This is a genomic window from Uliginosibacterium sangjuense, assembly GCF_059132465.1.
The window spans coordinates 57,672-113,717 of the sequence record NZ_CP101132.1 but is presented as its reverse complement, the minus strand read 5'-3'; the positions used below and the strand labels follow the sequence as shown (position 1 = coordinate 113,717).

At 67.9% G+C, this 56,046-nt stretch carries 51 protein-coding genes (2 of these 51 running past the window's edge); 19 read left to right on the top strand and 32 right to left on the bottom strand.

Going from position 1 to position 56,046, the window contains the following annotated elements:
* The 13 genes from NMB43_RS00535 to gshA form a co-directional block, all read right to left on the bottom strand.
* Nucleotides 1-157, bottom strand: the start of a protein-coding gene (locus NMB43_RS00535) for an antibiotic biosynthesis monooxygenase family protein (protein WP_494350200.1). 200 nt of this gene lie to the left of the window's left edge; the window shows 157 of its 357 coding nt (coding positions 1-157); the start codon lies at nt 155-157; its stop codon lies beyond the left edge, outside the window.
* A 1-nt stretch (nt 158) separates the two neighbouring features.
* Entirely contained in the window at nt 159-746 is a 588-nt protein-coding gene (gene ruvA / locus NMB43_RS00530; RefSeq protein WP_494350199.1) for a Holliday junction branch migration protein RuvA, read from the bottom strand.
* Entirely contained in the window at nt 743-1,363 is a 621-nt protein-coding gene (locus NMB43_RS00525) for a glutathione S-transferase family protein (protein WP_494350198.1), read from the bottom strand. The genes ruvA and NMB43_RS00525 overlap by 4 nt, the downstream gene beginning before the upstream one ends.
* Before the next feature lie 50 nt (nt 1,364-1,413).
* Nucleotides 1,414-2,052, bottom strand: coding sequence for an alanyl-tRNA editing protein (locus NMB43_RS00520; RefSeq protein ID WP_494350197.1), 639 nt, complete (start codon nt 2,050-2,052; stop codon nt 1,414-1,416).
* 10 nt (nt 2,053-2,062) lie between these two features.
* Nucleotides 2,063-2,725, bottom strand: a complete 663-nt coding sequence (locus NMB43_RS00515) for an HAD family hydrolase (RefSeq protein WP_494350196.1) — start codon at nt 2,723-2,725, stop codon at nt 2,063-2,065.
* Nucleotides 2,725-4,179 (bottom strand): ribonuclease G, encoded by a 1,455-nt coding sequence (gene rng / locus NMB43_RS00510; RefSeq protein ID WP_494350195.1) that lies wholly within the window; start codon nt 4,177-4,179, stop codon nt 2,725-2,727. Before rng ends, NMB43_RS00515 begins: the two co-directional genes overlap by 1 nt.
* A gap of 138 nt (nt 4,180-4,317) precedes the next feature.
* Entirely contained in the window at nt 4,318-6,042 is a 1,725-nt protein-coding gene (gene ptsP / locus NMB43_RS00505) for a phosphoenolpyruvate--protein phosphotransferase (RefSeq protein ID WP_494350194.1), read from the bottom strand.
* An 82-nt stretch (nt 6,043-6,124) separates the two neighbouring features.
* Entirely contained in the window at nt 6,125-6,394 is a 270-nt protein-coding gene (locus NMB43_RS00500; RefSeq protein ID WP_494350193.1) for an HPr family phosphocarrier protein, read from the bottom strand.
* Between the two features lies 1 nt (nt 6,395).
* Nucleotides 6,396-6,791: a PTS sugar transporter subunit IIA gene (locus NMB43_RS00495; protein WP_494350192.1), complete on the bottom strand. Its 396-nt coding sequence runs from the start codon at nt 6,789-6,791 to the stop codon at nt 6,396-6,398.
* Between the two features lie 64 nt (nt 6,792-6,855).
* Nucleotides 6,856-7,929 (bottom strand): FAD:protein FMN transferase, encoded by a 1,074-nt coding sequence (locus NMB43_RS00490; protein WP_494350191.1) that lies wholly within the window; start codon nt 7,927-7,929, stop codon nt 6,856-6,858.
* A 23-nt stretch (nt 7,930-7,952) separates the two neighbouring features.
* Nucleotides 7,953-8,891: a M48 family metalloprotease gene (locus NMB43_RS00485; RefSeq protein WP_494350190.1), complete on the bottom strand. Its 939-nt coding sequence runs from the start codon at nt 8,889-8,891 to the stop codon at nt 7,953-7,955.
* Nucleotides 8,892-9,110: 219 nt separating this feature from the next.
* Nucleotides 9,111-10,043, bottom strand: coding sequence for a glutathione synthase (gene gshB / locus NMB43_RS00480; protein ID WP_494350189.1), 933 nt, complete (start codon nt 10,041-10,043; stop codon nt 9,111-9,113).
* Nucleotides 10,040-11,332, bottom strand: coding sequence for a glutamate--cysteine ligase (gshA, locus tag NMB43_RS00475; RefSeq protein WP_494350188.1), 1,293 nt, complete (start codon nt 11,330-11,332; stop codon nt 10,040-10,042). The genes gshB and gshA overlap by 4 nt, the downstream gene beginning before the upstream one ends.
* 185 nt (nt 11,333-11,517) lie before the next feature.
* On the opposite strand from gshA, the gene NMB43_RS00470 reads away from it, so the two are divergent.
* The 7 genes from NMB43_RS00470 to NMB43_RS00440 all read left to right on the top strand — a co-directional run bounded on the left by NMB43_RS00470 (nt 11,518) and on the right by NMB43_RS00440 (nt 16,314).
* On the top strand, nt 11,518-12,123 hold the full coding sequence (locus tag NMB43_RS00470; protein ID WP_494350187.1) for a riboflavin synthase: 606 nt from the start codon (nt 11,518-11,520) through the stop codon (nt 12,121-12,123).
* Nucleotides 12,124-12,202: 79 nt separating this feature from the next.
* Complete coding sequence (gene ribBA, locus NMB43_RS00465; RefSeq protein ID WP_494350186.1) at nt 12,203-13,306, top strand: bifunctional 3,4-dihydroxy-2-butanone-4-phosphate synthase/GTP cyclohydrolase II; 1,104 nt, start codon at nt 12,203-12,205, stop codon at nt 13,304-13,306.
* A 9-nt stretch (nt 13,307-13,315) separates the two neighbouring features.
* Complete coding sequence (ribH, locus tag NMB43_RS00460) at nt 13,316-13,789, top strand: 6,7-dimethyl-8-ribityllumazine synthase (RefSeq protein ID WP_494350185.1); 474 nt, start codon at nt 13,316-13,318, stop codon at nt 13,787-13,789.
* Entirely contained in the window at nt 13,786-14,250 is a 465-nt protein-coding gene (nusB, locus tag NMB43_RS00455) for a transcription antitermination factor NusB (RefSeq protein ID WP_494350184.1), read from the top strand. The genes ribH and nusB overlap by 4 nt, the downstream gene beginning before the upstream one ends.
* A gap of 69 nt (nt 14,251-14,319) precedes the next feature.
* Nucleotides 14,320-15,279, top strand: coding sequence for a thiamine-phosphate kinase (thiL, locus tag NMB43_RS00450; protein ID WP_494350183.1), 960 nt, complete (start codon nt 14,320-14,322; stop codon nt 15,277-15,279).
* A gap of 19 nt (nt 15,280-15,298) precedes the next feature.
* Nucleotides 15,299-15,811 carry a phosphatidylglycerophosphatase A family protein gene (locus NMB43_RS00445; RefSeq protein WP_494350182.1) on the top strand — a complete coding sequence of 171 codons (513 nt, stop codon included), beginning with the start codon at nt 15,299-15,301 and terminating at the stop codon, nt 15,809-15,811.
* Nucleotides 15,808-16,314 (top strand): CinA family protein, encoded by a 507-nt coding sequence (locus tag NMB43_RS00440; RefSeq protein ID WP_494350181.1) that lies wholly within the window; start codon nt 15,808-15,810, stop codon nt 16,312-16,314. The genes NMB43_RS00445 and NMB43_RS00440 overlap by 4 nt, the downstream gene beginning before the upstream one ends.
* Before the next feature lie 7 nt (nt 16,315-16,321).
* On the opposite strand, the gene NMB43_RS00435 is transcribed toward NMB43_RS00440, so the two are convergent.
* The 9 genes from NMB43_RS00435 to NMB43_RS00395 form a co-directional block, all read right to left on the bottom strand.
* Complete coding sequence (locus NMB43_RS00435; RefSeq protein ID WP_494350180.1) at nt 16,322-16,885, bottom strand: hypothetical protein; 564 nt, start codon at nt 16,883-16,885, stop codon at nt 16,322-16,324.
* A 417-nt stretch (nt 16,886-17,302) separates the two neighbouring features.
* Nucleotides 17,303-18,286, bottom strand: a complete 984-nt coding sequence (locus tag NMB43_RS00430) for a phospholipase A (RefSeq protein WP_494350179.1) — start codon at nt 18,284-18,286, stop codon at nt 17,303-17,305.
* Nucleotides 18,283-18,951 (bottom strand): TIGR01621 family pseudouridine synthase, encoded by a 669-nt coding sequence (locus NMB43_RS00425; protein WP_494350178.1) that lies wholly within the window; start codon nt 18,949-18,951, stop codon nt 18,283-18,285. The genes NMB43_RS00430 and NMB43_RS00425 overlap by 4 nt, the downstream gene beginning before the upstream one ends.
* Nucleotides 18,948-22,286 (bottom strand): DEAD/DEAH box helicase, encoded by a 3,339-nt coding sequence (locus NMB43_RS00420; protein WP_494350177.1) that lies wholly within the window; start codon nt 22,284-22,286, stop codon nt 18,948-18,950. Before NMB43_RS00420 ends, NMB43_RS00425 begins: the two co-directional genes overlap by 4 nt.
* A 238-nt stretch (nt 22,287-22,524) precedes the next feature.
* Nucleotides 22,525-23,127 carry a hypothetical protein gene (locus tag NMB43_RS00415; protein ID WP_494350176.1) on the bottom strand — a complete coding sequence of 201 codons (603 nt, stop codon included), beginning with the start codon at nt 23,125-23,127 and terminating at the stop codon, nt 22,525-22,527.
* 22 nt (nt 23,128-23,149) lie between these two features.
* On the bottom strand, nt 23,150-23,995 hold the full coding sequence (gene thiD, locus NMB43_RS00410) for a bifunctional hydroxymethylpyrimidine kinase/phosphomethylpyrimidine kinase (RefSeq protein WP_494350175.1): 846 nt from the start codon (nt 23,993-23,995) through the stop codon (nt 23,150-23,152).
* A gap of 5 nt (nt 23,996-24,000) precedes the next feature.
* Complete coding sequence (locus NMB43_RS00405; protein ID WP_494350174.1) at nt 24,001-24,312, bottom strand: helix-turn-helix domain-containing protein; 312 nt, start codon at nt 24,310-24,312, stop codon at nt 24,001-24,003.
* Nucleotides 24,305-24,619, bottom strand: coding sequence for a hypothetical protein (locus NMB43_RS00400; protein ID WP_494350173.1), 315 nt, complete (start codon nt 24,617-24,619; stop codon nt 24,305-24,307). Before NMB43_RS00400 ends, NMB43_RS00405 begins: the two co-directional genes overlap by 8 nt.
* A 53-nt stretch (nt 24,620-24,672) precedes the next feature.
* Complete coding sequence (locus NMB43_RS00395; protein WP_494350172.1) at nt 24,673-25,851, bottom strand: pyridoxal phosphate-dependent aminotransferase; 1,179 nt, start codon at nt 25,849-25,851, stop codon at nt 24,673-24,675.
* A 152-nt stretch (nt 25,852-26,003) separates the two neighbouring features.
* Here NMB43_RS00395 and NMB43_RS00390 point away from each other — a divergent pair, with 152 nt between their 5' ends.
* Complete coding sequence (locus tag NMB43_RS00390; protein ID WP_494350171.1) at nt 26,004-27,137, top strand: WD40/YVTN/BNR-like repeat-containing protein; 1,134 nt, start codon at nt 26,004-26,006, stop codon at nt 27,135-27,137.
* A 146-nt stretch (nt 27,138-27,283) separates the two neighbouring features.
* Complete coding sequence (locus tag NMB43_RS00385; protein WP_494350170.1) at nt 27,284-27,556, top strand: MoaD/ThiS family protein; 273 nt, start codon at nt 27,284-27,286, stop codon at nt 27,554-27,556.
* Between the two features lie 69 nt (nt 27,557-27,625).
* On the opposite strand, the gene NMB43_RS00380 is transcribed toward NMB43_RS00385, so the two are convergent.
* The 3 genes from NMB43_RS00380 to NMB43_RS00370 form a co-directional block, all read right to left on the bottom strand.
* On the bottom strand, nt 27,626-27,958 hold the full coding sequence (locus NMB43_RS00380) for a cupin domain-containing protein (RefSeq protein WP_494350169.1): 333 nt from the start codon (nt 27,956-27,958) through the stop codon (nt 27,626-27,628).
* Nucleotides 27,959-28,038: 80 nt separating this feature from the next.
* Nucleotides 28,039-29,460, bottom strand: a complete 1,422-nt coding sequence (locus tag NMB43_RS00375; protein WP_494350168.1) for an MFS transporter — start codon at nt 29,458-29,460, stop codon at nt 28,039-28,041.
* A 15-nt stretch (nt 29,461-29,475) separates the two neighbouring features.
* Nucleotides 29,476-31,434: a peptidase U32 family protein gene (locus NMB43_RS00370; RefSeq protein ID WP_494350167.1), complete on the bottom strand. Its 1,959-nt coding sequence runs from the start codon at nt 31,432-31,434 to the stop codon at nt 29,476-29,478.
* A gap of 159 nt (nt 31,435-31,593) precedes the next feature.
* On the opposite strand from NMB43_RS00370, the gene NMB43_RS00365 reads away from it, so the two are divergent.
* From NMB43_RS00365 to NMB43_RS00350, 4 genes are all read left to right on the top strand, one after another.
* On the top strand, nt 31,594-32,037 hold the full coding sequence (locus tag NMB43_RS00365; RefSeq protein ID WP_494350166.1) for a cache domain-containing protein: 444 nt from the start codon (nt 31,594-31,596) through the stop codon (nt 32,035-32,037).
* Nucleotides 32,038-32,100: 63 nt separating this feature from the next.
* Complete coding sequence (locus NMB43_RS00360) at nt 32,101-33,690, top strand: methyl-accepting chemotaxis protein (protein ID WP_494350165.1); 1,590 nt, start codon at nt 32,101-32,103, stop codon at nt 33,688-33,690.
* Nucleotides 33,691-33,790: 100 nt separating this feature from the next.
* Nucleotides 33,791-34,888 (top strand): acyltransferase family protein, encoded by a 1,098-nt coding sequence (locus NMB43_RS00355; protein WP_494350164.1) that lies wholly within the window; start codon nt 33,791-33,793, stop codon nt 34,886-34,888.
* 154 nt (nt 34,889-35,042) lie between these two features.
* Nucleotides 35,043-37,256 (top strand): rhamnogalacturonan lyase, encoded by a 2,214-nt coding sequence (locus tag NMB43_RS00350; protein ID WP_494350163.1) that lies wholly within the window; start codon nt 35,043-35,045, stop codon nt 37,254-37,256.
* A 102-nt stretch (nt 37,257-37,358) separates the two neighbouring features.
* Here NMB43_RS00350 and NMB43_RS00345 read toward each other — a convergent pair whose 3' ends face one another.
* Complete coding sequence (locus tag NMB43_RS00345) at nt 37,359-38,612, bottom strand: Hsp70 family protein (protein ID WP_494350162.1); 1,254 nt, start codon at nt 38,610-38,612, stop codon at nt 37,359-37,361.
* A gap of 142 nt (nt 38,613-38,754) precedes the next feature.
* On the opposite strand from NMB43_RS00345, the gene NMB43_RS00340 reads away from it, so the two are divergent.
* A complete protein-coding gene (locus NMB43_RS00340; RefSeq protein WP_494350161.1) occupies nt 38,755-40,224 on the top strand; it encodes a sensor histidine kinase in 1,470 nt (489 codons plus the stop codon).
* A 210-nt stretch (nt 40,225-40,434) separates the two neighbouring features.
* On the top strand, nt 40,435-42,237 hold the full coding sequence (locus NMB43_RS00335) for a DEAD/DEAH box helicase (RefSeq protein WP_494350160.1): 1,803 nt from the start codon (nt 40,435-40,437) through the stop codon (nt 42,235-42,237).
* A gap of 153 nt (nt 42,238-42,390) precedes the next feature.
* Here the strand turns inward: NMB43_RS00335 and NMB43_RS00330 are convergent, their stop codons facing one another.
* Complete coding sequence (locus tag NMB43_RS00330; RefSeq protein ID WP_494350159.1) at nt 42,391-44,988, bottom strand: beta-glucosidase family protein; 2,598 nt, start codon at nt 44,986-44,988, stop codon at nt 42,391-42,393.
* A gap of 246 nt (nt 44,989-45,234) precedes the next feature.
* On the opposite strand from NMB43_RS00330, the gene NMB43_RS00325 reads away from it, so the two are divergent.
* From NMB43_RS00325 to NMB43_RS00315, 3 genes are all read left to right on the top strand, one after another.
* On the top strand, nt 45,235-46,149 hold the full coding sequence (locus NMB43_RS00325) for a LysR substrate-binding domain-containing protein (protein ID WP_494350158.1): 915 nt from the start codon (nt 45,235-45,237) through the stop codon (nt 46,147-46,149).
* Between the two features lie 165 nt (nt 46,150-46,314).
* The gene (locus NMB43_RS00320; protein WP_494350157.1) at nt 46,315-47,934 is read left to right on the top strand and encodes a methyl-accepting chemotaxis protein; all 1,620 of its coding nucleotides are present in this window, start codon (nt 46,315-46,317) and stop codon (nt 47,932-47,934) included.
* 93 nt (nt 47,935-48,027) lie between these two features.
* Nucleotides 48,028-48,411: a cupin domain-containing protein gene (locus NMB43_RS00315; protein ID WP_494350156.1), complete on the top strand. Its 384-nt coding sequence runs from the start codon at nt 48,028-48,030 to the stop codon at nt 48,409-48,411.
* A 64-nt stretch (nt 48,412-48,475) separates the two neighbouring features.
* On the opposite strand, the gene NMB43_RS00310 is transcribed toward NMB43_RS00315, so the two are convergent.
* The 5 genes from NMB43_RS00310 to NMB43_RS00290 form a co-directional block, all read right to left on the bottom strand.
* A complete protein-coding gene (locus tag NMB43_RS00310; RefSeq protein WP_494350155.1) occupies nt 48,476-49,063 on the bottom strand; it encodes a PEP-CTERM sorting domain-containing protein in 588 nt (195 codons plus the stop codon).
* 11 nt (nt 49,064-49,074) lie between these two features.
* Nucleotides 49,075-50,631 (bottom strand): alkaline phosphatase PhoX, encoded by a 1,557-nt coding sequence (locus NMB43_RS00305; RefSeq protein WP_494350154.1) that lies wholly within the window; start codon nt 50,629-50,631, stop codon nt 49,075-49,077.
* 85 nt (nt 50,632-50,716) lie between these two features.
* Nucleotides 50,717-52,567 (bottom strand): esterase/lipase family protein, encoded by a 1,851-nt coding sequence (locus NMB43_RS00300; RefSeq protein WP_494350153.1) that lies wholly within the window; start codon nt 52,565-52,567, stop codon nt 50,717-50,719.
* Between the two features lie 187 nt (nt 52,568-52,754).
* Nucleotides 52,755-53,918, bottom strand: coding sequence for a pectate lyase (locus tag NMB43_RS00295; protein ID WP_494350152.1), 1,164 nt, complete (start codon nt 53,916-53,918; stop codon nt 52,755-52,757).
* A 340-nt stretch (nt 53,919-54,258) separates the two neighbouring features.
* On the bottom strand, nt 54,259-55,761 hold the full coding sequence (locus NMB43_RS00290; RefSeq protein ID WP_494350151.1) for a histidine kinase N-terminal 7TM domain-containing diguanylate cyclase: 1,503 nt from the start codon (nt 55,759-55,761) through the stop codon (nt 54,259-54,261).
* Nucleotides 55,762-55,923: 162 nt separating this feature from the next.
* Here NMB43_RS00290 and NMB43_RS00285 point away from each other — a divergent pair, with 162 nt between their 5' ends.
* A protein-coding gene (locus tag NMB43_RS00285; protein WP_494350150.1) for a metallophosphoesterase crosses the window boundary here: on the top strand, nt 55,924-56,046 show its 5' end (the start). Its footprint extends 1,026 nt past the window's final position; the window shows 123 of its 1,149 coding nt (coding positions 1-123); it begins with the start codon at nt 55,924-55,926; the stop codon falls past the right edge of the window.

Genomic DNA, 56,046 nt, shown 5'->3' with positions numbered 1-56,046 from the left:
CCAGGAAGCCAGGCTGCGTAGCAGCCAGCTCAACCATACGCTGCGCCATCTCGGCATAGCCATCGTCCGGCCGCGCCGGCTGGCGCTGATTGGCGAAGATCACCGCGTAGTAGGGCGGCTCCGGCAAGGGGGCAAAGGCTTCGGCTGGCGTGCTCATGTCAGGCTTTGGAGAGCAATTTCAATGCCGCCCGGATGCCCTCGGCCACGCCGATTTCCGCCGGCAACTGCTTCATCGCGGCGAAGGCCTCCTTCTCGTTGTAGCCCAGGGCCAGCAGCGCATGGGCAATGTCGGCCTGATGCCCGCCCGCGCCCTGCACGGCAATGCCACCGACATTCGGCAGCGCCTTGGCGAGCTTGTCCTTGAGTTCCAGCAGCAGACGCTCGGCGGTCTTCTTGCCGATGCCGGGGATGCGCGTCAGCAGCCCCACCTCCTGCAACGCGACGGCCTGCGCGAGGTCCGCCACCGACAGGCCGGACAGCACGGCCAGCGCGGTGCGCGCGCCGATGCCGGAAATCTTCAGCAACTGGCGGAAGGCGCTGCGCTCGTCTTCGCTGCCAAAACCGAACAGGATGTGCGCATCCTCGCGCACGATCAGGTGGGTATGCAGGCTCACCACTTCGCCGGTGGCCGGCAGGTGGTAGAAGGTGCTCATGGGCACCTCCAGTTCGTAGCCGACGCCCTGCACGTCGAGCAGAATCTGCGGTGGGTTCTTGGCAAGCAGCTTGCCGGTGAGTCTTCCGATCATTCGCGGTCCACGGGGTAAGCAAGGAATTCGGGCAAGGTCTCGGCGCAGGCCGACAGCGCGGCGATGGCCGGGTAGCGCCCGGGCTCGGTGAGGCCGGGCTGGGCGAACTGGTTGAAGCGCCAGGCCACGGCCAGCGTGATGTCTGCCTGGGTCAGCGCCTCGCCCTGCAACCAGGGCTGTGCGCGCTCGGCAATCGGCTCCAGCAACTGCCAGGCGTCGTCGAGCTGCGCCTTGATGCGGGCCAGCCAGGGCTCGTGCTGCTTGTCGGCCGGCCGCAACTGCCGCTCGTAGAGATGCTGCACCGTCTTCTCGCAGGCAACCAGGGCCACGCCGATGATGTGCAGGGCATGTTTGCGGGCAGCGAGCGTCGCCGGCAGCAGGCGCTTCTCGGGCGGCGCGAGCTGCTCCAGGTAATCGAGAATCAGGCTGCTGTCGACAAGGATCTCGCCGTCCTCGCACACGAGGGTGGGCGCCTTGACCAGCGGATTGATGGCACGGAAGGTATCCATGTGGCGAAACACCGACACCGAGCGGTGTTCGAAGGCGAGCCCCATGCGTGCGGCCGATACGGCCACGCGTCTGACATAGGGCGAATCGAGCATGCCGATGAGCTGCATGATGGTGACTCCTCGTGGCTGCGGGCAGCCCCCATTGTGACCCAGCCAGCTCAGGCCAGCGTGATCTCGATGCGTTCCTTGCCGCGCCCCGGGTTGCGTCGCTTCAACACGATGCGCCCCACCTCGCCGGTGCGCCGCACATGGGTGCCGCCGCAGGGCACGCGGGCGAAACCCGCGACCTCCCAGTAGCGCCGCTGGGTGGCCTCGTCCTCAAACGCCGTGACGATCGGCAGGTCGGCATCCAGCAGGGCCTGCGCCTCCGCCTGCAGTTGTGGAATCAAGGTCCCGATGCCCTCGGGCCACTCGAAGTCGATGCGCGCCTTGTCCTGCGCGATGTGGGCGCCGATGCGCGCCACGCCGGGCAGCGCGCGCATGCTCAGCTCCAGCACCACCTCGGCCGCAAAGTGCAGGCGCATGAGGCAACGGCGGCGTTCGCCGTCGATCTCGACCCGCACGATCTGGCCCGCCTGCAGGCCATGCCCGGCGGGCAAGCGATAACGGATGTCCAGGCCGTCGAGCTGCGCCTCTTGCACCACCTGCCCGCCGATGCTGCCGGCATCGCTCTCCTGTCCGCCCGAGAAAGCGAAGAAGATGGTCTCGGCCAGCCACACCCAGTCGCCGTCGACCCGCGCGACCCGGGTATCGAGCGCGGTACGGCCAGGGTCTTGCCAGAACAGCTTGTGCGTCATGGTGGCGGGCTCAGGACAAGGCGGCAATCACGTCCTTCAAGGACTCGGCGACCTGCACCCCCATCATGCGGATACCGGGGTCAGGTCGCAGCAGGTCGGGCACCATCACCACCTGCATGTTGGCCGACACCGCCGCGCGCACGCCGGCGTTGCTGTCTTCCAGCGCGAGGCACTTGCCCGGCTCCACGCCGGCACGCAGCGCGGCCAGCTCGAAGATATCCGGCGCCGGCTTGCCGCGCATCACTTCGTCGCCACAGGCGAGCGCCTTGAATTCGTCCAGCAGATGCACCCGCGCGAGCTTGGCCATGGCGCGCGTGCGCCGCGTCGAGGTCGCCACCGCGCAGGGGATGCGCTCGCGCTTGAGGCGCTCGATCAGCTCACGCACGAAGGGCTTGAGGGGGATGTCGCCACGCTCGATGCTGGCTTCATACAGCTCGCCGAAACGCGCACGCAGTTCGACGATGGGGTAATCGGCGCCGAAGGCGTCCAGCACGATGCCATCGGAGTCGCGCGAGTTCAGCCCCACCATGCGCAGGCCCACCTCGTGCTGCCACGGCGCTCCAAGTGCGGCAGCGGCCTGCGCGAACAGATCCAGCGCGACGCGCTCGCTGTCGAGCAGCAGGCCGTCCATGTCGAAGATGACCGCCTCCGGGCGGCGCAGCGAGAGCTTCATCACAGCAGCACGATGTCGAACTGCTCCTGGCCATAGCCCGATTCGGCATGCAGCGAGATCGGGCGGCCGATGAAGTCCTGCAGCATCGCGATGGACTGCGACTCTTCCTCCAGGAACAGGTCGACCACGCTGGGCGCGGCCAGCACACGCATTTCGCGCGCCGAGAACTGGCGCGCCTCGCGCACCAACTCGCGCAGGATCTCGTAGGCCACGGTGCGTGCGGTCTTGATCTCGCCGCGCCCGCCACAGGTGGGGCAGGCCTCGCAAAGCACATGGGCCAGCGATTCGCGGGTGCGCTTGCGTGTCATCTCGACCAGGCCCAGCGAGGTGAAGCCACCGATGGAGACCTTAGTGTGGTCGCGCGCCAGCGCCTTGGTCAGTTCCTCCAGCACCTGCTGGCGATGCTCGATGCTCTCCATGTCGATGAAGTCGAGCAGGATGATGCCCCCCAGGTTGCGCAGGCGCAGTTGGCGCGCGATGGCCTGGGCCGCTTCCAGGTTGGTCTTGAAGATGGTGTCGTCGAAGGTGCGCGCGCCGACGAAGCCACCGGTGTTCACGTCGATGGTGGTCAGCGCCTCGGTCTGGTCGACGATCAGGTAGCCCCCGCTCTTGAGGTCCACGCGGCGTGCCAGCGCCTTCTGGATTTCATCTTCCACGCCGTGTAGGTCGAACAGCGGGCGCTCGCCCTGATAGTGATCTAGCAGATGAGCCACGCGCGGCATGTACTCGGTGGCGAAGGTATGCAGCTTGTGGAAGTTCTCGCGCGAGTCGATGACCACGCGCTCGGTGTCGCGCGTGACCAGATCGCGCAGCACGCGCTGGGCGAGGGTGAGGTCGTGGTACAGCGCCACCGGCGGCTGCACGGCCAGGCGCCGCTGCTGGATCTCCGCCCACAGCTTGCGCAGATAAGCCACATCGGCCGCCAGCTCCTCGTCGCTGGCCTGCTCGGCCTGGGTGCGCACGATGAAGCCACCCTTCTCCTCCGGCGGCAGGATGTCCAGCAGGCGGGCGCGCAGGTGCTCGCGATCGGCCTCATTCTCGATGCGCTGCGAAATGCCAATGTGATGGTCCTGCGGCAGGTAGACGAGCAGGCGACCGGCCAGCGAAAGCTGGGTGGACAGGCGCGCGCCCTTGGTGCCGATCGGATCCTTGAGCACCTGCACCATGATGTTCTGGCCCTCGGCCAGGATGCGCTCGATGGGGCGCGGCGTCTCGCCGTGCTGGCGATCGATCCAGATGTCGGCCACATGCAGGAAGGCGGTGCGCTCCAGGCCGATCTCGATGAACGCAGACTGCATGCCGGGCAGCACGCGCACCACGCGGCCAAGGTAAATGTTGCCGACCAGGCCGCGCGCATGCTCGCGCTCAATGTGCAGTTCCTGCACCTGGCCGTGGAACATCTGCGCCACACGGGTTTCCTGCGGCGTGAAATTGACGAGGAATTCTTCGCTCATGGATAGAAAGGCTCGGGGCTGGGTGGCCCGATTCTACCCGTAGGGCGGAACTCCACAGGAGGTTCCGCCACTTCCGCAAGGCACGGGTTAGCTTGCCGCCCTTCGGGCGGCCGGCGGAACCTCCTGTGGAGTTCCGCCCTACAGCCGCCGGATCGCTTCGACCAGCTTCTCCGGCTCTTCCTGCTTGAGAATCTTGCCGACCTTGGCGCCCAGGTCGAGGCTGTCGGCACGCAGGATCTCCTGCTTCACCTCCAGGATCTGCGTCGGATGCATGGAAAAGCTGCGCAGGCCCATGCCCAGCAACAGGCGGGTAAAGTTCGGCGCGCCGGCCATCTCGCCGCACACCGACACCGGCACGCCGTTGCGCGCGCCGGTCTGGATGGTGTTGGCGATCAGCTTCAGCACCGCCGGATGCAGCGGGTCGTAGAGCTGGGCCACGGATTCGTCGGCGCGGTCGATGGCCAGGGTGTACTGGATCAGATCGTTGGTGCCGATGGAGAGGAACTGCAGGCGCTTGATGAACACGCCCAGCGACAGGGCGGCCGCCGGCACCTCGATCATGCCGCCCACCAACACGGCTTCGTCGAACTTCACCTTCTCGGCGCGCAACTGGGCCTTGGCGTGGTTCAGCGCAGCGAGCGCGGCGTCGATCTCATGCGCATGCGCCAGCATCGGGAACAGGATCTGCAGCTTGCCGTACTGCGAGGCGCGCAGCAGCGCCCGCAACTGGGTCAGGAACATCTGCGGCTCGGACAGGCTGTAGCGGATGGCGCGCAGGCCCAGTGCCGGGTTCAGCTCGCTGCTGCGTTTGGTCACCCCCTTGAGCGTCTTGTCGGCACCGATGTCCAGGGTGCGGATGGTGACCGGCTTGCCGCCCATGGCCTTGGCGACCGCGCGGTAGGCCTCGAACTGCTCGTCCTCGTCGGGCAGCACGTCGCGGTTCATGAACAGGAACTCGGTGCGGAACAGGCCGACGCCATCGGCCTCCACCTCCTTGGCCTGGTTCACATCCTTGGGCAGCTCGATGTTGGCCTGCAATGAGACCAGTTCGCCGTCCAGCGTGGCCGCACGCGTGGTCTTGATGCGCTTGAGCTTGGAGCGCTCCAGCTCCAGCGCAGTGCGGCGCAGGCGGTACTCTTCCAGCACGCGCTCGTCGGGGTCGACGATGACCACGCCGCGTGTGCCGTCGATGATGATGACGTCGTTCTCACGCACCACATGGCGGATGTGGCGCAGGCCCACCACCGCCGGGATGCCCAGGCTGCGCGCCACGATGGCGGTGTGCGAGGTGGCCCCGCCGACATCGGTGACGAAACCGCCGATGGCGCTCTGCTTGAAGTGGATGGTGTCGGCCGGCGACAGGTCGTGCGCCACCACGATGGAGGGCAGGTCGTCCTTGTGGCCGCGCGCCGGCACCGCACCGGGGTGGCCCAGCAGCGCCTTGACGAGGCGTTCCACCACCTGCACCACATCGGCCTTGCGCTCGCGCAGGTAGGCGTCGTCGATGGCGTCGAATTGCTCCAGCAGCAGCTCCATCTGCTGCACCACGGCCCATTCGGCGTTGCAGCGCCGCTCACGGACGAGGCGGCAGGCGGTATCGACCAGCATCGGGTCGTCGAGCAGCATGGTGTGCAGATCGACGAAGGCGGACACTTCGGACTGGGCGGTGGTGGAGGTCTCCTTCAGCACGCGCAGCTCGAACCGCACCTTCGCCACCGCATCCTCGAGTCGCGCCACCTCGGCTTCGACATGGCGCGGCGCGACCTGGAAGTGACTGACCTCCAGCAAGGCGTGCGAGACGAGGTGGGCCTGCCCGATGGAAATTCCCTGGGACACTGGCAGACCATGGACGACGAAAGGCATTCAACACTCCTGCGGCACGGCGCCACTTGCACCTGGATGGCCCCGATGGGGCGGGCGCCCGCGCACGGCGGGCGCGCAGTTCTTATTCGCGCTCGCCGAAGCGGCTGGCAATCAACTCAACGATGGCCTGCAGGGCGGCCTCGGCATCCTCGCCCTCGGTCTCGATGGTCAGGCGCGTACCCTGGGCGGCGGCCAGCATCATCACGCCCATGATGCTCTTGGCATTGACGCGGCGGCCCTGACGTTCCAGCCATACCTCGCTGCGGAACTGGGTGGCCAGTTGGGTAAGCTTGGCAGACGGGCGGGCGTGCAGGCCCAGGCGGTTGCAGATTTCAGTTTCAGCACGAGGCATGTCACGCCCCTCCCTTGATGTGAAGGACTCCGTCGCATCCACCGGCGATGGCCTTGTGGATAACGGTGTCAATATCGCTCTTGTCGCGGTAGGTCAATATGCGTAGCAACATCGGCAGGTTGACGCCGGCAATCCCTTCCACCCGCCCCGGCTGTAGCAGCTTGAGCGCCATGTTGGATGGCGTGGCGCCATAAATGTCGGTCAACACGATCACGCCTTCGCCCGTATCGACCGAAGTGACCAACTGGCGCGCCAGCGGCAGCAGGTCCAACGGATCGTCCTGCGCCGATACGCCCAACTGGGCGATGTGGAGCGGGCGACGATTGAGCACGTGACAGGCGCACTGGATCAGGGATTCCCCGAGCGTGCCGTGCGTCACCAGCAGAATGCCAACCATTGTTTGCTCCACCCCAGGGCTTGGGCCCGTGCTCCGTTCACGGCCCGCAAAGCCGCACCGGCATTCACTCTACCATCACGTTGCGGGGTGCGTCGCCGACCCAGCTCAAGCGCGCCCGCATGGGCGCGGTCAGACTCAAGTGGCCATCGGCATCAATGCGCAGCACATGCTCCACCTGCATGCGGCGGGCCATGTCGCGCCAGCGCCCCGGCCCGCCGACGAAGATCGGTTTGCTGGCGACGTCCGACAGCAGGCCGGCATGCACGCGCGGCGTGATCAGCACGGTCACGGCCTGGGTGTGCTGCACCGGCAGCCCATCGCGCGGGTCGATCAGGTGACTGTAGCGGCGGCCATTCAGTTCGAAGAAACGCTGGTAGTCGCCGGAGGTACCGATCGCCTCGCCCTCGTACAAGGCCAGGGTGGCCAGCGCGCCAGAGCCACGGGGGTTCTGGATGCCCACCTGCCAGGGCCGCTCGCCCTTGCGCCCCAGCGCGATGACATTGCCCCCGATATTGACCAGGGCATTGCGGATGCCGTGCTCACGGAGGATGGTCACCGCCCGGTCCAGCGCATAGCCCTTGGCGATGCCGCCGAAATCGAAGTTCAGGGCGCGGTTGGGCGAGCTGACCCGGGCGCCCTCCAGCACCAGGTCGGTACTGCGCGGACGAGCGGCGAGGACCGCGCGGATCGCCGCCGGGTCAGGCCTGAGCGGCGTGAAGTTGTCTCGGTGGAAGCCCCAGAGCTCGATCAGGCGGCCGATGGCTGGCTCGAACAAGCCTTCGCTGGCGGCGCTGGATTCGCGCGCCCAGGCCAGCAGTTGGGCCAGTTCCGGGCTGACCACGCGCACCTCGCCACGCGCCAGGGCCTCGTTCAACTGCGTCAGCTCGGAGGGCTGCCAGGCATGGTAGGCCCGGTGCAGGCGGTCGAACTCGCGCAGCACGGCGGCCAGGGCAGTCTGTGCCTGGGCTTCCGGTGCGCCATAACTGAGCACCTCGACGCGGGTGCCGAAGACATAGGACTCCTGGCGGACCTGCGGGGGTTCGCCGCAGGCTGCCAGGAACAGGGAAAGGATCAGACTGACCAGCAGGCGGGCGCCAGACCCGGGCGCGAGATCATGCAGAAAGGACAACGCGGGCATGCCGCAATGATACGGCAGGCCGCTCAGGAACCGCGCAGCAGGGGCGGCAGGGCGGGCGGCCGGGCGTGGCCGTCGAGGCGCCCCTGCAGGGCCAGCGCCTGGGAGGAGATCCGGTTCATGCTCAGCACTTCGCTGGCGAAGTGCTCGGCCGCCGCCGGGTCCTGCGCCTGCGGGGCGGTGTCGATCAGGCCCGCCGCCAGCTTGGGCACCAGCGCATCGCTGCCGCCCCAGGCGCGCAGGACCAGACCAGGATGACGGGCGGCCAGGCTGTTGAGTGCATCGCTGCGCTGCAGGCGGCCGAACTCATGGGCCAGCACGGCCACCACTTCGTCCGGGCCACGTGAAGCGCGGACCAATTGGTCGGTCAGCACGATCACGCCGTCGGGCAGGGAGAAGGCCAGCGGTCCGCCGCGCTCGCTGGAACGAAACACGACGCGCCAGGCGACGGTCGGCGCGGCCGGCATCTGCAGCGTGGCAAAACGCGCGCGCAAGCCGTTCTGGGTCGCCTCATCCAGCTCGCTGGGCGTGAGCCAGCCGGCATCGAGGCGGGCCAGGGCCTGCTCGGAGGCGGCCCGCACCATGCGCGGCGACAGGCCCTCGGCCAGCACGCGGGTGGCGACCGGCACGGTCCAGCGGTGGGCCAGGGTGGCCACGGCAGCCAGCATCAGCAGCAACATGACCAGGCATTGCCAGCCCAGGCGGGCGGTGAGGGCGAAGCCGCGCGTGTGACGGCGCAGGCGGGCCTCGGCCAGCACGGTGTCGAGCGCCAGGGTGTCGTCCACGGCGTAGCGGCGGCCGTCGGGGAAGTACAGCAGGGGCGCCTTGGCGCTCCCCGGCCGCGTATCGCGGTCCGGAGCCGGCGTCGGGCCGCTGACCGTGACGCCATCCTCCGCCGCCTCGATGCGCACGACATGGCGCAAGTCCTGGGTGGGCGCGACAGGGCGGGCGAACACGGTATTCATCGTGCACACCCCCGGACGCCCCGGACGCTCGCGCGGAGCGATGCGGGACAGCAACCAGAACGGGAGGAGGACTGCGGGGCAGACATGGCGACTCACAGCAAATAGCTTCGGATGCTGTGAGCCTATTCAAGCCGCCGGCCCCTGCACGCCGGACCCGCCCTTTGGTCTGTAGCGGGTATGTAAGCGAATGCAAACTGGATAGGCGGGCGGCCCGCCGGCTCAACCGCCGAGGGCGGTGATCACCTTGCTGGCGATGTCGAAGTCGGTCTGCTGCGCGATCTCGACCATGCAGGTCGGGCTGGTCACGTTAATCTCGGTGAGCTGGCCGCCAATCAGGTCCAGGCCCACGATCAACAGGCCACGCTGCCACAGGATGGGGCCCAGGTAGCTCGCCACTTCCCGCTCGCGCGCAGTCAGCGGCATCGCCACGCCGCGCCCGCCGGCGGCCAGGTTGCCACGCGTCTCACCGGCCTTGGGGATGCGCGCCAGGGCATAGGGCATGGGTTCGCCGGCGACCAGCAGCACACGCTTGTCGCCTTCGGCGATCTGCGGCAGGTAGCGCTGGGCCATGATGGTCCGTGTGCCGTCGGCGGTCAGCGTCTCCAGGATGGAGTTGCGGTTCGGGTCGTCGGCGCGCACCCGGAAGATGCCGCTGCCGCCCATGCCGTCGAGCGGCTTGAGGATCACTTCGCCCAGCTCGTCGATGAAGGCCTGCAAGGCCTGAGCTTCCCGCGCCACCAGGGTGGTCGGCGCCAGCTCGGGGAATTCGGTGATGGAGACCTTCTCGGAATGGTCGCGGATCGCGCGCGGGTCGTTGAAGACGCGCGCGCCCTGCGCCACCGCCCGCTCCAGCAGCCAGGTGGCGGTCACGTACTCGGCATCGAAAGGGGGATCCTGGCGCATCAGTACGCCGTCGAAGGACAGCAGCGTGCGCTTCTCCGGCTCGCCAGCCCGGTACCAGTCGTTATCGTCCGTCGTCAGTTGCATGGCCACGGTGGTGCAGCCGACCACGCCATCGCGCACGGTCAGGCTGTCGCGCTGCAGGGCGAAGACCTGGTGACCGCGCGCCTGGGCAGCGCGCATCATGGCTACGCTGGAATCCTTGTAGGCCTTGAGCTTGGGTAGCGGATCGACGATGAAGGCGATGTTCACGCGGCCGCCTCCTCGACCGGCGCCGTCTGTTCGATCTCCAGCGAGGCGGCCAGCAGGGCCAGCCGTGCCACTACGCCATAGGCATAGAAACGGTTGGGCGCGGCATCCGGCTCCTGACGACAGTCCGGCGTGCTGCAGCAGGTCTGGAAGGCCAGCGGCTCAAAGTGCATGCCGGGCGCGTTGAGGTTCTCGTCGCGGCCGCGCTCGCCGTGCACGCGGTAGAACCCACCCACGACGTAGCGATCCATCATGTAAACAACCGGCTCGGCAACGCCACCATTGACCGTCTCCAGGGTGCGCACGCCCTCCTGGATGATGACCTTGTCGACCTGCAGGCCTTCCTTGACCACGCTCATCTTGTTGCGCTGGCGGCGATTGAGGCCGACGACCTCTGACGCGTCGCGCACGGTCATCACCCCCATGCCGTAGGTGCCGGCGTCCGCCTTGACCACCACGAAGGGCGCGTCGCTGACGCCGTACTCGGCGTACTTCTGGCGGATGCGCGCGAGCAGGAAGTCGACCTGGCTGGCCAGGCATTCCTCGCCGGTGCGCTCATGGAAGTTGATCTGGTCGCAGACGCCGAAATAGGGATTGATCAGCCAGGGGTCGATGCCCATGGCGCGGGCGAAGTCGCTGGCGACCTCATCGAAGGCGGCAAAGTGGGTGGATTTGCGCCGCACATGCCAGCCAGCATGCAGGGGCGGGATGACCCACTGCCCCTCGAGCCCCTGCAGGACCTCCGGCACGCCGGCCGAGAGGTCGTTGTTGAGCAGCACGGCACAGGGGTCGGCCCCTTCCACGCCGATGCGCTTGCCGCGCCGGACCAGGGGCTCCAGCGTGAGGCTCTCGCCATTGGGCAGCTCGATCGTGGTCGGCGCGGTGATCTCGGGCAGCAGGGAGCCGATGCGCACGCGCAGGCCGGTGTGACCGAGGATGGTCGCCAGGCGCGCCACGTTCTGCAGGTAGAACATGTTGCGCGTGTGGTTCTCGGGGATCAGCACAATGCTGCGCGCCTCCGGGCAGATGCGCTCGATGGCGGCCTGGGCGGCCTGCACGCACAGCGACAGGAAATCCGGGTTGAGATTGTTGAAGCCGCCAGGGAAGAGATTGGTGTCGACCGGCGCCAGTTTGTAGCCGCTGTTGCGCAGGTCGACCGAGCCATAGAAGGGCGGCGTGTGATCCAGCCATTGGCGACGGAACCATTGTTCGATGGTCGTAGACTGGTCGAGGAAGCTGCGCTCCAGTTCCAGCAGCGGCCCGGTGAGGGCGGTGGTCAGATGCGGCACCATGCGCGAAAACCCCTTTCTTCCTTCTGTGCTTCTAGGCGCTCCTGCGAGGGCCGGACTGGCCTGCCACAGGGACGGACGATGTTACACCAAGCATGTTGCGGCGCAGGGCGGCCATGGCGGGGGGGCTGTCCTTCGCGTAAAATCAGGCACTTCCCTCGATTTTCTTGCTTTCCGCACCCACTCCCATGTTCTCCGGCATCGTTGCCACCATCGGCCATATCGCCGCCGTCGACCCCTTGCAGGACGGCCTCAGGCTCACCGTGGACACCCACGGTTGGGACCTGTCCGACGTCGCCCTGGGAGACTCCATCGCCAACAGCGGCGTGTGCCTGACCGTGATCGCCATCGAAGGTAGCGCGCTGCGCTTCGATGTCTCACGCGAAACCCTCAACTGCACCGTCGGTCTCGACCGGATCGGTAACGAGCTGAACCTGGAGAAGGCCCTGCGCCTGGCTGACCGCATTGGTGGCCACCTCGTCAGCGGGCATGTCGACGGCGTCGGCGATGTGCTCAAGTTCGAGCCCGTCGGCGAGAGCCACGAGTTGGTCATCCGCGCCCCGGCCACGGTAGCGCCCTACCTGGCGCGCAAGGGCTCGGTCACCGTCAATGGTGTGAGCCTGACCGTCAATTGGGTGCGAGGTTCCGAATTTTCAATCAACCTGATCCCGCATACCGTCCAGGTCACCAATCTGAAACACCTCAAGAGCGGCGCCCAGGTCAATCTGGAAGCCGATCTGATCGCCCGTCACGTCGAGCGCATGCTCGAGTGGCAAAAGGAAAACGCAGCATGAGCGCATTCGTACGGCCGCCCGAAGAAGGCGCGCTCCCTCCCCTGGGGAGGATGTCGCACAGCGACAGGAAGGCAGTGAAATGAGCGAACTCTCCCCCATCCGCGACATCATCGAGGACATCCGCAACGGCCGGATGGTGATCCTGATCGACGACGAGGATCGCGAGAATGAAGGCGACATCGTGGTCGCCGCGCAGTACGCGACGCCCGAGGTCATCAACTTCATGGCCAAGCATGCACGCGGCCTGATCTGCCTGACCCTGACCGAAGAACGCTGCCGCCAGTTGGGTATCAACCAGATGGCGCGCGACAACCGCAGCCAGTTCTCGACCGCCTTCACCGTCTCGATCGAGGCCGCTGAAGGCGTGACCACCGGTATCTCGGCCGCCGACCGCGCACGCACCGTGGCCGCCGCCGTCGCCAAGCACGCCAAGCCCAGCGACATCGTGCAACCGGGGCATGTCTTCCCGATCATGGCCAAGCCGGGCGGCGTGCTGGTGCGCGCCGGCCACACCGAGGCCGGCTGCGATCTCGCACAACTGGCCGGGCTGGAACCCGCCAGCGTGATCTGCGAGATCATGAACGACGACGGCAGCATGGCCCGCCTGCCCGACCTGCTGGTGTTCGCCAAAGAGCATGGCCTGAAGATCGGCGCCATCCGTGACCTGATCCACTATCGCTCGGCAGTCGAGAAGCTGGTCGAGCGCGTGGCCGACAAGCCCATCATGACTCCGCATGGCGAGTTCCGCCTGGCCGCCTTCAGCGACCGCGCCTCGGGCGAACTGCACCTGGCCATGTACCTGGGCAAGCTGACGCCCGACACCGAGACCCTGGTGCGCGTGCACGAGCCGGTGTCGGTGCTGGACTTCATCGACCCGGCCAACTGCCGCCACAGCTACTCGGTGGATGCCGCCCTGGCGCGCATCGCCGCCCACGGCCACGGCGCCATCATCATGCTGCGCCGCCCGGAAACCAGCGATGAAGTGCTGGCCGCCCTGGGCGTCAAGCCCGACACCCCGCAACCCGCCGCCAAGTGGGACCCGCGCATCTTCGGCATTGGCGCGCAGATCCTGCGCGACCTCGGTGTCGGCAAGATGCGCGTGCTGGCCAACCCGCGCCGCATGCCCAGCATGGCCGGCTTCGGCCTCGAAATCACCGGCTACCTGCCGCCCGAATCTGCCTGAGAAAGAACCATGTCCCGCTTCGAAGACGTACCCGAAATCACCCCCAACCATGACGGTAACGGCCTGCGCGTCGCCGTCGTCCTGGCCCGCTTCAACCAGCAGATCGGCGACGGCCTGCTGTCCGGCTGCATCACCGAACTGCTGAGCTGCGGCGTCAACCCCGAGCACATGCAGATCGCCACCGTGCCGGGCGCGCTGGAACTGCCGCTCACGCTGCAGACCCTGGCCCGCAGCGGCCGCTACGACGCGCTGGTCGCGCTGGGCGCGGTGATCCGCGGCGACACCTACCATTTCGAGGTGGTCTCCAACGAAATGGCCGCCGGCATCACCCGCGTCACCCTGGACACCGGCGTACCCATCGCCAACGGCGTGCTGACCACCGAGGACGACGACCAGGCCATCGCCCGCATGCATATCAAGGGCCAGGAATGCGCCCTGTGCGCCATCGAAATGGCCAACCTGCTGAAAAAGATCAAGTCATGACCAAGGACAACACCAAGAAATCGCCGCGCCACCTCGCCCGCGAGGTCGCCATGCAAGGCATCTACGAATGGCGCATGAGCGGCAACAGCCTGCCCATGGTCGAGGAAAACCTCGAGTCCCACGAGGAATGGGCGCGCGCCGACAAACCGCTGGCCCTGACCCTGCTGCGCGGCGTGGTGGCGCAGGCCGAGGCACTAGAAGCCGAATTCGCGCCCCACCTGGACCGCCCGCTGGGCGAGCTGTCGCCGATCGAGCGCGCGATCCTGCTGCTCGGCTGCTACGAGCTGAGCCATCGCCTGGAGACCCCGTACCGCGTGGTCATCAACGAAGCCATCGAGCTGACCAAGGACTTCGGCGGCGCCGACGGCCACCGCTTCGTCAATGGCGTACTCGACAAGCTCGCCCCGCGCCTGCGCGCAGCCGAGGTCGAGTACGCCGCCAAGCAGAAAAAGAAGGACTGAGTCGCGAAGACTGGGGACAGCGTAGTCTCGGCTAACCGCTCCGTCCCCGCTCTTCCATCCTGAATTCCCATGCCTGGCGAATTCGATCTGATCCGGCAGCACTTCCAGCGCCCCACGCGCCACACCGACCTGGGCGTGGGGGATGATGGCGCGCTGCTCACGCCGCGCCCCGGGCGCCAGATCGTGGTGTCCACCGACATGCTGGTCGCCGGCACCCACTTCTTTCCCGACACCGCCCCGGCCGACATCGGCTGGAAGACGGCGGCGGTCAACATCTCGGACATGGCGGCCATGGGCGCAGAGCCGCGCTGGATGCTGCTCGCCCTGGCCCTGCCCGCAGCCGACGAGGCCTGGGTCGGCGCGTTTGCGGAGGGCTTTGCCGCCTGCTGCGCGCACTTCGACGTCGACTGGATCGGCGGCGACACCACGCGCGGCCCGCTGAACCTGTGCGCCACGGTCATGGGCGAAGTTCCGCTGGGGGCCGCCATCAAACGCGGCGGCGCCCGCGCCGGGGAGGATATCTGGGTCTCTGGCGCGCCCGGCCTGGCCCACCTGGGCCTGCGTCATCTGCGTGACGCACTCGCCCTCCAGGGCGACTGGCGCACGCAATGCCTCAGCGCGCTGCACCGCCCGCAGCCACGTGTCGAGCTGGGCCTGGCCCTGCGCGGCATCGCCAGCGCGATGCTCGACGTATCCGACGGCTTGCTCGGCGATCTGGGGCACATCCTCGATGCCTCGGCCTGTGGCGCCCTGCTGATCGACACCCGCCTGCCGCTGTCACCAGTCGTCATGGCCTGCGGAGACGAGCGCCTCGCACGCGAGGCGCTGCTCAGCGGCGGCGACGACTACGAACTGCTGTTTACTGCGCCCACCCGGCTGCATGCCGAGATCGTGCAACTGGGCACCCGCCTCGGGCTGCCCCTGTCCTGCATCGGACGCACCACCGACGAAGCCGGGCAGCTTGCGCTGCAGTACCGCGATGGCGCGCAGCAGCAGCTCGCCGCGCGCGCCTGGGACCACTTCGGCTGACCGACCCGGAATCCACGCCATGGCTGACCTCAAGGCCCCCCGCCCGCCACTCTCCTTCATGTTCTCCAAACCGGCGCACCTGCTGTCGCTGGGCCTGGGCTCGGGCCTCTCGCCCTGGGCGCCCGGCACCGTCGGCTCGCTGCTGGCCTGGGCCCTGTTCTACCCGCTGCATCAGACGATGAGCCAGCTCGGGCTGGGTCAATGGGGTTTCGGTCTGTTCCTGCTGCTGGCGCTGGGCTGTGGCCTGCGCGCGGTGGATCGCACGGGCCGCGCGCTTGGCGTGGTGGATCACGGCAGCATCGTATGGGATGAGTTCGTCGCGGTCTGGCTGGTGCTGTGGCTATGCCCGGCCAGCCTCGTCTGGCAGGCCGCTGGTGTCGCACTGTTCCGCCTGTTCGACATCACCAAGCCGCCACCGATCCGTCAGCTTGAACAGCGCTACAAGAATGCCTTCGGCGTGATGCTGGACGACCTGGTCGCCGCCGGCCTCAGCCTGCTACTGCTGGCACTCGCCTGGAAGGTCTTCGCATGAGCGCCGCGCCGGGCGCCGCCGGGCTTGAGGCCACGGCACGGGACCTGGCTGCCGCCATGCTGGCGCGCGGCTGGATGCTCGCCACGGCGGAATCCTGCACTGGCGGCCTGGTAGCCGCGACGCTGACCGATCTGGCTGGCTCCAGCGCCTGGTTCGAGCGCGGCTTCGTGACCTATTCCAATGCCGCCAAGATGGAGTTGCTGGGCGTGACCGCCGACACGCTGGCCCGCCATGGCGCAGTCAGCGAAGCGACGGTGGCGGAGATGGTCGGCGGTACCCTGGCGCGCTGTCCGGTGGAACTGGCGGTGGCCATTTCGGGCATTGCCGGGCCCACCGGCGGCAGCCCGGACAAGCCGGTCGGCACCGTGTGCTTCGGCTGGGGGCGCCGTAACCACGCCCCACGGGTGGAGACCCTGCACTTCGCCGGCGATCGACTGGCCGTGCGTCAGCAAGCCACCCTGCACGCACTGCGCGGCCTGCTCGCCCTGTGCGGGGCAGCTTGAGGCCTGGTCAGCGCGCGAAGCTCACGCTGCGCAGCGGACGCCACTGGCTCAGCAGGGCGACGACAATCCCGCCGCCAAGAACCAGCAGGTAGGCCCCGAAGACCTCGGCGAAGGGCGCCTTGTGGTTGAGGTAGCGCGCGATCCCAAGGTAGGCGGCGAAGATCCAGGAACAGCCCGACACCGCGCCCAGCGCGGCAGCCAGCAGGCGCGCGCGCAGCGGCAGGGCGACGAAGGCGACGCCGCACTTGAGCAGGGGGAAGACCTTCAGGTGCAGGGCCAGGCCATTGAGCGTCAGGGCGATCACCACGGCGAACTTGACCCACAACTTCTCGTTGGCGAGGTAGGCCGCCCCGTCGGTGGCATAGCCCAGGCCCACCAGGGCCAGGCCGCTGGCCCACAGCAGGCCGAGGGCGAAGACCGCGTCACGCTCGGTGTCGCCCATGGTGCGCAGTTGCTGACGACTCAAGGGATGGTGGCGGTTGCGCCACATCATCAGGTCGGCGCGCGCAATCGGCGCGAAGGCCCAGGCAAAAGCCAGCAGATGCACAAAGACCAGCAAGGATTTGAACATGTGGGTCGGCCTCTCTCTTTATCCTCAAGCCGCGCCATGGCCGGCGACAGCGATTTTTTGTCGGACGTGCTGCACGACCAGCAGGGCTGGTCGCCCTCTGCCTCCGCCGTTTGTCGGCGACGTTAGGACAGACAAGTACATCTTAAGTAGCACCCTGGAAGCCGCAAACGCAGGCCACGGGGGGCGCGGCCGGCCCTGGCCCTGCATGGCGCCGGCCGCGTCCTGTATGGAAGTTGATTGCGCTGGACAATCAAAAGCTTGAGCACCGACGCGCCTGCAAGGAGATCGTCAGGGCGCGCCGACGAGCGGCACATCTATAGCGACAAGCGTTTTTGATGGTTTTGTGCTATTGCGGAGAAAGCCGCCGCCAAATGCCGAATTTGCTAGGGTGCGGCGCAGCATGCGCCGCAGCGTGGCTTACCAGTCGACCAGTTGCAGGCCAATGCCCAACGATGTCTGCTTGAGCTTGTAGTCGATCAGGCTCTTGCCATAGCCGTGGAAGGCCTGGAGGTAGATGCGCAGGTCATCGGTGCCGGGCAGCGGGAAGCCGTAGGACAGCTCGTAGGCCCCACGGTTGTTCTCCCCTTCGAGGTTGTTGCGCAACATGAAGGTGAGCTGGTGGCGCGAGGTGAAGCGATAGGTGCCGTGCAGCTCGAAGTTGCCCATGTAGTGCAGGATGTCCGGGTTGTCGTCGTTGCCAGCATCCTCGGGAATGCGCCACCAGGGCTTGAAGCCCAGCGCAAAGCGCCCGTTGTCGGCAACGATGGTGCCGACGATGCGGTTCCAGCTACGCGACCAGTCGCCGGTCTGGCCGTTGGACTGGTGGTTGAAGCCCACCATGCCGGCGCGCACCTGCATGTCGGTGCCGGGGACGCGTGCATCGAGCGGGAACTGGATCCAGGTCTCCGGCTCGTGGTTGGTCTCGCGGAAGGGGCGCGACCAGTCGCCGTTGTAGACCTGCCAGAAGGAACGGTTGGTGTAGGCCGCCATCCAGTGCCAGCCGGGGTTGTCCCAGATATCCCGCACGAAGGGGAACTTGAGACTGATCTGGAACTCGGCCTCAACCTTGCTGGCGCTGCCTTTGCCATCGTTGGCGATCTCGAAGGGCGGACTGCTGGGCGTATGGCTGTTCATGACACCGGCCAACAGGTAGTTGGGACGGTGTGGGGTGATCGAATACGGGTTGTCGAAAGAGGCCTGCTCCAGCGTGGCGCGCTCAACGATCAGCGACTGCTCGGGCGGCGTCTCGCAGAGCTTGAGAATCTCGCCAACGGTCAGGCCGGCATTCTCGGGCGTCATCTTCTCCATGATGCAGATGCGCTGGCGCACCTCCTGCTCCACGGCGATGGCGCTGGTGCTCATCAGGCCCGCTGTGAGGCCCAGGACGGCGACTTTTTTCATGATGGTTCTTTCTCTCGGTCGAGCATCAAGTGCAAGGCCTGGCGGCAGGGTTCGGCCTGGAACAGGCTGCCGTGGTCAGGCGCCAGGGTGAAATGCTGCGCTGCATCCTGCCATTCGAAGTCTAACCGCCAGGCGTGCAGGTAGCCACGGTCAGCGCGGCTACCGCCATAGCGCACATCGCCCAGGATGGGCGCCGACAGGCTCTTCATCGCCACCCGCAACTGGTGGGTGCGGCCGGTGTGCGGATACAGCCGGAACAGGCGCAGCCCCGGGGCGAGGCTGAGGCTGTCGAAACGCGTCACGGCCAGGGGCCCGCCCTCGCGCGCGAGGCGCCAGTCCCCGCCCCGCCCCTTGAGCATGGCGCCCTTGACCCAGCCCTGCTTCTTCGCCGGCTTGCGGTCGGACAGGGCGAGGTAGGTCTTGCGGATCGCGCCGGCCTCGAACATCCGCCCGAACTCGCGCGCGGCATCGGCATGGCGGGCGAACAGCACGAGGCCCGCGGTGATGCGGTCCAGGCGGTGCACCGCGTGCAAGCCGGGCTCCCCCAGCTCGGCCTTGACCTGGGCGACGAAGCCGGGTGCCTCGCCGTCCTGGTGGAAGCTCAGGCCGGGCGGCTTGGCGGCGACGATGAAGTCGGGATGCTCGGCGCTGAGTACGACACTCACCGCGTGCCCTTCGCGTCGTCGTCGGGCAGCGGGGCAAACAGGCTGACCAGTTCGGCCTCGTCGAACTTGAGCTCACCGGCCGCATCACCCTCCAGCACAGCATCGGCGAGCTGGGCCTTCTTGGCCTGCAGGGCGAGGATGCGTTCCTCGATGCTGCCGGCGGCGATCAGCTTGTAGACGAAGACCGCCTTGTCCTGGCCGATACGGTGCGCGCGGTCGGTGGCCTGTTCCTCGGCCGCTGGGTTCCACCACGGGTCCACGTGGATCACGGTGTCGGCTGCGGTGAGGTTGAGCCCCACGCCGCCCGCCTTCAGGCTGATCAGGAACACCGGCGCGGCGCCCTCCTGGAAGGCGCGCACCGGGGCCTCGCGGTCGCGCGTGGCGCCGGTCAGCGTGAGATGGGTGATGCCGGCGCCGTCGAGCGCCTCGCCAATCAGCTTGAGCATGCTGGTGAATTGCGAGAAGACGAGGATGCGCCGGCCTTCCTCCACCAGCTCGGGCAGCATGTCCATCAAGTGCTCGATCTTGGCGCGCTCCTTCACCCCGCGCGCCGCCGGCAGGTCGAGCAGGCGTGGGTCGCAGCAGATCTGGCGCAGCTTGAGCAGCGCATCGAGGATCAGGATCTGGCTGCGTGCGAAGCCGCGCGCCGCGATGGTCTCGCGCAGCTCCTTGTCGAGCGCGCTGCGCAGCGTCTCGTAGAGGTCGCGCTGGCCGCCGGTCAGCTCCACGCTGCGCACGATCTCGGTCTTGGGCGGCAGCTCGCGCGCCACCTCTTCCTTGCGCCGACGCAGGATGAAGGGCTTCACCCGACGCGCCAGCAGCTCGCGGCGCAGGCCGTCACCCTGCTTTTCGATGGGTGTGCGCCAGCGCCGCGTGAAGTCGCGCGCATCGCCCAGGAAACCTGGCAGCAGCAGGTCGAACTGCGCCCACAGCTCGCCCAGGTGGTTCTCCAGCGGCGTGCCGGTGAGGCACAGACGGTGGCGCGAACGCAGCCGGCGCAGCGCCAGCGCGGCCTTGGTGGTGGCGTTCTTGACGTTCTGCGCCTCGTCGAGGATCAGGAAGCTGTAGGCATGCTGGGCCAGCGCCTCTTCGTCGCGCCACACCAGCGGGTAGGTGGTCAGCACTACGTCATGCTCGGGAATCTGCGCAAAACGGCTGGCGCGCGTGAGCCCGTGCAACTGCAGCACGCGCAGGTCGGGCGCGATATGAGCCGCCTCGCGCTGCCAGTTGAACACCAACGAGGTCGGCAGCACCACCAGGGCCGGCTGGTCGAGGCGGCCGGCCTGCTTCTCCAGCAGCAGGTGGGCCAGGGTCTGCGCGGTCTTGCCCAGGCCCATGTCGTCGGCCAGGATGCCGCCCAGGCCATGCTGGCGCAGGTGCTGCAACCAGGCCAGGCCTTCGAGCTGGTAAGGGCGCAAGGCCACGCCGAGCGCCGTCGGGGCCTCGACCGGCTGCACCGCGCCAGCCTCGCGCAGGCGGGTGGCCAGCGCCAGCAGCGCCTCGGGGCCACGGAACTGCCAGCGCGCGTCCTCAGCAAACTGACTGAGCCGCCCGGCATCCAGCGCGGCGACACGCAGACTGGTGTTGCTGGAACTGAAGCGGTCGAACAGGTCGATCAGGGTGCGCGCGATCGGCTTCAGGCGCTCGGCCGGCAGGCGCACCAGGCCGCCCGTGGGCAGCGGCAGGTCCACCGTCTCCTGCTCGTCGATGCGGTTCAGGCGCGCCAGGTTCAGCCACCGCTCGTCGCGCTGGAACAGCTCGTGCAGCAAGGGCGCCAGCGGCACCCGCTTGGCGTCGACGGTGATGCCCATGTCGAGCGCGAACCAGCCTGGCTCGGCCTCCTCGATCTGCGCATCCCAGGCCTCGACCTGGTAGATCAAGTGGCGGAAATCGGCCGGCATGTCGACCTGCCAACCCGCCTCGCGCAGGCGCGGCACGATCTCGCCGACGAAGTCGGCCCACGCAGCCTCGGAAGCCAGCGCGTACTGCTGCCCGGGCGGCTCGGCATGGCGGTACTGCACGCCCTGCGCCGGCAAGCGCTCGAAACCAAAGGCAGTCAGCCCGGCGAGTGCCTGGCGCTCGGCCGCCGCATCGCGACGCAGGCGCACCGTTTCGCCACCGGGCAGACCGACCAGCTCGCGTGGGCTGTCGGATTCGACCAGCACGTCCTCATAGCGGAAGAAGACACGCGCCAAGTCCAGCGCATGCATGTCATAGCGCTGCGGATAGTCGCGGAAGCGCTGCATGCCCCACACCGGTACCGAGTGCACGCGCAACACCGGCTGTGGCCGCCCGGCGACCACGCGCAACTGTGCGGCAGCATTCACCGGCGGTGGCGGCACCGCGGGCAGATAGCTCTGCAGGGTCTGCGCCACCAGGGCCGCATCCTTGGCCCCCAGGGGCGGCAAGGCCAGCACCTGCTGCACAGCGTCGAGGGCGACCGTGCTACCCAGCTCGCCGACCTCGCCACTGGCCAGATCGGCATACCAGGCCGGTTTGCCGGCGATCAGCATGAGGGGGCGGCCCGCTGCCATCAGGCGCGCCTGCACCCGGCCATCCGGTCCGGTGTGCCAGGCCAGCTCTGCCTCGCGCCGCGCGCCGCGCAGCAAGGGGCGATAGCCGCCGCCGGCCGCCGCCACGCAGGCGCGGCCGGTGGCCAGCACCGCCTCCAGGGTGGCCGCCGGCGCCAGCGCGGACAAACCAATCTCCCAGCCATGCGGGCTGCGCCCGCGCTGCAGCCACAGCATGCGCAAGGCCGCCAGGTCGGCCTCGGTGAGGAAGGCGGGGGGCTGCTGCAAGGCACGCTCCACCGCGTACCAGCTCTCGCTGCGGTTGCCAGGCAGGCCGCCACCATCGGGCTTGCCCTTGAGCAGGCGGAAGTGCAGGCCAGCGCCCTTGTCGTCGGCCTGCAGCAGATAGAACAGTTGTTCGCGTGCGGCCGGGCGCGGCGCCTGGGCCTGGGCCTGGGCCTGTCCCTGCTGACGCAAGGCCTCGGCCCAGCGCAGCACCTGCGGATTGAGGCGATCCGGCTCCTCGCGTGCGCGCAGCGCGGCCAGCAGCACGGCGGTGGCGTGCTTGCAGCCCAGCTCCACCGGGCAGGTGCACACCATGTCGGGTACCCAGCGATGCGCCATGTCGCGCTCGAAATTCACGACCACGCGATAGGGCAGGGCCGCCGTGCCCTGCACGCTGGCGCTGAGGCTCAGCGGCTCGATGACCAGGTTGTCGACGGCGTCGACGTAGGCACGCGCCTTGTCGATCTCCTTCGGCACGCACCAGCGTTGCACGTCGGCGAGGGAATACTGAAGGGCGGGTTTGAACTCCGTGCGGGCCATGAAGCGTGAACGCGGCAGACAAACCGCCAAGTGTACGCGCTGCCAGGTGGTGGTGGGAGAGGGTGACCAAAGATGCCTGTTCGGTGCCCTTTCCCAAGCCCTGCCTCATCAAGGAGAGGGGTCTCGCCCAAACCCGGGATCCGTCAGAAAACGGCGCTGGCTAGGCGCGCCGACGCTGACAGTACAAGTAGTACGGCAAGGAGGCGCAACGACGCCAGAGCCGTTTTGTGACGGATTCCTAGATCAGGCCCTGCTTGCGCATCTGCTCCACCAACAGCTTGGCCAAGCCGGCATTGGCGGCCTGTGGGTCGGACTCGTAGTACTGGTCGGCGGTCAGCGACCACAGCATGCGCGCGCCGGGCACCGCCAGCAGGTTGCTCTCGACCGTGGCACCGACCTCGTAGGGGCCGTAGCCGCTGCCGCCGAACACGATGGAGGCACCGGCATAGCTGCCGTAGGAGCCCACGCCCACGCTGGGCATGATGACCGGCCCGCTGCCGTAGGACGAGCCGTAACCGGCGCGCAGCACGCGCGTCTCGACGAAGCCCTGCATGCCGGCGGCCAGCGCGGCCTTCTCGATGACCTCGCGGCCGCCGACCGGATCGACGTTGCGGCTGTAGCTGGCGACGGCCTCGACGCCATTGGCCTGCAGGGCCTGCACCAGGGCGTCCTCGAAACTGCGGCGCGAGGCGCCGTCCACGCCCACGCCGACGACCATCAGCTTGCGCAGCGTGGGTCCGGCGTAATCACTGGCGCGCCAGGTGTTGCTGACGCGTGGCGTCAAGGCGCAGGCGGACAGCAAGCCGCACAGGGCAAGCAGGAACAGGCGACGAGTGAGCATGGCGGGGCTCCCGGTAAGACGATCAGCCGGCGGACGAACCCCACCAGCGGTGGAAATGATGGACGGGTCCGTGCCCCTTGCCAACCTCCAGTTGCCCGCTGGCGGCAATCGCCCGGCGCAGCCACTCACGCGCGTCACGCACGGCGGCCTCGACACCACGCCAGTCACCGGCGCGCTGCGGCAGCAAGGCGGCGATGGCAGAGGACAGCGAGCAGCCTGTGCCATGCGTGTTCTTGGTCTCGATGCGGGGCGACTCCATCTCGATCATGCGGTCGCCGTCGAACAGCAGGTCCACCACCACGCTGCCCGGCAGGTGGCCGCCCTTGAGCAGCACCCAGCGCTCGGAGGCCAGCGGCAGCATCTCGCGCAGGCGCTCGGCGGCGCGGTACATCTCCTTGACCGTTTCCGGCGCGCGCTGCTCCAGCAGCACACCGGCCTCGGGCAGGTTGGGCGTGAGCACGAAGGTACGCGGCAGCAAGGCTTCGCGGACCATGCCGATCGCATTCTTGGCCAACAGGTGGTCGCCACTCTTGGCCACCATCACCGGGTCGGTGACGACGCGCGGCGCGTCGAAGTGCGCCAGGCGGTCGGCCACGGTGGCGACGATGTCGGCACTGCCCAGCATGCCCAGCTTGACCGCGTCGATGCGCACATCGGCGAACAAGGTGTCGATCTGCAGGCGCAGGAAATCAATCGGCGGCGTATGCACGCCGGTCACGGCCTGGGTGTTCTGCGCCGTCAGCGCGGCGATCACGCCGCAGCCATAGGCGCCCAGCGCGGAGAAGGCCTTGATGTCGGCCAGTACGCCTGCCCCGCCACTGGGGTCGACGCCGGCGATGGAGACGACGTTGGGGATGTGAGATGCCATTTGAATCAGGTGAGAGACTCGATGACGACTTCAGGATGCTTCTGTGCGATGCGAATCAATGCCTGTGCAGCCCCCGAGGGTGCGCGACGGCCTTGTTCCCACTCCTGCAAAGTGCGTTGTGAAATATGTAGCGCGCTGGCGAACTGGGCCTGTGAGAGCCCCATCTTCTGCCGCGCGGCGGCGACTTCGTTTGGTGCGATCGAAGTCGCACGGGCAGCCTGCCCCGCTTTCATCTCACGTACGGACTGGAGCAATTTCTGCCCCAGTGCCTCACCTGTCATGACGCCGTTCCTGGTTGTGGTCTTCGAATCAGCCATGTTCCAACTCCTCTCGCACAGCCTTGAGCAAATGCGCGGGAATGTTGCCGCGCACTGCCTTGGCATAGGCCACCAGTAGCCAGATTTCACCGGACGGCAGGCGCGTGAAGTAAATCACCCGCACGCCTCCGCGCTTGCCCATCCCAGCCCTGGACCACCGGACCTTGCGGCAACCACCGCTGCCGGGAATCACCTCTCCCGCTTCAGGATTGCCAGCCAACCAGGTAAAGAACTCCAGCCTCTCTTCTGGCGACCAGAGTTTGTCCACATCCGCCGCGAAACTCGGTGTTTCGATGATGGTGTACATGTGAGGAATATACGTCAGTGACGTATATTGCGCAAATCAGTACTTGTCCGGAATCAGAGAATCTTCCGCATGCGCGCCAGCGCCTCCTCGATACGCGCCACGTCGGTGGTGTAGGCGAAGCGCAGCCAGCGTTGCGGCTCGCGCTCGCCGAAGTCGATGCCCGGCGTGGCCGCCACGCCAGCCTCTTCCAGCAAGCGCTGGGCGAAAGCCTGCGCGTCGTTGGCCAGCGCGCTGATGTCGGCATACACGTAGAAGGCGCCCTCGGGTCGTGCCGGCACCTTGAAACCCAGCGCCTGCAGGCCGCCGAGCAGCACATCGCGGCGCCGCGCGAATTCGCTGCGACGCGCTTCGAAGAGGGCGGTGGCCTCGGGCGAGAAGGCCGCCAGCCCGGCCGCCTGGGACAGCGAGGATGCGCAGATCGTGTAGTGCTGCGCCAGCTTCTCCAGCTCGCGTACATAACCCTGCGGCGCCACCAGCCAGCCCAGGCGCCAGCCGGTCATGCCGAAGTACTTGGAGAAGCTGTTGATGATGAACATGTCATCGCCCAGGGCCAGCGCGGTCTGCGGCGCACGGTCGTAGGTGAGGCCCTGGTAGATCTCGTCGACAAGGCAGGCGCCGCGGCGCTGCTGCACGACATCGAGCACGGCGGCCAGGGTCTGTGGTGCGATCAGCGTGCCGGTCGGGTTGGCCGGGCTGGCGATCATGAGGCCACGCGTGCGCGGCCCCCAGGCCGCCGCCACCTCGGCCGCCGTGGGCTGAAAGGCATGTTCGGCGCGCACCGGCAGTGCGTCGACCACGCCCTCGAAAGCGCTGACGAACTGGCGGTTGCAGGGGTAGCCGGGGTCGGGCAGCAGCCAACGATCACCCGGTTCGGTCAGCAGCGCCAGCGCCAGCATCAGTGCGCCCGAGGCGCCAGCCGTGACGAGGATGCGCGCCGGGTCGACGGTGACGCCGAAACGCGTCGCGTAGTGCTGCGCGATGGCCTCGCGCAGCGCCGGCGTGCCCACGGCTGGCGTGTAGCCGACCCGGCCCTGGGCAAGGAAGCGCTGCCCGGCTGCGATGACGGGTTCGGCCACCGGGAAGTCCGGCTCGCCGACCTCCATGTGGATGATGTCGCGCCCCTCGGCTTCCAGTTGCTGGGCACGCGCCAGCAACTCCATGACGTGGAAGGGCGGGATGCCGCGCGCGCGCCGTGCGATGGGGCCGGCGGGTAGAGTGGATGCTTGCTTCATGACGATGGACCGGAAGCGACGATGCCGTGATTTTCGCAGAGTCGTGCGGTGGCGGCCTGTCCCTGCATCAAGCGCCAGCCGAACAGGACGGCCCTGCACGCAACACGGTCGGGCGACTATCCTGAAGCTGAACCTCAACCGACGGAGGCTGCATGGCGACATCTCTCCTGGTGTGCACCCGCAAGGGACTGTGGATGCTGCACGCCGACCCTGCCAGACAGGACTGGCGTGTCGACGGACCACATTTCCTCGGCAACGTGATCCACCATGCACGGCTCGACCCGCGCGACGGGCGCACACTGCTGGTGGCGGCGAGCACCGGTCACCTGGGGCCCACCGTGTTCCGTTCCGACGACCGCGGCGCCACCTGGCAGGAAGCCGCCACGCCCCCGGCCTTCGCCAAGGAGCCGGGTGGACGCGTACTCGACCACGTGTTCTGGCTGGAGCCCGGCCATGCGGACCGGCCCGGCGAGTGGTACGCCGGCAGCAGCCCGCAGGGCCTGTTCCACAGCGACGATGGCGGGCGCAACTGGGAGGGCGTGGCCGGCTTCAACGCGCATCCCCAGCGCAAGGCCTGGTGCGGTGGCGACCAGGACGGCACGCCGGACGGTCCCAAGCTGCACTCCATCCTGGTCGACCCGCGCGACCCGGCGCACCTGTTCCTGTCCATGTCCAGTGGCGGCACCTTCGAGTCCTGCGATGGCGGCGCCGACTGGCGACCGATGAACCAGGGCGTGCGCGCCGACTTCTATCCCGAACCGATCGAGTACGGCCACGACCCGCACTGCGTGTGCCTGCACCCGGCCCGGCCCACGCGCCTGTACCAGCAGAACCACTGCGGCCTGTTCCGCCACGACGAGGGGGAAGCTGCCTGGGTGGACATCGGCGCCACGGTCGCCCAGGCCAATCTGCCGGACCCGCAGCAGCGTTTCGACGTAGGTCTCGCCCTGGCCCTGCACCCACGCGACCCGGACACGCTATGGACCTTCCCGATGGACGCCGGCACCGTGTGGCCGCGAGTCTCGCCCGGGGGACGCCCCGGCCTGCTGCGCTCACGCGATGGCGGGGAGAGCTGGCAATGGCTCAATGGCGGTTTGCCCGCCGAGCAGGCCTGGTTCACGGTCAAGCGCCAGGCCCTGGCCGCCGATGCCGGAGCCCCGGCCGGTGTGTACTTCGGCACCACCGGCGGCGAGGTCTGGGGCAGCCTGGACGAAGGCGAGAACTGGCGCTGCCTCAAGGCGCACCTGCCGGAGATCTACGCGGTGGAAGCGGTGCAGTTCGCCTAGTTAAACTCAGAAGCCGTAACAAAATGGAGTGGCGCGCAGCGACACCGCTTGGGTCAACTAAGTGGCTAGGCGCGCCGCCGCAGACAGTACAAGTAGTACGGCAAGGCGGCGCAACAAGGCCAGAACCATTTTGCTACGGCTTCCACATGATCCACGTCCGACTGCCCACCCACCTGCACGACTACACCGGCGGCCTGCGCGAAGCAGAGTTCGCGCTCCCGCCCGGCAGCACGCTGGCCGAGCTGCTGGTGGCACTGGAGCAACGCTGGAGCGGCCTGCGCTTTCGCATCATCGACGAGCAGGACGGCGTGCGCCGTCACATCAAGCTCTTCGTCGATGGCGAGTCGGTGCGTGACATCAGCGTCGTACTGCGCCCGGATGCCGAAGTCATGATCGTGGCGGCGCTGTCGGGCGGCTAGATAAAGCTGACCATCGAAGGGCAGACGGCCGCAGGCCCGCTGGGTTTCGGCCAGCGGCCTCCACCCGCCCTACGCGCGGAAGTCCTCGCGCGGCGGCGAGAAGGTGTCGAGCAGCAGGGTCTCTTCGCCCTCCATGGCGAGAAAGCCATGCATCAGGCCGCCCGGCACCAGGATGATGTCGCCGGCGCGCATCTCGTACTGCTGGTCGACGATGGTATAGATGCCGCCGCCCTTGACCACGTAGGTCGTCTGCTCATGCGGATGATTGTGCATGTAGCCCTCGGCACCAGGCTGGAAGTGCACCTCCACCTGCATCAGCTTGTCGCCGTCGGCGGTGATACGGCGCTTGACGCCGCCGCCCAGGTCTTGCCATTCCGGTTTTACGAGTTTCTTGGCGCTCATCGGGTTCTCCTCAGGTGAAGCTGCGAGCATAAGGATAGCCGCCCGTCATCCGCTGTGTCTTGTTGTGACGCCGCAGCGGCTCAGTCGTCGTGGCGCGCGCCGGACAGGTCGGCACCGGCATTCGGTGGCAGGCGCCGCAGCAGAAGGAGGGAAGTCAGGGATACCAGCGCCACGCACAGGAAGGCGATGGAGAAGTCCCAGGCCACCAGCGCCTCTTCGCCCCCCCGCAGGAAGTGCGCCGATTGCAGCGCCGCCGCCCCGACCGTGACACCCATGCCGGCCGCCAGCTGCTGCGCCATGCTGGCGAGACTGGTGGCCTGGCTCATCTGCGCCGGCTCCACCTCGGCATAGGCCAGGGTGTTGAGGCTGGTGAATTGCAGCGAGCGCAGGCAACCGCCCACCAGCAGCACGGCCATCATCAGCACGGCTGGCGTGCGGGCGGTGAAGGCCGCGATCAGGGCCAGCGACAGCGCGGTCAATACGGCATTGATGGTCAGTACGCGGCGAAAGCCCCAGCGGCCAAGGATGCGCGTGGTCGCGGTCTTCATGCCCAGCGCGCCGATGGCGGTGGCGCAGGTCAGCAGGCCGGACTGGAAGGGCGTCAGCCCAAAGCCGAGCTGCATCATCAGCGGTAGCAGGAAGGGAATGGCGCCGATGCCGATGCGGAACAGGAAGCCGCCCGCCACACTGGCACGGAAGCAGGCCTGGCGGAACAGGTGCAGCGCCAGCAGGGGATGCGGCGTGCGCCGCGCATGCCACAGGTAGGCCCCCATGATGGCGATGCCCGCGATCAGGCAGGCGATGGCGGCCGGGGTCGAGATCAAATGGCGACCCAGGGTGGCGAAGCCCAGCATCAGCAGCGCCAGGCCGAAGGCGGACAGCACGAAGCCGGCATGGTCCAGCGGCGGCACGTCCTCGGTTTTGATCTGCGGTACGTGGCGCGCGGCGTAGAGGGCACCGAGGACGGCGATCGGCACGTTGATGAAGAAGATCCAGCGCCAGTGGAAATAGGTGCTGATGAAGCCGCCCAGCGGCGGGCCGATCACCGGGCCCAGCAGGGCCGGCATGGTGAGGTAGCTCATCGCGCGCACCAGCTCGGCCTTGCTGGTCGAGCGCAGCACCACCAGGCGCCCGACCGGCACCATCATCGCGCCGCCCACGCCCTGCACGAAGCGCGCCGCGACGAAGCCGCCCAGGCTGCTCGAAAACGCGCAGGCCAGTGAGCCGCCGACGAACACGCCAATGGCCCACAGGAAGATCGTGCGCGTGCCGAAGCGGTCGGCCATCCAGCCGCTGATGGGGATGAAGATGGCCAGGCTGACGAGATAGGAAGTCAGCGCCAGCTTCAGCGCCACCGGGTCTTCGCCGAGGTCGCGTGCGATCACCGGCAGCGAGGTGGCGATGACGGTGGAATCCATGTTCTCCATGAACAAGGCCACCGCCACGATGATGGGCAGCAGGGGAATGCTGCGGCCAAACAGTTGGAACTGCGGGGCATTCACGAGTGGGACGTCACCTCAATGCGCCGGCCGCTTGGCGTGAAAGCTGATCGGCGCCTCCACCGATCCGGGCGGTGGGCTCTTCAGGATGCCCGGGCGGATCGTGCCCATCACATGCATCTCGCAGGGCTTGCAGTCGAAGCGCAGGGTCAGGCGCTCCTTGCCGTTCACCAGGGTCATCGGCTCGGCCTTGACCTGGCCTTGCACGCCTTGCACGCCCTTGGCCTGCTTGGGACACAGGTTGAACGAGAAGCGCAGGCAGTGCTTGGTGATCATCACCGGCACCTCGCCCGTCTCCTCATGCGCCTCGTAGGCGGCGGCGATCAGTTGCACGCCATGCCGACGGTAGAAGCGCCGCGCCGCCTCGTTGTAGACGTTGGCGAGGAAACTCAGCGAGGTCTCGGGATACTGTGCCGGCGGCTCGCTGGCGACCATCCGCGTCCAGCGCGGCAGGGCGGCCAGGCGCGCGGCGTCGAGCGCGGCCACGGCGTCGCGGCGCAGGGCATTGGCCACCGAGGCCGGCACAAACCACGGCTGCGCCCAGTCGATGACGATATCCTGCGCGTCGTACAGGGTGGCGCCCAGTTTGGCGAGGTTGTCGCGCAGGCCGCTGTCGGCACGCGCGGCGTCCTTGGCGGCTTCCTTGGCATGCGCCACCGCCGCTTCGGCCACTACGCCCCGATCGTCTTCGATGCGCAGCGCGAAGCCCTCGGCCGTCTCGCGGAAGCGCAGCCACACGGGGATACGGCGCTCGGCGGATTTCTTGGTCAGCGCCTGCTCCCAGGCGTGGTCGCGGTTGCGGTTGATCGTCACCCCGGGCACCAGGCCCTTGAGCTCGGCCAGCGGCCGGTTCGGCTCGATGCGCCAGGTCGGCCCCATGGCGCGTGCGACGTTGACCTGCACGCCCTGCAGCTCGCGCTTGTGCATCCAGGTCAGGCCGTCGCCATTGGTGAGCGGGCTGCTCGCCTCCATCTCGAACCAGTTGTCGCTGACCCGCGTGACCGTGCCGATGGCCTCGCCGACGTGGGTAGGCGCGTCGAAGGCGCCGATGTCGATCTGCCGGCCATTGGCGAAGTAGTCGGTGCTGCTGCGGTTGAAGCTCTTGTCCGGGTCGGGCTGGAACAGGATCTGCGTGCGCCCCTGCGCGGCCGGCACGAACTCGGGGCGCTGCTCCATCAGTGCGTCGAGCAACTGGCGGTAGTGGGCGGTGATGTTCTTCACATAGCCCATGTCCTTGTAGCGGCCTTCGATCTTGAAACTGCGGATACCCGCGTCGACCAGCGCGGCGAGATTGGCGCTCTGGTCGTTGTCCTTCATCGACAGCAGGTGCTTGTCGAAGGCGACCACGCGGCCCTGCGCGTCTTCCAGCGTGTAGGGCAGGCGGCAGGCCTGCGAGCAGTCGCCGCGATTGGCGCTGCGCCCGGTGTGCGCATGGCTGATGTAGCACTGGCCGGAGAAGGCCACGCACAAGGCGCCGTGCACGAAGTATTCGAGCGCGACCTCGGGGCACACCGCGGCACGCGTCTTGGCAATGTCGACCAGCGTCATCTCGCGCGCCAGCACCAGTTGCGAGAAACCGACCTCGCCCAGGAAGCGCGCCTTGTCGACCGTGCGGATGTCGCACTGGGTGGAGGCATGCAGCGCGATGGGCGGGATGTCCAGCTCCAGCACGCCCATGTCCTGCACGATGAGCGCGTCCACGCCGGCGTCGTACAGCGCGTGGATCAGGCGTCGCGCCGGCTCCAGCTCGTCGTCGTGCAGGATGGTGTTGAGCGTGACGAAGATGCGCGTGCCGTAGCGGTGCGCGAACTCGACCAGACCGGCGATCTCGCTGACCGGGTTGTCGGCCGCGGCACGTGCGCCGAAGGAGGGGCCGCCGATGTAGACGGCATCGGCGCCATGCAGCACCGCCTCGCGGCCGATCTCGGCGGTCTTGGCGGGGGCGAGCAGTTCGAGCTGGTGGGGGGCGAGGCTCATGGGGGGAATGCAACATCTTGTGGAATAGCGTGATTTTAGCGGGCGAAGGCCCTCGGACCACGCGATTTACGGATTTCCACTCACTCAAGTTGCACCGCAGCACGCCGATACGCGAGGGACCCCGGACACAAAGTCCGTCCCGATGAGAGGAGAGGCCCCATGAAACCGCTGCTGATCGTTTGTGGATTGCTGTTCAGCCAGGCCGCACTGGCCGAGGATTTCGCCACCCCCAAGGAGGCCGAGGCCATCGTCGGCAAGGCCATCGCCCACATCAAGAAGGCAGGGGCGGATCAGGCCTACAAAGACTTCACCGAGGACAAAACCTGGAAAGACCGCGATCTGTACGTGGTGGTCTATGCGCTGAATGGCGTGGTCAAGGCGCATGGTCAGAACCCCAAGATGGTGGAGAAGGATCTGATCGACATGAAGGACCCGGACGGCAAGCCTTTCGTGAAGGAACGCGTCGAGCTGGCCAAGAGCAAGGGCAAGTTCTGGCAGGACTACAAGTTCACCGACCCGGTGACCAAAAAGGTGCTGCCCAAGCAGATGTATTGCGAGCGCAATGGTGAAACGGCGGTGTGCGCAGGGGTCTACAAGCGCTGACCATGAAGTGCTGCCTCCGCCTGCGCGGTGGCAGCGCCCAATTCTTGCACTGGGAGGGGCCGCATGAAGCTCCTGCATCGACTCTTGCTGGCGCCGGGTGTGGCCATCCTCTTCCTGATGCTGCTCGGCGGCATGGCGCTGCTTGGCCTGCAGGGCCAGAAAGCCGCACTGGACACCATCACCACCGAAACCCTCCAGGAGCTCAACCGCGCCAACATCGTGGTACAGCGCCTGTCGGAGCTGCGAGCCCGCGGCTATCGCCTGTTCGTGTGGCTCAGCTCGCTCAACGACGAAGCCATCAAGCAGCGTCAGCAAGAGATCGTGCGTGATGTGAACGTCCTGCGCGGCATGCTGGAACAGCGGCAGGACGAGCAGGCGCGCCTAGTCGTCAGCCTGCTGCCGAAGTACCTCAAGCAGATCGAGGAAGGCGTGGACATGGCGCAGGCCGATCCCAACCTGGCGATGGGGGTGATCGGTGCGGCCGAGGAAACCTTCGTCGAGATGAACGAAGCAGCCAACGAGATGCTGCTGTCGGCCAGCCAGACCAGCGAAACGGCCAATGCCGCGGCAGATGCCAGCTACCGGCTGGCGCTGTGGTCCACCTGTATCGCGCTGGTCCTCGCGTTGGCGTTCACGGTCTTCATCACGGCCAGGATCTCGCGCCACATTGCCCGCCAGGTGCAGCTCGCCAGCCAGGCCGTGCGGTGCATCGCCGACGGCGATCTGCGGCAGAGCATCCAGGTCAAGGGGCGAGACGAGATCGCTGCCATGCTCTCCGCGATACGCGACATGCAGGACGGGCTGCGGCGCACCCTGCAATCCATCGCCGGCTCGGCCGGCGAGTTCCGCGACACCAGTGCCCGGCTCTCGGGCTCGGCGAACGGCGTGGCGGAATCCTCCGCGCACCAGAGTGACGACGCCGCCTCCATTGCCGCCACGGTGGAGGAGCTGTCCACGGCGGTCAGCCAGATGTCCGACGCCGCCCGCGATGTGCGCGACATGACCGTCAAGGCAGGCGAGATCGCCAATTCGGGCAGCGCCACGATCCTCGACACCGTGCAGGAGATGCACGCCGTGGCCAGCTCAGCCGACGAGGCGGCCGCCACCATCAAGGCGCTGGACGAACAATCGGCCCGTATCACGCAGGTGGTGGGCGTGATCCGTGAGATCGCCGATCAGACCAACCTGCTGGCGCTGAACGCGGCCATCGAGGCCGCCCGTGCCGGTGAGTCCGGCCGAGGCTTCGCGGTGGTGGCGGACGAGGTACGCAAACTGGCCGAGCGCACCGCGCTCTCCACGGCGGAGATCACCCAGACCGTGGAAGCAATCCGACGCGACGCCCATGCCGCAGTTGACCGCATGAACCACACCGTGGCTGCGGTGCGTAATGGCGTGGCGCTGGCGGAACAGGCCGGTGGCGCCACCCAGCAGATCACCACCAACACCGACAAGGTGCTGGAAGGCGTCAGCGCGATCGGCAGCCTGCTGCAGGAGCAGACCAACGCCAGCCTGCAGTTCGCGGCACGTGTGGAATCCATCGTGCAGGCCACCCAGGACAACACTGATATGGCTCAGCAGGCCGCCACTGCCGCTCGCCAGATCGAGCAGCAAGCGCAAGCCCTGCATGAGCTGATCAGCCACTTCAAGACCTGAGCCGGCGCCGCTGACTTAACTCATTGAATATTCTTGAATTCGGGGTAGGATCGCGGGTTTGTACCGATGCCGCGCCCGGCGGCGACCGTTCTCTCGCAACATGTCTCACCCCGACCTCCGCCCGGCACGCCCGCTGCCTGGCCTCGATGCCCTCAAGGCCCTCGCCTCACAACTGATCGTCCTGCACCACCTGGCCTATTACGGCCCGATGGCCGACATCGCCTGGCCGCTGGCGCCGGACCTGCTGGCTTGGCTGGCCAATCATGCGCGCATCGCGGTCCAGGTCTTCCTCGTGCTGAGCGGCTTCCTGGCCGCCCATGCACTGGCGCCGGACGGCCGTGCGCGCATCGTGAGCCTGCCCGCCATGCTGCTGCGCCGCTACCTGCGCCTGGCCCTGCCCTTCGCCGCCGCATTGCTGATCACCGTGCTATGCGCGGCCTGGGCTCGCGGGCAGATGAGCCATGCGCTGATCCCGGCGGCGCCACAGGCGACCCAGTTCGCGCTGCATATGCTGCTGCTACATGGCGTGCTGGGCATCGACTCGCTGTCGGCCGGGGTGTGGTACGTGGCGATCGACCTGCAGTTGTTCGCCCTGCTGGCCGGCCTGCTGTGGCTGGGTCAGCGCCTCACGCCGCGCCTGCCGGTCGGGCCGGTGCTGGCCCTGGGCCTCGGACTGGCTGCCCTGTTCCACTTCAATCTCGATGACGCCTGGGATAGCTGGGGCCTCTACTTCTTCGGCTCCTATGCGCTGGGCGCCGGCGCCCGCTGGGCCCTGGCGGCACGGCCGCTGCGCCACGTCTTCGTCGTGCTGGCGGGGCTCACCCTGGTAGCCCTGTTGCTGGACTATCGGGTGCGCATCCTGGTCGCACTGCTGACGGCGATCTGGCTGTTGCTGTCCCTGCGCCACCCCGAGCGCCTGCCGGCCTGGGTGGAGAGCCGCCCGCTGCGCTTCCTCGGCCGCATCTCCTACGCCGTGTTCCTGATCCACTTCGCAGTGCTGCTGCTGGTCAACCCGTTGGTCCTGCGTCTGGCCGGCGACTCGCCCGCCTGGAATGCAGTGGGCGTACTGGCCGCCTGGGGTCTGTCGGTGCTGGCCGGCGCGGCCTTCCACCGCTGGGTGGAGCAGCCCGCCCTGGGCTGGGCCGGTCGCCTGGCCGACTTCGGCCTGCAACCCGGCACCGGCCAGCGCGCTAGCTGAGCCCCCTTCCCGTCTGCCCCGCCGTGACCGGCTGCGCACCGTTGTGCGGGCGCAGCTTTCCTTCCGCCCGCCCTCGTGGCATATAGGCGCGTGGCGCATCGTATCTCACTGATGCGTAACAACAAAAATACCAAATTCGATCGAGGAGACAGTCATGAACTTCAAGCGTCTAGCCGGCGCGATGGCCTTGTTCGGCCTCGCCTCCGGCGCCCAGGCCGCGACGGACTATCCGTCGGGCTACACCAAGTGCGTACAGAACACCGGCGCCACCTGCACGATGACGGGCACCAGGAACGTTGCGCTGGGCAAATCCGGTTCCTTTGTCTACGCCGTCAAGACCGGCAGCTTCGCGTGTACCGGCTCGGCCTTCCCGACCAATAGCTTCACCAGTTCTGCCTGGTGCTCAGTGGGCGCGGTGGCCAGTTCCTCGTCGAGCAGTTCCTCCTCTTCCTCCAGCAGCTCGTCGAGCTCCTCCTCGTCGTCGAGCAGCTCCAGCAGCAGTTCCAGTTCTTCATCCTCGTCGAGCAGCTCGTCCTCCAGCTCCTCGTCCAGCTCCTCGTCCAGCAGCTCCTCTTCGTCCTCGTCCTCGTCTTCTTCGTCGTCCTCCTCGTCGAGCGGCGGCAGCGGCAAGTACGTCGAAAAGCTGGACCGCGGCGTGGTGGTGGTGCCCTCCTCCAGCGGCGTGCTGGTGAGCTGGCGCCAGCTCGGCACGGACCCGTCCGGCATCAGCTTCAATGTCTATCGCGGCAGCACGAAGCTCAACAGCAGCCCGCTCAACGCCACCAACTTCCAGGACACCTCCGGCAGCACTGGCTCCAGCTACACCGTGCGCCCGGTCATCAACGGCGTGGAGCAGGCAGCGGCCAGCGCCCTGGTGTTCGCCAACGGCTACCTGTCGGTGCCGATCTCCAGGCCCGCCGGCGGCAGCACGCCCGACGGCGTGAGCTACACCTATGAGGCCAACGACGGCTCGGTGGCCGATCTGGACGGCGACGGCCAGTACGAGATCGTGCTGAAGTGGCAGCCGACCAATGCCAAGGACAACTCGCAGTCCGGCTACACCGGCAACACCTTCATCGACGCCTACAAGCTCAACGGCACGCGCCTGTGGCGCATCGACCTGGGCCGCAACATCCGCGCCGGCGCGCACTACACCCAGATGGTGGTGTATGACCTGGACGGCGACGGCAAGGCCGAAGTCATGCTGAAGACCGCCGACGGCAGCAAGGACGGCAAGGGCACGGTGATCGGCTCGTCCAGCGCCGACTACCGCAACAGCTCAGGCTATGTGCTGTCCGGTCCGGAGTACCTGACCGTGTTCAACGGCGCGACCGGGGCCGCCATGGCCACCACCGACTATGTACCGGCGCGCGGCACGGTATCGAGCTGGGGCGACTCCTACGGCAACCGGGTGGACCGCTTCCTGGCCGGCGTGGCCTACCTCGACGGCACCCGTCCCTCGGCCGTGTTCGCGCGTGGCTACTACACGCGCGCGGTGGTGGTGGCCTGGGACTGGCGCGACGGCAAGCTGTCGCGTCGCTGGACGGTGGATAGCAACTCGGGCGCCAGCGCACTGGCAGGCCAGGGCGCGCACTACTTCACGGTGGGCGACGTCAACAACGATGGCAAGGACGACATCATCTACGGTGCAGCCACCATCAACGGCAACGGCTCGCTGATGTATTCGACCGGCCTTGGTCACGGTGATGCACTCCATCTCTCCGACCTCGACCCGAACCGCCCCGGCAAGGAAGTGTTCATGGTCCACGAGAGCACTTCGGCGGCCTACGGCATGGAGATGCACGACGCCGCGACGGGCAAGATTCTGTGGGGCGTGAAGACCGGCGTGGATACCGGGCGCGGCCTGTGCCTGGACATCGACCCGGCCTACCCGGGCTACGAGTGCTGGTCCAGCGTGGGCGGCGTGTATAGCGCCACCGGCGTGTCGATCAGCAGCAAGCGTCCGAGCATCAACTTCGGCCTGTGGTGGGATGGCGACCTGTCGCGCGAACTGCTCGATGGCACCGCCATCACCAAGTGGAACCCCGCGTCGCAGAGCGTCAGCACGCTGGTGAGCGGCGCCAACGCGGCCTCCAACAACGGCACCAAGGCCAACCCGGTGCTGTCGGGCGACCTGTTCGGCGACTGGCGCGAAGAGGTGATCTGGCGCAACAGCGACAACAGTGCGCTGCTGATCTACTCGACGGGCATCCCGACCGGCTACCGCTTCCCGACCCTGATGCACGACCCGCAATACCGGGCCCAGGTGGCGACGCAGAACAACGCTTACAACCAACCGCCGCACCCGAGCTTCTTCCTCGGCAATGGCATGGGGGCTGTGGTGCAGCAACCGGTGCGCACGCCCTGAACGCGTACCGCGTGTCGTAGACAGAAAACCGCCTGCGGGCGGTTTTCTTTTTGGGGAGTCGGGAGTCGGGAGTCGGGAGTCGGAGCGTAGCCCCTGCCACCCTCAGCCGTAACGCTGCCGCGCCACCACCGCCAGGCCACAGCCCACGCTGCCGTACAGATCGCCCTCGACCGGACGCGCCGCCGGGAAGGCCTGCGCCAGCGCGGTGCGCAGGGCCGGCACGGCAGAGGCGCCACCGGTGAAGAACAAGGTGTCGATCGCACGCTCGGCCACGCCCGCCTGCGCCACGCAGGCGCGCGCGGCGGCACAGACCCGGCCCACTTCGCCGGCAATGGCCTGCTCCAGCAGACTGCGCGGAATTTCCAGCGTGTAGCCACGCTCGATGTCGTCCAGCGGCAAGCGGGTGCTTCTGTCCTCCGACAAGGCGATCTTGGTCCGCTCCACCTCCATCGCCAGGTGGTGTCCGGCCTGCTGGCCCACGACGCGCAGCAAGCGTGAGTAAGCCGCGTCCTCGGCCACCGAGGGCGCCAGGGCCTGCAGCTCGCTCCAGCTCCGGCGCGTATACGCCTGGTTGATGGTGTGCCAGGTGGCAAGCTGGAAGAACACGTTGCTGGGGAAGGGGCCACCGTTCTTGAGCCGCGCGCCCATGCCCAAGGCCGGCATCACCGCCGCCAGGGACAAGCGCTTGTCAAAGTCGGTACCCCCCACATGCACCCCGCTGTTGCCCAGCAGGTCGGCACTGCGGTCCGCCACGCCCCGGCGCTGCGGTGACAGGCGGATCAGCGAGAAGTCCGAGGTGCCGCCGCCGATGTCGACCACCAGCACCAGTTCCTCGCGCGTGATGCCCTGCTCATAGGCATGGGCGGCGGCGATCGGCTCGAACTGGAAGCTCAGTTCGCGGAAGCCCAGGCCGCGCGCGATCTCGCCCAGCGTGTCCTCGGCGCGCCGGTCGGCAGCATCGTCCTCATCGACGAAGCGTACCGGCCGCCCCAGCACCACCGCCTCCAGCTCGTGCTGTGCGGCCTGTTCGGCACGCCGCTTGAGCTCACCCAGGAAGGCACCGATCAGCTCGCGGAACGGCAGGTGGCGCCCGCCGACCTCGGTCCCGGCGTCCATCAGGCTGGTGCCCAGCAGGCTCTTCATGGCGCGCATCAGGCGCCCCTCGTAGCCCTCCAGATATTGCGCCAAGGCGGCGCGACCGACCGCCACGCGCTCCTCGTCGAGGTTGAAGAACACTGCCGAAGGCAGGGTGGGCTTGCCGTCCTCCAGCATCAGCAGCCGCGCGCCGGCCTCGTCGCACAGGGCGGCGGTGGAGTTGGAGGTACCGAAGTCGATGCCGCAGGCGCGCAAGGCCATGATGCCGGGGAGGGGAAATCCAGGGGGCGGCAAGGGTAAGCGGGCAGCCCGCAACGGTCAATCTCGGGTCCGCCGGCGCCACCACCCTGCCCATTTGGGTGTGTGGCTTTGCCCGCAGCGGGTGGCTGCACCACATTTGCAGGTGAATCATTCACGGAACTACACCGTGGGCAACCCCGAGAACCTGGATTCCTCTGCCCTCCAACATGTCGTCCTGCGCTCGGCCGACCTGCTCAAGCTGCAAAGCGCGGTGCTGGAGGCGGTGGTGCGCGGTGCGCCACTGGGCGAGACGCTGGACCTGCTGTGCCGGCACATCGAGGCGCTGGCCGACGATGTGCGCTGCTCGGTGCTGTTGCTCGACGGCGACCGCCTGCGCCACGGCGCCGCCCCGCGCCTGCCGCCCAGCTACACCACGGCCATCGACGGCGCCCGCATCGGTCCTCTGACCGGCTCCTGCGGTACCGCCGCCTATCTGGGCGAGGCAGTGGAGGTGAACGACATCGCCCACGACCCGCGCTGGGCCGACTACAAGCACCTGGCCCTGCCGCTGGGCCTGCAGGCCTGCTGGTCGTCGCCGATCTTCGGCCGCCAGCAACGCGTTCTGGGCACCTTTGCGCTGTACTACGACTGCGTGCGCACCCCCAGTCCGTTCCACCGCGAGGCGGTGCAGGCTGCCACCGATCTGGCCAGCATCGCGATCGAGCGCCATCAGATGGACGAGGCGGAGCGCGCGCGCGTGCTCGAACTGGAACAACGCGTCAGCGAACGCACCCAGGCGCTGGCGCAACGCAACCACGAGCTGGAGCAGACCATCGACGAGCTGCGGCGCACCCAGGACGCGCTGATCGAGGCGCGCAAGCTGATCAGCCTGGGACGCTTGGTGGCCGGGCTCGCCCACGAACTGAACACGCCGATCGGCAACGCGCGCCTGCTGTCGAGCAGCCTGCAGGCGCGCTGCTGCGAGCTGCGTGCGCGCATCGAGGCGAGCGACCTCAAGCGCAGCGACATGCTGCATTTCCTCGCCGCACAGGAAGACGGCAGCCGCATGCTGACCCAGGCGCTGGCCGGTGCGGCCGAGCGCATCGGCAGCTTCCGCGCCATCGTGGTGGAACACGAGGACGCCCGACTCACCCGCTTCTCCCTGCGCGAGCTGGTGGCCGACACGGTGCAGTTGCTGACCGTGCCGATCCGCGAGGCGCAATGCGAAATCCGCAACGAAGTGCCGGCGGACATCCTGCTCGACTCCTATCCGGCGCAACTGCAACAGGTGCTGACCAGCCTGTTCGGCAATTCGATCCAGCATGGTTTCGAGAGCCGCCCCGGGGGCTTGGTGCGGGTCACGGCCAGCCGCCCGGACGACAACCATCTCACGCTGAGCGTGAGCGACGACGGCCGGGGCATCCCTTCGGCCGCCTTGCCGCGCGTCTTCGACCCCTTCTTCACCACCCGCCTGGGGCAGGGCTTTGCCGGCCTCGGCCTGCACGTGGCCTACACCTTGGTGCATGGCCTGCTGGGCGGCGACATCCGCATCGACAGCCCGCCGGGAAAGGGCACCACGGTCACCCTGAGCCTGCCGCTGAACGCACCGGCGCACGGCCTGGCGCCCCGCTGACACGAAAACTTGCTTTGCAAGGCCGGGCGTTTCGGGCACACTGCGCAGCCTGCGGCCTTGAAACCAGTCCCCTGCCGCTGCCTGTAGCGCGTCTGCTTCTCTGCATCCGTCCCCTACACAAATCCAACGAACCCGCTTCGTCAGCCTTGACTGGTGCCATGGCGCACACCGCCCGGCTGGTCGACCAGGCACTCCCCTTTCTGGAGTGACATGTCCTTTGCATCCCTCGGGCTCATCGAGCCCCTGCTGCGCGCCGTCGAAGCGCGCGGCTACACCCAAGCTACGCCCATTCAGCAACAAGCCATTCCCGCCGTCCTGAACGGTGGCGACCTGATGGCCGGCGCCCAGACCGGCACCGGCAAGACCGCCGGCTTCACCCTGCCCATCCTGCAGCGCCTGACCCAGACGCCCGCCCGCAAGGCCGGCGCCATCCGCGCGCTGATCCTCACCCCGACGCGCGAACTCGCGGCCCAGGTCGAGGAGAGCGTGCGCCACTACGGCGCGCACCTGCCGCTGAAGTCCACCGTGATGTTCGGCGGGGTCAGCATCAATCCGCAGATCAGCACCCTCAAGCGCGGCGTGGATATCCTCGTCGCCACCCCGGGCCGTCTGCTCGACCATGTGCAACAGAAGACGGTGGACCTCTCCGGCGTCGAGATCCTGGTGCTGGACGAAGCCGACCGCATGCTCGACATGGGCTTCATCCGCGACATCAAGAAGGTGCTCGCGCTGCTGCCCAAGCAACGTCAGAACCTGTTGTTCTCGGCCACCTTCTCGGACGAGATCAAACAGCTCGCCGACGGCCTGCTGAACAACCCGGCCCTGATCGAGGTGGCGCGCCGCAACGCCACCCAGGACGCCATCACCCAGCGCGTGATGCTGGTCGACCAGAAAGCCAAGCGTCACCTGCTGGCGCACCTGATCCGCGAACACCAGTGGTTCCAGGTGCTGGTGTTCACCCGCACCAAGCATGGCGCCAACCGCCTGGCCGAGCAGCTCACCAAGGGTGGCATCCCCTCGCTGGCGATCCACGGCAACAAGAGCCAGAACGCGCGCACCCGCGCCCTGTCCGAATTCAAATCGGGCGAACTGCAGGTGCTAGTGGCGACCGACATCGCCGCGCGTGGCCTCGACATCGTCGAGCTGCCGCATGTGGTGAACTTCGAACTCCCGAACGTGCCGGAAGACTACGTGCACCGTATCGGCCGCACCGGCCGCGCTGGCGCCAGCGGCGAAGCGCTGTCGCTGGTCGCGCCGGACGAGCTGGCCTACCTGCGCGACATCGAGAAGCTGACCAAGCAAAGCATCGAACGCGTGGCGCTGCCGGCCTTCGAGATTCCCACCACGGCAGCCGCTGAGGACGCCCAACCGCGCCCGCCACAACAAGCGCGCGGCCGCTCCGCCAACTCCGCCCCCAAGACGGACAAGCCGGGGCGTGGCAGTCGGGGCGGTCAGCCGGTTGCACGTGCCGCGGCCAAGCCGGCCAATGCACAAGCCGAAGACAAGCAGCCCGTCGTCGTCGCGGCGAGCGAGGCCGCGCAGGGCGAGGGCCGTGGTCGTCGCCGTCGCGGCAAGCCCGCGGGCGCCGACAGCCAAGCCCCCCGCAGCGAAGCCCAACCGCGCCGCGAGGGAGGCGAACGTGCCCCGCGCCAGGGTGGCGAAGCTCAACCGCGTCGCCAGGGCGAAGGCCGCCAAGGCCAGGGTCAGGGCCGCAGCGGCGCCCCGCGCGAGGGCAATCGCAGCCCGGCAGGCCGTGAAGGGCGCGGCGGACGTGACAAGCACGAAGCCCGTGGCGACCGTGACAGCCGTGGCAACCGCAGCCCGCGCCAACATGGCGAAGTGAATGGCAATGTCGCGCCGCCGCCGCCGCGTGAGGTGAATGGCAACGTGATCCCCAAGGAGCGCCCGGAAGTGGACGGCAATCGCGTGCGTGCCAGCAAGCCCGGTCAGGATGGCCTGCGCGGCATGCTGTCGCGCGGCATGAACGCACTGCGCCGCTTCGGCGACCGCTGAGTCGTTTCACTCCCGCTTCAGAACTAAAAAGCCCCGCGCGATACAGATCGCGCGGGGCTTTTTTTGTGTGGTGACCAGCCCACACATGCCATCGGGGTCGATGGGAAGCGGCTACGGCCTCCCCCCAGCCCACATGGCTCGGTCACGCATGGATCAACGCGTGAAGGTCCCGGCCTGAACCAGGTCCTTCGGTGCCGATGACTTGCCCAGCTGCACCGTGTAGGTACCGGCCGGCGTGAGCCACATGTTGTAGGTCTTGCTCCACACGCTCAAGGGGTGATGGCTGGCCGCCGGGTCGATGCTGAGGGTGAGCTGCTTCGATTCACCCGCCGCCAGTTCCACCTTCTGGAAACCCACCAGACGCTTGGGTGGCTGGGGGGCGCCCACCGAGCTGGCGCCGGCCGGCAGCGACAGGTAGACCTGCACCACCTCGGCACCCGCGCGGCTGCCGGTGTTGCTGACCGTGGCGGTCACGTTGTACTTGCTGCCGCTCGCCACAACCGCCGGGCTGGTCACGGTGAAGCTGGTGTAGGACAGGCCGTGACCGAAGGGGAAGGCCACGCAGGGGTTGCTGCCCGCCACCACCGCGCACTGCCCGCTGATGTTGCCGTCATACCAGCGGTAGCCCATGTGGAGCTTCTCGGTGTAGTCCACCGTCTGCGTCACGCCGTCGGCAGCCACCTTGCCGGGGTACTGCTCTTCGCTGACGCTGTCGAGGAAGCTCTTGCCGGCGTACGGGAAGGTAACCGGCAGCTTGCCGGACGGATTCTTGATGCCGAACAGCAGCTCGGCAACGATGTTGCCGTCCTCCTGGCCGGGGAACCAGGCTTCCAGGATGGCCGGGCCGGCCGCGCCCACCAGGGTCGGGTCCATCGCCACGCCGGCGTTGTCCTTGAGCACCAGCGCGGTCTTCTGCAGCATGCTCTTGGCGGTGGTCGAGCTGGTGCCCATGATGGCCTGAATCATGGCGACGGTCTGGCTGTTCTTGACCATCGCGGCGCTGCCGCTGGGCGTGGCCGGTACGGTCAGCGAGCCGGCGACGTACCAGTCCAGGCTCATGCCATCGGCGGCGCTGACGCCCGGCGCGATGGGCACCACGTTGGAGGACAGTGAGCTGCCATTGGCGGTCGTCAGGCGGTCCGCGCCTTCCTCGGCGATGGTACCGGCCATCATGATGACGGCATCGGCGGCGGCCGCCGCTGCCTGCACGTCGGCGAAGCTCTTGGCCACGCCGTCGATGGTCGCCGTGGCATTGGCGTCATCGACCAGGATCAGTTGCACCGTGGCGGTGGTGTTGCCGAGCGTCTTCAGCGCGTTCTTGATGCCGTCCAGCGGGGTCACCGTGTAGTTGGGCATCACGTCCGAGCTGCCCCCGGCGATCGCCACGCCGACGCGCGCGCCGCCGGCCACCGCCATCTGCGCATAGACCTGGCTGGCCTTGCCGATCAGCACCAGCTTCTGCGCCGTCGCCGGAATCGGCAGTGCGCCGTTGTTCTGCAGCAGCACCGCCATCTTGGTGCCGGCCTCGCGCGCCTTCTGGCCGTTGGCCGCGAAGTCGATCGGGGTCTGCACGACAGGCCGGTCGAAGATGCCGAACTTGAACATCTGCGTGTAGCGGCGCTCCAGCGCCTTGTCGAGCATGGCGGTGGTGAGCGCGCCGGAGGCCAGGCCCGCCGTCAGGTTGGTCTTGGACCAGTACTGCGGGATCGGCATCTCGTGGTCCATGCCGGCCTGCATGGTGCCCACCGCGCTCTTCATGGCGAAGAAGTCGGACTGCACATAGCCGGTGAAGCCCCAGTCATTGCGCAGCACGCCGGTCAACAAGTCCTTGCTCTCGCAGGAGCTCACACCATTGACGTAGTTGTAGGCGCACATGATGGAGCCGGCCTTGCCGTCCTTCACCGCCATCTCGAAGGGCAGCAGGTAGAGCTCACGCAGCACCTGGGCGTCGACCGTGGTCTGCACCTTCATGCGGTTCGTTTCCTGCTCGTTGGCGACGAAGTGCTTGGGCATCGCGATGGCGCCCTTGGCCTGGATGGCTTTGGTCTCGGCCACGCCCATCACGCCGGTCAGGTAGGGGTCTTCGCCGAAGTATTCGAAGTTGCGGCCCAGCACCGGGATGCGCGCCATGTTGACGCCGGGTGCTTCGAACACATGCAGCGCGAGATTGTTCATCTCGGTGCCGATCACCTCGCCGTAGGTGGTGGCCACCGCCGGGTCGAACGAAGCCGCCACGCCCATGGCCGAGGGCAGGGCGGTCGCCTGTGCCGAGCTGATGTCGGTGTAGGCGGCGGTGAAGCTCTTCTTGCCGGCCACCACGTCCTGGTACACGGCCAGCGACACGCAGTCGTTCTGGCCCAGGCCCACCGGCCCGTTGGTGATGCGCAGGGTGGGGATGCTCAGCGCCGCGATGCCGGTCACGTGGCGAGCGCCAAAGCAGTTGGGCAGCTCGGGCACGATTTCCGGCATGGCACCGGTGAGCTGCTGCATCTTCTGCTCCAACGTCATCGCCGCCAGCAGGAGCTTGGCGCGCTTGTTGGCCACGCCTTCCCTGGCCGTATCCGTCGTGGCGGCCCCCTGTTCGGCCACGATGGCCGGGCTCATCCACGGGTGGGCGTTGGGCGCCGCCACCGTCGCCGGGGCGCTGACCTCGTCGCCGCCCCCGTCGCCACCGCAGGCCACCAGGCCCGCGCTCAACACCAGGCCGACGGCCAGGGCCAGGCGGCTTTTCTTCGTCCCGAACTTCTGCATTGCTTGCTCCTCGCGTTATCGAATGTCTGCACGCACCGGAACGCAGAAGCTCCGGGGTGTCGATCACATTCTTGAATCCGCTCCAAGGGGCGTCCAATGCCGTGTTTTCATGGCCCTCATGCCGCCGGCTGATCGGGGTTTACGCATAGAAGGCGCTTTAGGGCTGGCCCGAAGAGCATTCCGGGCCGCGCGGGGATAAACTTGTATGGTAGTCATCGCCATCGCGCCACTGGAGGGTCACACCGCGTGGATACCCGCTCCCTCATCTACTTCATCGCCGTCGCCGAGGAGCGCAACATCGGGCGCGCGGCGGCGCGCCTGCACATCACGCAGCCAGCGCTGACGCGCCAGATCCACTCGCTGGAGGAAGAGATCGGGGTGCCGCTGTTCACGCGCACCACGGCGGGCATGGAGATCACCGCCGCCGGCTCGGCGCTGCTGAATCACGCGCGCATCATCAAGGCCGAGCTGGCCCAGGCCAAGCTGGCGGCCCAGCAGGCCGAGCAGCTCGCCCACCAGGCGCTGCACATCGGCGTCTATGGCTCGGCCATCTTCAGCATCGTGCCGCAGGTGCTCAAGCGCTTTGCCGAGGCCCATCCACGCGTCGACTTCATCCTCCACAACGCGCGCAAGGACCAGCAGGTGGAGTTGCTGCGCCAGGGCAGAATCCTCGTCGCCTTCGACCGCTTCCCGCTGCAGGAGCCGGACCTGGCCTACGAGACGGTCTACCGCGAGACCCTGCAGGTGGCCCTGCACAAGGACCACCCGCTGGCCGCCCGCAGCCTCATCTACAAGGAAGACCTGGAGGGCGAGACGCGCGTGGGCGCCAACTTCGACAGCGCGCTGGCCGCCGGGGTGAGCCAGGCGCACGGCGCGCATGGCCAGGTCCGCCACCGGGCGGACGACATGCTGACCACGCTGGCCCTGGTCAGCAACGGCTTCGGCATCACCTTCGCGCCGCCCTCGATCCACGCGCTGCAGATTCCCAACGTGGTGTTCCGTCCCTATGCCAGCGGGCCGACCGTGCCCTTCGACGTGCAGTGCATCTATCGCCACAGCGAAAGCTCGCCCCTGCTGCACGCCATGCTCGCCACGGTGCGCGCCTTCTGCGCCGAGCAACAGGCCGCGACCACCGACGTGCCGGCACCGATCCACGCCTGAGCCCCGACCGGCCCGGCGGTGCTGGGTGACCCGTTGGCCTGGCGGCAGATCCGACCGCAGGCGCCCCAGACTGAATCCAGCCGGGGCGCCACGGTGCCATCAAGTCACCTTCCCGGCCTGCCGTTAGCTCTGGTCTGACCCCGAGAGAGCACATAGGAGGCCCCCATGCAGCGCCTGCAACGCGGTGCCGCGATCAGCACCTTGCTGATCATCCTCACCCTGGTGGCCGTGCTGGCCCTGGGCCTGTCCGCCGTGATCGGCCAGCTAGGCGTGCAGCGCATGGCCGCCAGCAACGCGGCGGTGCTCGCCAGCGCCAAGATTGCGCGCGTGCAGGGCGACGTGGACATGATGCACGACGCGATCCGCGCCGACGTCTACAAGGCCTTGCTCAGCGCCGCCAAGGACCCCGCCGGGCTGGACGAGGCGCGGCGCGATTTCGCCGAGCACGCGCGCGCCCTGCGCGAGGACTTCCAGCAGAACCTGGGCGTGCTGCCCGAGGCGGCGCGGCGCCTGGCCACCGACACCCAGCCGGTGCTGGAGCGCTACGTCGCCACGGCGGCGGCGATCCTGCAACAGCCGACGCAGGACGCCGGCAGCCAGCTCGGCGGCTTCAATGCCGACTTCGTCGCGCTGGAGGAGGCGCTGGAGAAGCTCAGCGATGCCATCGGCGAGAGTGCCGAAGCGCAGGCGCAGGCGGCCGTCGACTCGGTGCAGCAGAGCAAGCGGATGAACCTGCTGGCGGCCACCCTGGCCGTGCTGCTGGTGGTGGCGGTGGCGTGGGGGGTCTATCGCGGCAGCGTGCCTGCCCTGCAGGCGCTGGCGGGCGAGGCGGGCGAGATCGCGCGCAGCGGCGACCTGCGGCACAGCCTGCGGGTGGCCGGCAGCCGCGAGGTGCAGGCGCTGGCCCAGGCCATCTCGCTGATGCTCAGCCGCCAGGGCGAGGTAGTGGCGCAGGTGCATCGCGCGGCGGCCGACATCGACCGCAACATGCAGCAGCTCACCGCGCTGTCGTTGCGCGTGCGCAGCCAGGCCGAGACGCAGGACGGTATGGTGCAGGGCGCCCTGCGCGGCTTCGAGGAGGCGGCGGAAGGCGTCGAGCTGGTGGCCGGCAACGCGCAGCGCGCGGTGCAGGCGGCGCAGTCGGCCGGCAGCGTGTCGCAACAGGGCGCGCAGGCGGTGCGCGAGGCCACCGATGAGCTGAGCGGGCTGGCCCAGGCGGTGCAGGAGGTGTCCACGGTCATCGCCTCGCTGGCCCGCGAGGCGGGTGAAATCTCCGGCGTGGTCAGCGCGATCCGCGCCATCGCCGACCAGACCAATCTGCTGGCTCTCAACGCGGCCATCGAGGCGGCACGCGCCGGGGAGCAGGGGCGCGGCTTCGCGGTGGTGGCCGACGAGGTGCGCAAGCTGGCCGAGCGCACCGGCCAGGCCACCGACCAGGTGTTCGGCCTGATCGAGCGGATCAACCAGGCCAGCCAGGCGGCGGTCGCCAAGGTCGCGCACAACGTGACGGCGGTGACCGAGGGCATCGCCCGCGCCGCCGCCTCGGCCGAAACGGTGGCGCAGATTCCGGCGGCCGCCGACGAAGTCGTCAACGGCATGCGCGACATCCGCGACACCTTGGCGGCACAGCGCCAGACGCAGCACGACATCGCACGCGTGATCGAGCAGATCAGTGGCACCGCGCGCGCCGCGGCGGACGACGCCCAGACCCTCGACCACCTGATCGGCCAGACCCGCGACAGCATGGCCGCGCTCAACGGCTCGGTCGGACAGTTCAAGGTCTGAGCAGGCGCAAGGCGCCGGGCGGGCAGAAGGCCCCCGCCGGGAGCCGCCTGGGGTAGGCTTGCGTCCTCTTCAACCGCAGACCGGAGAACCCCCATGCCCAGCTTCACCAAGGTCGTGCTGTACACCGATACCGATGGCCGCGCCAAATTCCGCGAGGAACAGATTCCCCTGACCGAGGGCACACCGATGGCCGCGCTGTCCTCCATCCAGACCGCCAGCGGCGTGCAGTTCCGCGAGAGCCCGGTCGGCTTCCGCAGCCAGGTGCATTGCACCGGCACCCCGCAATGGTTGTTCGTGCTCAGCGGCGCGATGGAGATCGGCCTGCTCGACGGCAGCACACGCGTGTTCGTGGCCGGCGAGCATTTCTACTCGGCCGACACCCTGCCCGAGGGTGCAACGTTCGACCCCACGGTGCACGGCCACTGGAGCCGTCAGCTCGGCAATCAGCCGCTGGTGACGCTGTTTGTGAAGGGCTGAGTCTCTACGACGATGGGAAGAAAAACGGGCCGCTGATGCGGCCCGTTTTTCTTGCTGCGATGGTTCAGTCCCGCGCGCGGCGACGGACCGCCGCCAGCAGGCCCAGAGCAGTGGCGAGCAGCAGGCCCTGCGCCGGCTCCGGCACGGCCTGGATGCTGAAGGCATAGGCGTTGCCGGCCACCAGGTTGCCGGTGGCGATCTGCCAGTCGGTCAGGCTGCCCCCCACGTAGGGGTCGCCGACCAGCAGACCGTAGTACTCGACCACGCCGCCGCGCGAGGCGGTGAACAGGCCGCCGTTCTGGCTCACGCCATAGGCACCGCTGGCGCCCGGGTCGAAGGCCGACTGCACGCTGCCGGCGCTCAGCGCGAGGCTTCCGAAGTCCAGGCGCAGGCCGCTGATGCCCTGCGGCACCAGGCTGTTGATCACCGCGTTGAAGGCCACGCTGCCGGCGGCAATCTCGCTCGCGCTGAAGCTGACCGTGAAGGACAGCGGGGCGTGGTTATAGGCGTTGATGTCCAGCGCCAGCAGGCCTTCGGCGGAGTAGTCGGCAAAGCTGTTGCCGGCCAGGTCGGTGGCGCTCAGGAGAGCGGCCGAGGCCGGCAGGGTCTGCGCCAGGGCCAGGGCGAGCAGGGTTTTCTTGAACAGGTTCATGGCGGGACTCCTTACAGGCTGCCGTTGGCCCACGGGCCGGTGATGGCCAGCGTGATGCCGGGGGTGTAGAGGTTGACGAAGAGCACGCGGCCGTCCGGGCTGAAGCAGGAGCCGGCCCACTCGGTGTTGCGGCGGTTGCCGGCGAGGCTGGCGGACTTGCCCACGGCGCTGAGCTGGGCAGCCGTGAAGTTGTAGTTGTGCGAGGCGAAGGGGTAGGTCGTGCCGTCCGGGCGCAGCACCATGAGGCGCTGGGCCGGCACCGAGATGGTCTGGCCGGCCGCGTTGAGCCCGGTGCCCGAGCCGTCCTCGTTGAACAGCACGCCGCCGCGCGGGCTGACGCACAGGTTGTCGGGCGAGTTGCCGACGGTGATGTCATTGCTGACCAGGATCGCCTTGAGCGTGTTGCTGGCCAGGTGCAGGGCCCAGATGCGGCCGGCACGGTTGGGGTTGGAGCTCACCTGCTTGTCGGTGAAGTAGACGATCCCATTGGCCACCCAACAGCCTTCGGTGGCGCCGAAGATCGCCGCGCCGCCGGCATAGGCCTGCAGGTAGGGGCCGCTGGCCGACACGTTGCCGACCACCGACGCCAGGGTGGCGCCGTCCAGGTCCGGGTTGGCGATATCCACCCATTCCACCGGGAACTCCTGGCACAGCGTGGGCATGCGTAGGTCCGCATTCATCACACCACGCACCTTGAGGCCTTGCAGCTTGCCGCCGGCATGCAGCGAGTTGAGGCCACCGGAGACGTTGTTGGGCAGGAAGCGGTACAGGGTGTTGGCATTGCCCTGGTCCTCGGTGAGGTACCAGTAGCCGGTGTCGGGGTCGATCGCGCTGGCCTCGTGGGCCATGCGGCCCATGCCGAAGATCGGGTTCGGGTTGGCCGCGGTGAGGCTGGTGTCGGCCGGCACCTCGAAGATGTAGCCGTGCTTCTTGCCGGTACTGCTGATGCTGTTGGAACGGATCTCCTCGTTCGACAACCAGGAGCCCCAGGTCGTGGCGCCGCCGGCGCAGGGGCGGTAGATGCCGCCCAGGGTGGCGTAGCTGGCGACCCAGTTGCCGTCGCGCCACACCAGGTTGGTGTTGCCGCCGATCTGGTAGCTGGTACCGGTGGCGCCGGTGTCGTACTTGGCGACGTTGGCCTTGCTGGCGCCGACGATGTTGGCCGGATTGCTGGAGGTCGACAGCTCGTGGTTGCGCACCAGGATGATCTCGGTGCTGCGGCCGACTTTGCGCGACAACACGACGCCCATGCCGTCATGCGCGGCCGGGGTGGCGAGGCCGTCGCTCATGAGGTCGCCGGTCCAGCCGTAGGACTTGTAGGAAAAGCCGGGCGGCAACTGGATCAGCGGCAGGCCGGTGGTGAGGTCGTTGACCGGGGCGAGCGCGCCGTAGGGGCTGGTGCCCAGCGTGGACGCGCTGGCCGGCACGCAGGCTGCCTCGGCCTGGCGGCTGGCCAGCGCGGCAACGGGGCCGGCAAACGCGGCGGCGATGGCGGCGGCGCCACCCTTGAGCAGGCCGCGGCGGGTGTCCGAAACCTCGGACGGGTCTTCGTGTTGTGGGGCGTACATCGTTCTCTCCTGACTGTGTTGGGGAACAGCCAGGAGAGCATTGCCGCCAGATATTGCAGGAGTGTGTGTGCGGTGCCGAGAGCTTTCAGGGCAGCTCGACCAGCACCGGCTCGCTGACCCCGCCGTCGCCGACCATGACCTCTTGCTCCCAGAGCCGGCCATCAGCGCGCTCGACTTGCAGGCGATGGCGCCCCGGGCTCAGCCCGACGAAGGAGAAGAAGCCGTCGAAGGCATGGTCACGCCCGGCCAGGTAGGCCGACATGGCGAGATCGGCTCCGTCGGCCACGGCCTCGACCCGGCGCGTGCCGGAGGGCCCGACCAGCGTCGCGCGCCGCAGGCTGGCGGCGGCGGGGCGCCGGTACTGGCCGGCCGGCTGCGCGCCGGAACGGGCCGGCTCCACCAGGTAGCCCCACAGCACCGGCTCGGGACGCAGGTCCACCGTCAGCGCGACGCTGCGCCCGGCCTCCACCTGCAGCATGGGTGCAGGCGTCGTGGCCCGGTAGCCGTGGGCGTACAGCTCGGCACGGTAGGAGCCTGGTGGCAGCGTGATGGCGTGGGCCTGGCCGAGCGAGGTCAGCAGCTCGTTGCCCCCGTCCTGCGGGCGCAGGCGCAGCAGGGCGATCGGCGCCGGCCCGGTGTGGCCGGCGTAGTGCGCGCTGACCGCCAGCCGGCCCTCCTCGCGCGGCGGTTGCGCCAGGGCCTGCAGCACCGCGTGGTAGCGCTGCGCCAGCGCGGGCGAGTCGAGTACGCCGACATGCCCCTCGTCAAAGCCGAAGACCTGGCGCGCCGCCGCCTGCGCAGCCGGGCGCAACTGGCTGGCGAGGGTCACCGTGCCGTCGTTGTTGGGCCGCCATAGACCGGGGCTGCCGTGGTGGGCGAAGAACAGGTAGTAGTCGATGTGGGACGGCAGCGGGCGCTGGAACAGACCCTGCAGGAAGCGCCCCTGCGGCTGCAGGTCCTGCCAGGCCGGCAGCACTGCCGGCGAGTAGCGCACCCCGCTGGCCGCCGCCGCGTCGCCGCCCCAAGGCGTGGCGATGGAGACGAACAGGCGGATCTGCGGGAACTGCGCGCCGAACTGCTCCAGGAAGCTCTGCGTCACCAGCCCGCCCATGCTGTGGGCGGTGAGGTAGAGGCGCGGGAAGGCGTAGCGGAACTGCAGGTTCAGCAGCTTCCAGTACAGCAGGTGGGCCATGGACTCGACCGCCACGCCCGAGGGGTACTGGAAGAACCAGGCCTGGTAGCGGCTGCGATCCAGGCGCGCGACGAGGCCGCGGAAGTCGTGCGGCGAGCCCTGCGCGCCGTGCACGAACAGGATGGGGATGCGCGCCGGGTCGTAGGGCTCCAGGAAGTAGATGTTGCCGCCCTGCTCACGGTAGAAGTCGACCGGCGACCAGTAGCCCTGGCGGCCGGCCTCGGCGCCGAAGCGCGGGTCGTCCAGGTCGAGCAGGGCGCCGACCTGGCTGCTGTGACGCGGCGTGCGTGGCGCCAGCAGGCGGCTGCCCGGCGGCAGGGCCGGCGTGGCGCTGACGGACAGTGCGAAGTCGAGGCCGGTGACGATGCCCCCGCTAGCCGGGGTGAGCAGGATCTGCGGCCCGGACGGGCCACGATACTCGCCGGCCGCCTCGCCCGCATCGAACAGGCCGTCGTCATCGGCATCGACGAAGGCGAACACACGCGCCTCGCCCAGGCCCACGATCAGCTCGTAACCACCCGGCTCGTGCAGGCGCGTCGCGTGCAGCACCTCGATGCGCCCCGCCTGCTGGCGCCAGGCGGCCACCACCAGCGGGCGGCCACCCGCCGCGGCCTCGACGCGTCCGGCCAGGATGACCGTGGCATGGAAGCTGTGGGCCTGCTCGCGCACCGTGAGCAGGCTGCAGCCGGCCAGCAGCAGGAGCAAGCCGGCCCCGGCCATCGTCTTCCACGCGTGGATTCCCATCTACTCACTCCCTGACCCGTTCACCGCAGCGCGCAGTGTGCACCGGCGCCACGCGGGATTGAAGGCGTACGCAAGGGACGCGACGGTGCGGGACGAAGCGAGTACAACAAAAAGCCCCCGGCTCTGGCGAGGCGGGGGCCGGATCACATCACGCGGGCAGCCAGGCCGCCCGCGCCGACAGCGAGGCTCAGTAGGCCTTCACATCGCTGGGGCTCACGTCGCAGTTGGCGGTGTTCCACTTCTCGCCGACCGTCTTGGACGAGCCGCCGCCCTTCTGCACACCCACGTACTCGACGCAGACCTTGGGGCTGCCGGACTTGTAGCCCTTGATCTGGATGTTGCGCAGCGTGGCCTTGTCGCCATAGTTGCCGTTCACGCCGATCACCGTGGACACCTTCTCCATCTTCACATTGTTGATGTTGAAGTAGCGCGGGCCGCCGTTGCCGGTACAGTCACCGCAGGAGCGCGACAGCTTGCCGATCGAGCCGGTGGTGGTGAAGTTGTCGACATTGAGCGTGGAGTTGATGCCGTTGTTCTGGAACACCTTGTCGTCGGCATTGGCTGCGGTGCCGCCCTTGATGTTCATGACGGTGCCACGCTGGCCGTTGCCGATGGAGGCGGCGTCTTCACACACTTCTTCCCACACCACGTTCTCCAGGTTGCAGGTGCCGCCCTGGACATTGGTGCCGAGACCGCTGCCGAGACTGCCCCAACCGCAGTGGATCCCGTCCGAACCGCCGCCGGCCGGGATCACCACGTTCTTGACCGTGGCGTTGATCAGGGTCAGCACGGCCGGCTGGGTCTCGCTGCCGCCGGCGCAGGACAGGCCGATGCGCTTGCCGCCGCAATCCAGCGTGGTGTCATAGATCAGCGCGCCGGGTTCGCACACGTTGACCGGGCCAGTCCAGCCCGGCACCGGCACGCCACCGCCCGAGCCCGACGAGGAGCTGGAGGACGAGCTGGAGCTGCTGCTCGACGAGGACGAAGAGGAACTGGACGAGGAGCTGCTCGACGAGGACGACGACGAGGAAGAGCTGGAGGACGAGCTGGACGAAGAGCTCGACGAGGAACTCGACGACGAGCTGGAGCTGCTGCCCTTGCTGATCGAGCACTCGTTGACGCCGCCCGCGATGCGGCCGCCGAAGGTGGCTTCGTTACACACGAAGCTGCCGCTCAGCACCTTGTAGAGAAACTTGTCGGCGCGGCCGAAGGCCACGTTGGTATTGGCGGCCACCGAGCAGGTCTTGCCCTCGGCGCAGATGGTGACGAATCCGGCCGGACGGTTGGCCGCCCAGGCCGTGCTGGCGCAGGCCATGGCCAGTGCGCCGAGCAGAAGTTGCTTCGCTTTCATGGTTTGTCTCCAGGATGTTTATTGGTTTGATCCGGCCGCGCCACGCTGCCCTGCAAACGACCGCGGGGCATTGTTCGGGACTTTGCAAAAAAGTGCAAACCGATCTTCCGGACGGCACGAAAACGCGGAAAGCCTGCTGCAGTGCGGGATAAGCCCCCTAGCTACCTGGTTCCATCACTCTGAAAAGAAGCCATTCAGCCGCGCGTGAGCAACATCCCGACCCAACGAAGAGACTGCAGATGTTCAAGATGAGCGTACGCCAGGCCCCAGGGCTGAACCCGGCACATCTCAGCGACCGCCGGCTGCAGGGGTCGGCGTTTCATTGCCTGTCCCGATCTGCTCAGTCGCTGAGCACGGCCGCCCGTCCCTTGCCCGCCGCCTTGCTACGGTACAAAGCCAGGTCGGCCTCGCGCAGCAGCGCGGCGAAGTCCTCATGCGCCGTGCCCAGCATGGCGACGCCGATGCTCAGGCCGTGCGCGCATTGTTCGCGCGCCAGCCGGCACAGGTCCTCGGCGATCATCAAGGCACAGTCCTCACCTGTCTCCGGCAACACAACCACGAATTCATCACCGCCATAGCGGCCGAAGATGTCGGTTGCGCGCAGGCGCTGGCGCAAGCTGGCGGTAAGCCGGCGCAGCAATGCGTCGCCAGCCGCATGACCCTGGCTGTCGTTGATGTGCTTGAAGTCGTCCAGGTCGATGATTAACGCCGACAGCGGACGCCGGTGACGGCGGGCGCGCAGCAGTTCGCGCTCGGCCAGTTCCAACAAGTGGCGCCGGTTGTAGCAGCCGGTCAGCTCGTCCAGCGTGGCGAGCCCGCGCAACTCGTCGAGCAGGGCGAGCTTTTCAGTCACGTCCACCACCAGCAGGGCCCCCCCGACGAGCTGACCACGCCGGTCGCGCAGCAGCTGGTGGCGGATCTCCAGGCGCAGCCCGCCGCCGGCGTGGATGCAGGGCTCAGGCTGCCGCAAGGCCAGGACGAGTGCGGGCACGTCCGGCAGGTTTAGCCCTTCGGTGCCGATCAGGCTGTGGTCGAGCTGCGGGAAGAAACTCTGCGCCGCCCGATTGAAGTCGATGATGCGCTGGCGCAGGTCGAGCACGATCACGCCCTCGGCGACGCCGTCGAAGACGAGATCGCGCGCCAAGGGGAGTACGTCCAGCACGCTGTGGCGCAGGCAGGCCACGGCGAACACCAGGCCGGTGGCGGCCAGGCCGAAGGGGCTGAGGTCGATGCCGTGCGGCGACAGGCCGAACTGGTAGAGCAGGTGGAACAGCCAGGGCAGCAGGGAGCCAAGCAGGAGCAGCCCGGCCTGCTGGCGATACAGCGACACACTCTGGCGCCAGGCACGGAACAACAGCAGCACGCCCATCAGGGTGCTGAGGTTCAGGTAGGCAATGTTGAACCAGTAGCCCACCCCTTTGCCGATCACCGCGATGGCCAGGTCGGCTTCGCGCCGATATGCCAGATGGGTGTAGTACTGGTGATGCAGCTCGTTGCTCTGGAAGGCCAGAAAGACCAGGAACGAAAGGCCCAGCAAAGCGAAGTGCCAGCGCGGCGGCATCCCGCGCGGCTCCAGGTAGGACCAGGCCAGGCCGACCCAGAAGTAGGGCACGAGGGGGATACCCAGGTACTGCAGGCGCAGCATGGCCTGCATGCGGGCGAGGTCCGGTGCAGCCAGCTCCAGGCCGTAGCCCAGTGCATAGGCCGCGCCGCAGAACATCAGGCCGCCGAAGTGGCGACCGAAGACCGTGGCGCTCTGGCGTAGCGCGTTGATGCCCAGGCCCAGGCACAGCAACGCGGTGACAAACAGGAAGACCGACAGTGCGGGAAAGACGGAAGGCATGCAAAGCGCGCATCGCGCTGGCGACTGAAGCCCGTAAGTCTATCGCCTCACGCCAGTTGCCAAAGCCAGGAGAAGCGCAGCTTTCAGTGTTGTGCAAAAGGCCTGCTTGAACCTTCGCCTGTGGCCCGCACCTAAGGCATATCCCTTCACCGCCCAGCTCTGATGCCCCCGCTGCGTTTCCTGCTCGTCGCCACCGGCCTGCTCGGCCTGCTGCACCTCTACCTGGGCCTGCGCCTGCTGCCCGACCTTTCCCCGGATGCCGCCGTGCAGGCTGGCGGCTGGGCC

Bases quoted from the DNA above. Each gene is read 5' to 3' on its own strand.
- NMB43_RS00315 (WP_494350156.1), top strand. From the start codon at position 48,028: ATGCCCAGCTTCACCAAGGTCGTGCTGTACACCGATACCGATGGCCGC.
- NMB43_RS00290 (WP_494350151.1), bottom strand. From the start codon at position 55,761: ATGCCTTCCGTCTTTCCCGCACTGTCGGTCTTCCTGTTTGTCACCGCG.
- thiL (WP_494350183.1), top strand. From the start codon at position 14,320: ATGCCTGGCGAATTCGATCTGATCCGGCAGCACTTCCAGCGCCCCACG.
- NMB43_RS00320 (WP_494350157.1), top strand. From the start codon at position 46,315: ATGCAGCGCCTGCAACGCGGTGCCGCGATCAGCACCTTGCTGATCATC.
- NMB43_RS00420 (WP_494350177.1), bottom strand. From the start codon at position 22,286: ATGGCCCGCACGGAGTTCAAACCCGCCCTTCAGTATTCCCTCGCCGAC.
- ptsP (WP_494350194.1), bottom strand. From the start codon at position 6,042: ATGCCTTTCGTCGTCCATGGTCTGCCAGTGTCCCAGGGAATTTCCATC.
- NMB43_RS00495 (WP_494350192.1), bottom strand. From the start codon at position 6,791: ATGGTTGGCATTCTGCTGGTGACGCACGGCACGCTCGGGGAATCCCTG.
- NMB43_RS00330 (WP_494350159.1), bottom strand. From the start codon at position 44,988: ATGCAGAAGTTCGGGACGAAGAAAAGCCGCCTGGCCCTGGCCGTCGGC.
- rng (WP_494350195.1), bottom strand. From the start codon at position 4,179: ATGAGCGAAGAATTCCTCGTCAATTTCACGCCGCAGGAAACCCGTGTG.
- NMB43_RS00520 (WP_494350197.1), bottom strand. From the start codon at position 2,052: ATGACGCACAAGCTGTTCTGGCAAGACCCTGGCCGTACCGCGCTCGAT.
- NMB43_RS00395 (WP_494350172.1), bottom strand. From the start codon at position 25,851: ATGAAGCAAGCATCCACTCTACCCGCCGGCCCCATCGCACGGCGCGCG.
- ribH (WP_494350185.1), top strand. From the start codon at position 13,316: ATGTCCCGCTTCGAAGACGTACCCGAAATCACCCCCAACCATGACGGT.
- NMB43_RS00390 (WP_494350171.1), top strand. From the start codon at position 26,004: ATGGCGACATCTCTCCTGGTGTGCACCCGCAAGGGACTGTGGATGCTG.
- NMB43_RS00370 (WP_494350167.1), bottom strand. From the start codon at position 31,434: ATGAGCCTCGCCCCCCACCAGCTCGAACTGCTCGCCCCCGCCAAGACC.
- gshA (WP_494350188.1), bottom strand. From the start codon at position 11,332: ATGGTGCCGCATCTGACCACCGCCCTCACCGGGCCGCTGCTGGAACTG.
- NMB43_RS00470 (WP_494350187.1), top strand. From the start codon at position 11,518: ATGTTCTCCGGCATCGTTGCCACCATCGGCCATATCGCCGCCGTCGAC.
- thiD (WP_494350175.1), bottom strand. From the start codon at position 23,995: ATGGCATCTCACATCCCCAACGTCGTCTCCATCGCCGGCGTCGACCCC.
- nusB (WP_494350184.1), top strand. From the start codon at position 13,786: ATGACCAAGGACAACACCAAGAAATCGCCGCGCCACCTCGCCCGCGAG.
- NMB43_RS00400 (WP_494350173.1), bottom strand. From the start codon at position 24,619: ATGTACACCATCATCGAAACACCGAGTTTCGCGGCGGATGTGGACAAA.
- NMB43_RS00440 (WP_494350181.1), top strand. From the start codon at position 15,808: ATGAGCGCCGCGCCGGGCGCCGCCGGGCTTGAGGCCACGGCACGGGAC.
- NMB43_RS00355 (WP_494350164.1), top strand. From the start codon at position 33,791: ATGTCTCACCCCGACCTCCGCCCGGCACGCCCGCTGCCTGGCCTCGAT.
- NMB43_RS00350 (WP_494350163.1), top strand. From the start codon at position 35,043: ATGAACTTCAAGCGTCTAGCCGGCGCGATGGCCTTGTTCGGCCTCGCC.
- NMB43_RS00435 (WP_494350180.1), bottom strand. From the start codon at position 16,885: ATGTTCAAATCCTTGCTGGTCTTTGTGCATCTGCTGGCTTTTGCCTGG.
- NMB43_RS00305 (WP_494350154.1), bottom strand. From the start codon at position 50,631: ATGTACGCCCCACAACACGAAGACCCGTCCGAGGTTTCGGACACCCGC.
- NMB43_RS00525 (WP_494350198.1), bottom strand. From the start codon at position 1,363: ATGCAGCTCATCGGCATGCTCGATTCGCCCTATGTCAGACGCGTGGCC.
- NMB43_RS00295 (WP_494350152.1), bottom strand. From the start codon at position 53,918: ATGAAAGCGAAGCAACTTCTGCTCGGCGCACTGGCCATGGCCTGCGCC.
- NMB43_RS00445 (WP_494350182.1), top strand. From the start codon at position 15,299: ATGGCTGACCTCAAGGCCCCCCGCCCGCCACTCTCCTTCATGTTCTCC.
- NMB43_RS00345 (WP_494350162.1), bottom strand. From the start codon at position 38,612: ATGGCCTTGCGCGCCTGCGGCATCGACTTCGGTACCTCCAACTCCACC.
- NMB43_RS00490 (WP_494350191.1), bottom strand. From the start codon at position 7,929: ATGCCCGCGTTGTCCTTTCTGCATGATCTCGCGCCCGGGTCTGGCGCC.
- NMB43_RS00415 (WP_494350176.1), bottom strand. From the start codon at position 23,127: ATGCTCACTCGTCGCCTGTTCCTGCTTGCCCTGTGCGGCTTGCTGTCC.
- NMB43_RS00485 (WP_494350190.1), bottom strand. From the start codon at position 8,891: ATGAATACCGTGTTCGCCCGCCCTGTCGCGCCCACCCAGGACTTGCGC.
- NMB43_RS00310 (WP_494350155.1), bottom strand. From the start codon at position 49,063: ATGAACCTGTTCAAGAAAACCCTGCTCGCCCTGGCCCTGGCGCAGACC.
- NMB43_RS00360 (WP_494350165.1), top strand. From the start codon at position 32,101: ATGAAGCTCCTGCATCGACTCTTGCTGGCGCCGGGTGTGGCCATCCTC.
- NMB43_RS00430 (WP_494350179.1), bottom strand. From the start codon at position 18,286: ATGAAAAAAGTCGCCGTCCTGGGCCTCACAGCGGGCCTGATGAGCACC.
- NMB43_RS00515 (WP_494350196.1), bottom strand. From the start codon at position 2,725: ATGAAGCTCTCGCTGCGCCGCCCGGAGGCGGTCATCTTCGACATGGAC.
- NMB43_RS00365 (WP_494350166.1), top strand. From the start codon at position 31,594: ATGAAACCGCTGCTGATCGTTTGTGGATTGCTGTTCAGCCAGGCCGCA.
- ribBA (WP_494350186.1), top strand. From the start codon at position 12,203: ATGAGCGAACTCTCCCCCATCCGCGACATCATCGAGGACATCCGCAAC.
- NMB43_RS00500 (WP_494350193.1), bottom strand. From the start codon at position 6,394: ATGCCTCGTGCTGAAACTGAAATCTGCAACCGCCTGGGCCTGCACGCC.
- NMB43_RS00380 (WP_494350169.1), bottom strand. From the start codon at position 27,958: ATGAGCGCCAAGAAACTCGTAAAACCGGAATGGCAAGACCTGGGCGGC.
- ruvA (WP_494350199.1), bottom strand. From the start codon at position 746: ATGATCGGAAGACTCACCGGCAAGCTGCTTGCCAAGAACCCACCGCAG.
- NMB43_RS00335 (WP_494350160.1), top strand. From the start codon at position 40,435: ATGTCCTTTGCATCCCTCGGGCTCATCGAGCCCCTGCTGCGCGCCGTC.
- NMB43_RS00385 (WP_494350170.1), top strand. From the start codon at position 27,284: ATGATCCACGTCCGACTGCCCACCCACCTGCACGACTACACCGGCGGC.
- NMB43_RS00405 (WP_494350174.1), bottom strand. From the start codon at position 24,312: ATGGCTGATTCGAAGACCACAACCAGGAACGGCGTCATGACAGGTGAG.
- NMB43_RS00300 (WP_494350153.1), bottom strand. From the start codon at position 52,567: ATGGGAATCCACGCGTGGAAGACGATGGCCGGGGCCGGCTTGCTCCTG.